The sequence below is a fragment of the Pseudomonas sp. NPDC087346 genome (assembly GCF_044744235.1).
Lineage (GTDB): Bacteria > Pseudomonadota > Gammaproteobacteria > Pseudomonadales > Pseudomonadaceae > Aquipseudomonas.
In genome coordinates, this window is record NZ_JBIUXX010000012.1 from 45,604 (window position 1) to 100,836 (window position 55,233).

Sequence of the window (55,233 nt, forward strand, 5' to 3'; positions counted from 1 at the left end):
GAGCAGTTCGGTAATCGGCTTTTGCTTGAGTTCAGTCAGATTCATATAGGAATGACGTAATCATTTATGGAGGGGGGAAATTAAGCTTTTGGCTTAATGAGGCCGCGCCGCGGAGAAGGCGACAGGATCGCGAACTAGTTCGAAAAGGAGTGCGTCGGCGACGGCTAGCAGGGGGCATTGGAGAAACCAGTGCGGGGCCGAATGTACCACCTGAATTTCGGAGCGTCTAGCCCTGAATACGCAAAAAGCCCCGCTAATTGCGGGGCTTTTTTTCAGACACTTTACTGCGACGCTTAGATGTTGGCGTCGAGGAAAGCAGCCAGTTGCGACTTCGACAGCGCGCCGACTTTGGTCGCTTCAACGTTGCCGTTCTTGAACAGCATCAGAGTCGGGATACCACGCACGCCGTGCTTGGCCGGGGTTTCCTGGTTCTCGTCGATGTTCAGTTTGGCAACGGTCAGCTTGCCTTTGTAAGTCTCTGCAATCTCGTCCAGAACCGGAGCGATCATTTTGCAAGGGCCGCACCATTCAGCCCAGTAGTCGACCAGTACAGCGCCTTCGGCCTTGAGTACGTCGGCTTCGAAGCTAGCGTCGCTAACGTGTTTGATAAGATCGCTGCTCATGGAATTCTCCAGGTTGTAAGCAAAAAAACGTGGCCCATCATAGCCGCCCTTCCCTTGTTCAGGAAGTCGCAGATGATTGAGTCTTGCTATGGTGCCCCATGAGTTTGGGTATAGCTCAAGTCACGCCGTGGCGGGGGCGATGAAGGCAATTCCGGTGCGCAGAGCAGCATTGCGCACGTGCTCCTGCATGGCTTTTTGCGCCGCGCCGGAGGCTCGACGTGCCAAGGCGCGGAGGATCTTGCGGTGTTCCTGCCAGGTTTCCATGGCACGCTCGGCCCGGATGAACGGTAGCTTCTGGCTCTCGAGAAAGATCTCGGCACTGGCGGTGAGGATGCTCAGCATCGCCTGATTGCCGCTGGCGAGCAGGATGCGCCGGTGGAATTCGAAGTCGAGTTTCGCTGCGGCTTCAAAGTCGCTGGCCCGTAACTGCTCACGCATTGCCGCGACGTTGTCCTCCAGTGCATCCAGCTCAAATGTGCTCAACGTCACCGCCGCCAGCCCCGCAGCAAAACCTTCCAGCGCATAGCGCAACTGAAAGATATCCAGCGGCGAGGCCTGCGCCGCGAACGGCCAGCCCAGCGTACTTTCACTGCGCGACAAATCGACCGGGGCCTGCACGAACACGCCTTTGCCCGGTTGAATACTCACCACACCCAACGCACTCAGCGACGACAGCGCCTCGCGCAATGAAGCCCGGCTGACCCCCAACTGCACGGCCAGATCGCGCTGCGAAGGCAAGGCATCGCCCGCGCCGAAACCCTGTTCGGTGATCAGTTTGCGGATAGCTTGCAGCGCCACTTCGGGTACGGCGCGGGAGATCGAGTTCATGGTTTTCCAGACGAGCCAGGCCAATGTGCGGCTAGTTGTAAAGCTATTCGCAACATCCGGCAAGTCGTGCCCCAGCGGGGTTCGGCGCTGAGCGTCGATGCGCTATCGGGGTGCGAAAAACAACCGGACTGTTCAGACCAGTAAGACCGAACAAACCCGGCAAAACCGTGGCCTGACGCGATGATTCCGCTAGGTTGGCATGCCCCGTGCTGTGTCCGATCGCAGAAATCACTTTCAGCCGATCCCGGAGATTTGCCATGCCCCTGCGTTCCAGCGCCCTCCTCGCTGCCCTGTTTGCCGGTCTGATGTTGAGTCAGGTTTCCGCCCACGCCGACGGTCTCGATGACGTGGTCAAACGCGGCACATTGAAAGTTGCCGTGCCGCAGGACTTCCCGCCGTTCGGCTCGGTCGGCCCGGACATGAAACCTCGCGGCCTCGATATCGATACCGCAAAACTGCTGGCCGAGCAGCTCAAGGTCAAACTCGAACTGACCCCGGTCAACAGCACCAACCGCATCCCGTTTCTGACCACCGGCAAGGTCGACCTGGTGATTTCCAGCCTCGGCAAGAACCCGGAGCGCGAGAAAGTCATCGATTTTTCCCAAGCCTACGCGCCGTTCTACCTTGCCGTGTTCGGCCCGCCGGACGCCGCGATCACCAGCCTTGACGACCTCAAGGGCAAAACCATCAGCGTCACCCGTGGCGCCATCGAAGACATCGAACTGACCAAGGTTGCCCCCGAAGGCGTGACCATCAAGCGCTTCGAAGACAACAACTCGACCATCGCCGCGTATCTCGCAGGCCAGGTTGATCTGATCGCCAGCGGCAACGTGGTGATGGTCGCGATCAGCGAAAAGAATCCGAAACGTGTGCCGGCGCTGAAAGTGAAGCTCAAGGATTCGCCAGTCTATGTCGGCGTGAACAAGAACGAGCCGGCACTGCTGAGCAAGGTCAACGAGATCCTCGCCACCGCCAAGACCGACGGCGCGCTGGAAAAGAATTCGCAAACCTGGCTGAAAGAGCCGCTTCCGGCCGATCTTTGATCGCTCGGGCGGGAGTTAATTAATGGCCTATCAGTTCGATTTCCTGCCGGTGGTGCAAAATACCGACCTGCTGTTGCGCGGTGCACTGTTCACTCTTGAGCTGACGGCCATCGGTGCAGTGCTCGGGGTTGGCGTGGGCATTGTTGGCGCGTTGGTGCGGGCGTGGAACATCCGCCCGTTCTCGACGATCTTCGGCGTCTACGTCGAGTTGATCCGCAACACGCCATTCCTCGTGCAGCTGTTTTTCATCTTCTTCGGTTTGCCTTCCCTCGGGGTGCAGATTTCCGAGTGGCAAGCGGCGGTGCTGGCAATGGTGATCAATCTCGGCGCGTACTCGACCGAGATCATTCGTGCCGGCATCCAGGCGATCCCCAAGGGTCAGCTGGAGGCCGCAGCCGCATTGGCGATGAGTCGCTTCGAGGCGTTCCGGCATGTGGTGCTGTTGCCCGCGCTGGGCAAGGTCTGGCCGGCGCTGAGCAGCCAGATCATCATCGTCATGCTCGGTTCGGCGGTGTGTTCACAGATCGCCACTGAAGAGCTGAGTTTCGCTGCCAACTTCATTCAGTCGCGCAACTTCCGCGCCTTTGAAACCTACGCCCTGACCACGCTGATCTACCTGTGCATGGCCTTGTTGATCCGCCAGTTGCTGAACTGGATCGGGCGCCGCTTCATAAGCAGGAGCAGCGTATGAGCGATTTCACCTTCTGGGACATCCTGCGCAACCTGCTTATCGGTCTGCAATGGACGCTGGCGCTGTCGCTGGTGGCGTTTATTGGTGGCGGGTTAGTCGGCTTGCTGATCATGGTCATGCGCATCTCGAAAAACGCGCTGCCGCGCAACATCGCCCGGACCTGGATCGAGCTGTTCCAGGGCACGCCGCTGTTGATGCAGCTGTTTCTGGTGTTCTTCGGCGTGGCGCTGGCCGGGATCGAAATCTCGCCGTGGATGGCGGCGGCGATTGCCCTGACGCTGTTCACCAGCGCCTATCTGGCAGAGATCTGGCGTGGCTGCGTCGATTCAATCCCCAACGGTCAGTGGGAAGCCTCGTCGAGTCTGGCGCTGAACCCGCTGGAGCAACTGCGCTACGTGATCCTGCCGCAGGCGCTGCGCATCGGCGTAGCGCCGACCGTGGGCTTCTCGGTGCAAGTGGTCAAAGGCACAGCGGTGACTTCGATCATCGGCTTCACCGAACTGACGAAGACCGGCGGCATGCTCGCCAACGCCACGTTCGAACCGTTCATGGTCTACGGCCTCGTCGCCGCCGGCTACTTCCTGCTCTGCTACCCCCTGTCCCTCAGTGCGCGCTATCTGGAAAGGAGACTGCATGCCTCTGCTTAGAATTTCCGCCCTGCATAAGTATTACGGCGATCACCATGTGCTCAAAGGCATCGACCTCAGTGTCGAGGAAGGCCAGGTGGTGGCGATCATCGGCCGCAGCGGCTCGGGCAAATCCACCTTGTTGCGCACGCTTAATGGTCTGGAATCGATCAATGACGGCGTGATCGAAGTCGATGGCGAATACCTCGATGCCGCCCGCGCTGATCTGCGCAGCCTGCGGCAGAAAGTCGGCATGGTGTTCCAGCAGTTCAATCTGTTCCCGCACCTGACGGTCGGCGAGAACGTGATGCTCGCACCGCAAGTGGTGCAGAAAGTGCCCAAGGCCAAAGCCGCCGAACTGGCGCGGCAGATGCTTGCCCGGGTGGGGTTGAGCGAGAAGTTCGATGCGTTTCCGGATCGACTGTCCGGCGGCCAGCAGCAACGCGTGGCGATTGCCCGTGCGTTGGCGATGTCGCCGAAAGTCTTGCTGTGCGACGAAATCACCTCGGCGCTGGACCCGGAACTGGTCAATGAAGTGCTGGCCGTGGTGCGGCAACTGGCCAAGGAAGGCATGACCCTGATCATGGTCACCCATGAAATGCGCTTCGCCCGCGAGGTCGGCGACAAACTGGTGTTCATGCACCATGGCAAGGTGCATGAGGTGGGCGATCCGAAGGTGTTGTTTGCCAATCCGCAGACGGCAGAGCTGGCGAATTTTATTGGTAGCGTAGAGGCGACAGCCTGAAGGATCTGTAGGGGTTTTAATGGCCTCTTCGCGGGCAAGCCCGCTCCCACAGGGTTTTCGGGTGGAACCGGATTGTGTGTTCGGCGCAAAAACCTGTGGGAGCGGGCTTGCCCGCGATTGACCGCGCAGCGGTCACCGGCATTCCTGCGCCATATCAAGGCTTTGCGCCGTACGCGTTGGCGGCGGCGTTTGATCGTGGCACGATGTCGGGGTTATCGACCGAGACCCCCCTGACCATGCCGCAATCCAAAGCCAAGAATCTGTCCCTGATCGCCGCAATCGACTTGGGCTCCAACAGCTTTCATATGGTCGTGGCCAAGGCCCAGAACGGCGAAATCCGCATTCTCGAGCGCCTCGGCGAAAAGGTCCAACTGGCCGCCGGCATCGACGATGAGCGCAAGCTCAACGAAGAATCGATGCAACGCGGGCTCGACTGCCTCAAGCGTTTTGCCCAACTGATCAACGGTATGCCCCTCGGCGCCGTGCGGATCGTCGGCACCAACGCCCTGCGCGAAGCGCGTAACCGCCTCGAGTTCATCCACCGCGCCGAAGAAATCCTCGGCCACCCGGTGGAAGTCATCTCCGGGCGTGAAGAAGCGCGACTGATTTACCTTGGCGTATCGCACACCTTGGCCGACACCCCGGGCAAACGCCTGGTCGCCGACATTGGCGGCGGCAGCACCGAATTCATCATTGGCCAGCGCTTCGAACCGCTGCTGCGCGAGAGCCTGCAAATGGGCTGCGTCAGCTTCACCCAGCGCTACTTCAAGGACGGCAAGATCACCCCGGCCCGCTACGCCCAGGCGTACACAGCGGCGCGGCTGGAGATCATGAGCATCGAACACGCCCTGCACCGCCTGACCTGGGATGAAGCCATCGGCTCCTCGGGGACCATCCGTGCCATCGGTCTGGCCTTGAAGGCTGGCGGTCATGGCACCGGCGAAGTCAACGCCGAAGGGCTGGCCTGGCTCAAGCGCAAACTGTTCAAAATGGGCGATTCTGACAAGATCGACTTCGAAGGCATCAAACCGGATCGCCGGGCGATTTTTCCGGCAGGCCTGGCGATTCTCGAAGCGATTTTCGACGCCCTCGAACTGCAACGCATGGATCACTGCGAAGGCGCACTGCGCGAAGGCGTGCTCTATGACCTGCTCGGTCGCCATCATCACGAAGACGTGCGCGAACGCACCCTGACCTCGCTGATGGAGCGTTACCACGTTGACCTGGAACAGGCTGCGCGGGTCGAACGCAAGGCATTGCACGCGTTTGATCAGGTGGCTCAAGACTGGGAGCTGGATGACGGTATCTGGCGCGAACTTCTGGGTTGGGCAGCGAAAGTGCACGAAGTCGGCCTCGACATCGCTCACTATCACTATCACAAGCACGGTGCTTACCTGATCGAGCACTCGGACCTCGCCGGGTTCTCCCGTGAAGACCAACAGATGCTCGCCCTGCTGGTTCGCGGCCACCGCCGCAACATTCCCAAGGACAAGTTCGCCGACTTTGGCGACGACGGAATCAAGCTGATCCGACTGTGTGCGTTGCTGCGCTTCGCCATTCTGTTCCACCACATCCGTGGTACTCAGACCATGCCGCAGGTGGTGTTGCACGCCAAGGGCGACAGCCTCGACGTCGAGTTCCCGGAGAACTGGCTGGATGACAATCAGCTGACCCAGGCGGATTTCGGGCTTGAGGCTGAATGGCTGACGCGGGTGGGCATCATCCTCACAGTCCACTAACCCACAGTTAAAGCACAACTAAAAAGGCGATCCATCAGGATCGCCTTTTTATTGCGCCAGATTTGAAGGTCAGCTGCTAACCGGCAAAATCGGGCTGCCCAAGCGCTCCAGCAATGTCGCCTGCGCACTGCGCGGGTTCTGGTTGCCGGTCGGCGTGTTGCGGATGTAGCGACCGTCCGACTGCAAGCTCCAGCTATGCGTGTTGTCGGTCAGGTACAGCTCCAGCTCTTTCTTCACGCGGGTCAGCAGCTTCTTGCCTTCTACCGGGAAGCAAGTCTCGACGCGCTTGTCGAGGTTGCGCTCCATCCAGTCAGCGCTGGAAAGGAACATCTGCTCCTCGCCACCGTTGAGGAAATAGAAAACACGGGTGTGTTCAAGGAAGCGGCCGATGATCGAGCGCACATGGATGTTGTGCGAAACCCCGGCGATGCCCGGACGCAGGCAGCACATGCCACGCACCACCAGATCGATGCGTACACCGGACTGGCTGGCCTTGTACAGCGCGCGGATGATCTTCGGATCGGTCAGCGAGTTGAACTTGGCGATGATGTGCGCCGGTTTGCCGTCGAGGGCGAACTGGGTCTCGCGGGCAATCATGTCGAGCATGCCCTTCTTCAGGGTGAACGGCGCGTGCAGCAGCTTCTTCATGCGCAGCGTTTTACCCATGCCGATCAACTGACTGAACAGTTTGCCGACGTCTTCACACAAGGCGTCATCGGAGGTCAGCAAGCTGTAGTCGGTGTACAGACGGGCGTTGCCGGCGTGGTAGTTACCGGTGCCGAGGTGCGCGTAACGCACGATCTCGCCGGCCTCGCGACGCAGGATCAGCATCATCTTGGCGTGGGTCTTGAAGCCGACCACGCCGTAGATCACCACCGCACCGGCCGCTTGCAGGCGGCTGGCCAGTTGCAGGTTGGACTCTTCGTCGAAACGCGCACGCAACTCGATGACCGCGGTCACTTCCTTGCCGTTACGCGCAGCATCGACCAGTGCATCGACGATTTCCGAGTTGGCGCCGGAACGGTACAGGGTCTGGCGCACCGCCAATACGTGCGGGTCTTTCGCCGCCTGACGCAGCAGGTCGACCACGGGCGTGAACGATTCGAACGGGTGCAGCAACAGGATGTCCTGCTTGCTGACCACGCTGAAAATGTTCTCGCTGTTTTGCAGCAGTTTCGGGATCTGCGGGGTGAACGGGGTGTATTGCAGCTCCGGATGGCTATCCAGACCGGTGATGCTGAACAGCCGCGTCAGGTTGACCGGACCATTGACCTGATACAGCTCGGTCTCGCTCAGGTTGAACTGCTTGAGCAGGTAGTCCGAAAGGTGTTTCGGGCAAGTGTCGGCGACTTCCAGACGCACGGCATCGCCGTAACGACGCGAGAACAACTCGCCGCGCAGGGCGCGAGCCAGGTCTTCTACGTCTTCGGAGTCGAGCGCCAGGTCGGCGTTTCGGGTCAGGCGGAACTGGTAGCAGCCCTTGACCTTCATGCCTTGGAACAGGTCGTCGGCGTGTGCGTGGATCATCGACGACAGGAACACATAGTTGTCGCCGGCGCCGCCGACTTCTTCCGGGACCTTGATGATCCGTGGCAGCAGACGCGGGGCGGGGATGATCGCCAGACCGGAATCGCGACCGAAGGCGTCGATGCCTTCGAGTTCGACGATGAAGTTCAGGCTCTTGTTCACCAGCAACGGGAACGGGTGCGTCGGGTCGAGACCGATCGGGGTGATGATCGGCGCGATCTCGTCACGGAAATAACGGCGCACCCAGGTCTTGAGCTTGGTCGTCCAGTTACGGCGACGGATAAAGCGCACCTGATGCTTTTCCAGCTCCGGCAACAGAATGTCATTGAGGATCGCGTATTGGCGATCAACATGGCCGTGCACCAGTTCGCTGATCCGCGCCAGCGCCTGATGCGGCTGCAAGCCGTCAGCGCCGGCCTGTTCACGGGCGAAGGTGATCTGCTTCTTCAGGCCGGCAACGCGGATTTCGAAGAATTCGTCGAGGTTGCTGGAGAAGATCAGCAGGAACTTCAACCGCTCCAGCAACGGGTAGGACTCATCCAGCGCCTGTTCCAGCACGCGGATGTTGAACTGCAGTTGCGACAGCTCACGGTGGATGTACAGGCTGCTGTCATCCAGACCGGGAATGGCAATCGCCGGAACCGCCGCAGCCGGTTCGGCCACCGGCGCAGGCGGAGCTGGCTCCAGCTCCGGCGGGGTTTCGGTGATTTGCTCGACCACCGGTTGAGCGTCTTTTACGGCAACTTCAGTCAGTCCTTCGGTATTCATCGGATGTTCCTGGGAGGGCTATTTCTGCTCTCGTAACAATTGAGCGGCGCGGACAGCAAAGTAAGTCAGGATGCCATCAGCGCCGGCACGTTTAAAGGAGGTGAGTGATTCGAGGATCACTGCTTCGCTCAACCAGCCATTCTGGATCGCCGCCATGTGCATGGCGTATTCGCCGCTGACCTGATAGACGAAGGTCGGCACTTTGAAGGCATCTTTTACCCGGAACAGAATGTCCAGGTACGGCATGCCGGGTTTGACCATGACCATGTCCGCGCCTTCAGACAAGTCGGCGCCGACTTCGTGCAACGCTTCGTCGCTGTTGGCCGGGTCCATCTGATAGGAGGCTTTGTTCGCCTTGCCCAGATTCGAGGCCGAGCCGACGGCATCGCGGAACGGCCCGTAATAGGCGCTGGCGTACTTGGCCGAGTAGGCCATGATCCGCACGTTGACGTGACCGGCAATCTCCAGCGCTTCGCGGATCGCCTGAATCCGCCCGTCCATCATGTCGGATGGTGCGACCACCTGAGCGCCAGCGGCGGCGTGGGACAGAGCCTGTTTGACCAATGCATCGACGGTGATGTCGTTCTGCACATAGCCTTGTTCATCGAGGATGCCGTCCTGCCCGTGGGTGGTGAACGGGTCCAGCGCGACATCGGTGATCACGCCCAGCTCAGGGAAACGTTCACGCAACGCACGAGTAGCGCGCTGGGCGATACCTTGCGGATTCCAGGCTTCGGCGGCATCAAGGGATTTCAGTTCAGGCGGCGTCACCGGGAACAGCGCCAGCGCCGGGATGCCCAGTTCGACCCATTTCGCCGCTTCTTCGAGCAGCAGGTCGATGCTCAGACGCTCCACACCCGGCATCGAGGCCACGGCTTCGCGGCGGTTTTCACCGTCGAGCACGAATACCGGCAGAATCAGATCATCGACCGTCAGCACATTTTCCCGTACCAGCCGGCGCGAAAAATCGTCACGACGATTGCGTCGCAGACGAGTGGCAGGGAACAGGCGATTGGCGGGGGTAAAGCTCACGGCGGACTCCTGAGCCCGCGCAAACGGGCGAGCGTGACAGTTATAGACGGCCATTATGACCAACAGATGACAGTTATGTGTGCCCTGTGACAGGTAGCCGCATTCCATTGTCCGTGTAGGAAATGTTCACGTCGAGACACATTTGGACACTTTCATGAATGTGTCTGAAGGGTTAGGCTGCGCGTTCATTTCGCCAGCACCCAGACAATGCTCCAACAATTTCTGCATGACTTTGGTTACTTTGCGCTGTTTCTTGGCACATTCTTCGAAGGCGAAACCATCCTGGTGCTCGCGGGCTTCCTCGCGTTCCGTGGATACATGGACATCAACCTGGTCGTGGTTGTGGCGTTCTTCGGCAGTTATGCCGGCGATCAGCTGTGGTACTTCCTCGGACGCAAGCACGGGCGCAAGTTGTTGGCGCGCAAACCGCGCTGGCAGATGATGGGCGACCGGGCGCTGGAGCACATCCGCAAGCATCCGGACATCTGGGTCCTGAGTTTCCGCTTTGTTTATGGCTTGCGCACGGTAATGCCGGTGGCCATCGGCCTGTCGGGTTATCCGCCGGGACGCTATCTGCTGCTCAACGGGATTGGCGCAGCAATCTGGGCCACGGCTCTGGCCGCCGCTGCTTATCACTTCGGCGCGGTGCTGGAAGGCATGCTCGGCAGCATCAAGAAGTACGAGCTGTGGGTGCTCGGCGCGCTGCTGATCCTCGGTGTCGGCCTGTGGCTGCGCCGCCGTTTCAAGAATGCCCGTCTGGCGAAGAAGATCTACGAAGACGAGCAAATCCACAAAGCCGAACTGGCCAAAGCAGCCGAACCTAAGACGCCAGCCGAGTAACTCGCTGGCGGCACACATACAGCCCGATGCCACTGAGCAGGCTGTAACTGAGCAGGCCAGCCCAGATCACCGGGCTGGCCGGCCATAGCCCGAGCATGGGCGCCAGCCACACCAGCGGCAGGTTCGACAACAACCGCAACAGCTCGACTTTCAGCGCCCACGGGCGATTCTCCAGCGCCACACCCAGCGCAAACACGCCGAATGCTACCGCAGCCCAGCCGAGTACCAACGCTGCGGTTGGCAGACTTCGTTCCAGGTTCATCAAGTAACTGCCCAACGCGATGTAGACGCAAAACTGCGCCGCGACGTACCACTGTTGCCGACTGTCTAGCGTCACTTCGAATTTGCGGAACTGCGTCAGATCCGGCTTGTTCATCGGATATTTCGCGGCGACATCTGCCGGCCGCCAACCAGTGCGCATGAACCAGATCCGCAGCTTGTCCCACTTGCTCTCGGCGCGACGCGCGTCATTCCACAGCTGCGCATAGAACTGCAGATTCGCCCACAGCGGATTCCAGCTCGCCAGCGGCGTGGTCACGCCGAAAATTACCGGTTCGTTGTCGTCCTCCTCCTGAAAGGTGCCGAACAGGCGATCCCAAAGAATGAACACCCCGCCGTAGTTGCGATCCATGTAGAGAGCGTTCTGTGCATGGTGGGCCCGATGATTGGACGGCGTGACGAAGAACCACTCGAACCAGCCGAGCTTGGGAATGTGTTTGGTGTGTACCCAGAATTGATAGAGCAGGTTCAGTGCGGCAACGCTGACGAACACCAGCAGCGGCACACCGAGCACCGCCATCGGCAGGTAGAAGATCCAGCCCAGCAGAAACCCGGTGCTGGTCTGGCGCAATGCGGTCGAGAGGTTGTAGTCCTCGCTCTGGTGATGCACCGAGTGAGCGGCCCAGAGGACGTTGCGTTCATGGCCCATGCGATGCAGCCAGTAATAACAGAAGTCGTAGAGGACGAAGGCCAACACCCAGCCCCAGACGCTGTTCGCCGGCAACCTGAACAGCGCCAGATGTTCCAGGGCAAACGCATAGCTCAGCAGCCCGACGCCTTTGGTCAGCAGGCCGGTGGTGGTCGAGAGCACCCCGGTGCTGATGCTGTTTATCGCATCGGCCAGGCGATAGTTGCTGACCCCGCGCCAACGGTCGGCGACAAGCTCCAGTGCGATCAACAGCAGGAAAAACGGCACCGCATACAGAATCAAGTCCATGACGCTTCTCGACTGAAGTCTTGAGCACAGATCCTAGGTCTAGCCGCGATTTAACCCTATGGCAACGAGCGACAAATTAGTGGACATTTAGCGCCATGAATCAGGAGAGAAACCCATGAGCAAAAAAGTTGCAGTGATCCTGTCCGGCAGTGGCGTATACGACGGCGCCGAGATCCACGAAAGCGTCATCACCCTGCTACGCCTTGATCAACGCGGCGCGCAGGTGCAGTGCTTTGCCCCGAACATCGCGCAATTGCATGTGATCAATCACCTGACCGGCGAAGAAATGCCCGAGTCGCGCAACGTGCTGGTGGAATCGGCGCGCATTGCCCGGGGCAACATCAAGGACATCCGCGAAGCCAGCGTTGACGACTTCGATGCGCTGATCGTGCCTGGTGGGTTTGGTGCGGCAAAGAACCTGTCGAACTTCGCCGTCGAAGGCGCCGGTTGTAGCGTGCAACCCGAAGTGTTGGCACTGGCCGAAGCATTTGCCGAAGCGGGCAAACCGGTGGGCCTGATGTGCATCTCGCCGGCACTGGCGGCAAAAATCTACGGCCCGGGCGTGACCTGCACCATCGGCAATGACGCCGACACCGCCACCGCGATGAACAAGATGGGCGCCACCCACGAAGATTGCGCGGTGTCCGACATCATCGAAGACAAGGCACGCAAACTGGTGACCACCCCGGCGTACATGCTGGCGCAGAACATCAGCGAAGCGGCATCAGGGATCAACAAACTGGTGGATCGAGTGCTGGAACTGACCCACGAAAACGATGCCTGAGACGACCTGATGTAGGAGTGAGCCTGCTCGCGATAGCGGTGTTTCAGGGAACAGTTTTGTTGAATGACGCACCGCATTCGCGAGCAGGCTCGCTCCCACAGGGGATCGAGTTGAATCAGGGCTTGCGGGTCAGGCGGGTAAGGATTCGGTCCAGCGCATTGGCGAACGCCTGTTTCTCGCGTTCGCCGAACGGCGCGGGGCCGCCACTCATCTGGCCCTGCTCACGCAGATCGGTGAACAGGTTGCGCACTGCCAGCCGGTCGCCCATGTTCTGCGCGTCAAACTCCTTGCCGCGTGGATCGAGCGCCGAGACGCCCTTCTTCACCAAGCGATCAGCCAGCGGCACATCGCTGCAAATCACCAGCTCACCGGGCACCGCGTGTTCCACCAGATAATCGTCCGCCGCATCCGGGCCGCTCGGCACCACGATCAGCTTGACGATGGCCAGCGCTGGTTTGATCTGCGGCTGCCCCGCGACCAGCACCACTTCGAACTGGCGCTTGAGCGCAAACTTGACCACCAGATCCTTGGCCGCACGCGGACAGGCGTCGGCATCGATCCATACACGCATTTTGTTTACCCCTTAAAAAGCTTCGCGAGCAGGCGCGCTCCCACAGGAAATACACCATCCATGTGGGAGCGAGCCTGCTCGCGATTATGAGCGCAGCGAATGCAGTTTAAGCGGTTACCCGCTTCTTCTCGGCGATCCGACTACGGCCATACAACACAATGATCGCCAGAATCGCCAGTGCCTGCGCCGTCAGCGAATACGCATCGGCATGAATCCCCAGCCAATCGAACTCGAAGAACGCCACCGGCCGCGTGCCGAAGATCCCCGCTTCCTGCAACGCCTTGACGCCATGCCCGGCGAACACCACCGACAAAGCGCAGAGCAGACCGGCGTTGATGCTGAAGAACAACGTCAACGGCAGTTTCGCCGAGCCGCGCAAAATCACCCAGGCCAAGCCGACCAGCAACACCAGCGCCGTCGCGCCGCCAGCCAGCACCGCGTCATGCCCGGCCGGGCCTGCCTGCAACCACAGGGTTTCGTAGAACAGGATCACTTCGAACAGTTCGCGATAAACGGAGAAGAACGCGAGGATCGCAAAACCGAAACGCCCGCCTCCGCCGACCAGACTGCTCTTGATGTAATCCTGCCAGGCCGCCGCATGTCGACGATCATGCATCCACACGCCAAGCCACAACACCATGACACTGGCGAACAGCGCCGTGGCACCTTCGAGCAATTCGCGCTGCGAGCCGCTGACATCGATCACATACGCCGCCAGTGCCCAGGTCCCGAGACCGGCCAACAACGCCAGACCCCAACCGACGTTGACGCTGCGCACTGCCGATTGCTGGCCGGTATTGCGCAGGAACGCGAGGATCGCCGCCAGCACCAGAATCGCTTCCAGACCTTCGCGCAGCAGAATCAGCAGACCGGAGATATAGCTCAGCGACCAGCTCAAGCCATCATTGCCAAGTAAGCCAGCCGACTCGTTGAGTTTGGCCTTGGCCAGATCAAGCCGTTGTTCAGCCTGTTCCACCGGCAAGCCGTCCTGCAACGACTGCCGATAAGCCATCAGCGACTTCTCGGTGTCCTTGCGCACGTTGGCATCGACGTTATCCAGCGAACTTTCGACCAGCTCGAAACCTTCCAGATACGCCGCTACCGACAGGTCATAAGCCTGATCGCGCTCACCGGCACGGTAAGCGGCGAGGCTCTTGTCGAGGGTGGCAGCGGTGTAATCGAGCAACTGCGCCGGGCCACGCTTGACCTGCGGCGGCTGCGAACGCTGGGCGCGGAAGGTCGCGGCAGCTTGCGCGCCTTCGGCGGCCAGCACTTCGGCCGGGGTCTGGCGGGCCAGATCGGCGATGTTGTAGGACTTGTCGGATTTGCCTGCCGCTGCATCGGCGCTGAACCCGCCGATGTAGGTGGCCAGATCCCAGCGCTGACGGTCGTCGAGTTGATCGGCGAAGGCCGGCATGTCGGTGCCTTCGACACCTTGGCCGAGGGTGCTGTAGATCGCGTACAGGCTCAGGTGATCCATGCGTGCCGCGTCGCGCAGGTTGGCGGGCGCTGGCGCCATGCCGACACCTGCCGGGCCGTCACCGGCACCGCTGTCGCCATGGCACACCGAACATTGCTGGGCGTAGAGCGGCGCACCGCGAGTCGGATCAGGGGTGATGATCGGCGCCTGACTGACCTCGTAAGCCACCGCGAGTTGTGCGCCCAACTGCCGCGCCTGACGGGCGATCTGCGCGCCGTCCTGTTTGGCGCTGATCGCTGCGTGCAATGAGCTGACGCCCTGCTCCAGCGCGGCTTTTTCCGGCTTGGCCGGCATGTCGGCAATCAGCCCTTGCAGCGCTTGGGTGAATTCCAACTGCTCGCGGTATTCGGACTCGTCGATGACTTGGCCTGCTTGCACGGTATTCGGGTAATCCGCGCTGATGTAATCAAGCAGGTGCAGCGCCTGAGGTGCACTTTCCACCGTGTCGGCCAGCAGATTGAAACTGCTCAGGGCGCACAACGGCAACACCAGCCAGGCCAGGAATCGGGACAAGGCAATCATGAATCATTCTCAATGGGAAATACGAAGTAACACATTGTTCCCTTCGAAGACGTTTCCCTCAAGCTTTGTCGCTGTCTCGCGGTGTTTTAGCGCAGTGGCGCCGTCGCATTGCGATAGTGATCAAGCATGAAATCGACAAACACCTGCACCTTGAGCGCGACATGTCGGGCATGCGGATACAGCGCGTAGTAATGACGCTGGCCGAGCGAGCAGTTGGGCAGGATCTGCACCAGCCGACCGCGCAGCAGATCCTCCTGCACCGTGGCCCGGGTGAACGCGGCGATGCCGACGCCAGCCAGCGCAGCGGCATGCAGCGAACTGATCGAGTCAGCCTTGAAACGGCCCTGCGCCCGCACGTTGCTGGTCGCACCGCGGGCATCGGTCAGCAACCAGTCGCTGCCGCCGGAAAACGCCAGCAACTGATGCTCGGCGAGTTCGCGCACCTGACGCACCAGACCATGCCGCGCCACATAGGCCGGCGAGGCCACCAGCAGCATGTCCGAGACCGTCAGCAGCCGCGCCACCAAAGAGGAATCCGCCAGCGGCCCGCAAATGCGCAACGCAACATCGAAGCCGTCGGCGATCAGATCGACAAAGCGGTCATCACAGGACAGATCGACTTCGATATCCGGGTAGCGCTGTTGAAACGCCGGCAACCAACTCGCCAACTCCAGGGTGCCGATCACCATCGGTGCGCTGATGCGCAGCAATCCGCTAGGGCTTTCATGGGCCTGCCCCACGGCAACTGCGGCCTGGTCGAGACGTTCGAGAATGTCGACGCACGCGGCGTAATACTGCTGACCCGCCGTGGTCAGGCTGAAATTACGCGTGTTGCGGTTGATCAGGCGCGTGCCGAGTTCGGCTTCCAACTGCTGCAATTGGCGGGAGATGGTCGAATGCGTCGTGTCCAGACGCTCGGCCGCCGCGCTGAAACCGTGACACTCGACGATGCAGCGAAACGCACGCATGGCCAACAGTTGATTCATCGAAACCCCGGGATTCAGTTGAGCGGCAAGCGCACAAGCCTAGCCCAACCCCTGCCCTCTTAACACCGTGATTAGTGCACTTTCCAAACATATAACAGAGTAAAAACATCGCAGCACAGGGCCACTATCCATCCCTATAATGCGTCACTTTCCCGCCCGTTTCGTTCAAGGAAGAAACAGCCTCCATGCGCCATCGCTTGCTGGTCTTACTGCTGCTCGGGGCAATCCTGCAATTGGCCGGTTGCGCCGCCTACCGCGATTACGATCAGGAGATGCAGCAGACCATCGATGAAATGTCGAAAGGCGAGCTCAACGAAGCGCTCTACCTGCTGAAGCTGCACAATCCCTGGGAAGACAAGGATCTGCTGTATTACCTGGAAAGAGGCGCCATTCTCAGCGCCGGTACCAACCTGCCAAAAAGCCAGGAAGCCTGGCGCACGGCTGACTGGATGATTTTCCAGCGCGAAGAGGCCGACCCTTCCGGCGCCATGAAACTGCTGACCCGCTTCGGCAATGAAATGGGTACCTTGCTGGTCAACGACAAGTTGCTGCGCTACGACGGCTACGACTACGAAAAGGTCATGCTGACCACGGAAATGGCCCTCAACCAACTGGCGGACAACGATTTCGACGGTGCCCGCGCCGACATCAAGAAAACCCACGAGCGCGAAACCCTGATTGCCCGCCAGCGCGAACAGCAATACGAAGAGGCTGAAGAACAGGCCAAAAGCCAAGGGATCAAGCTGCACTACAAGGATCTGGAAGGCTATCCGGTCGCCGTCCTCGACGCCCCGCAAGTGGTTGAGCTGAAGAACGGCTATCAGAGTGCGTTCAGCCATTATCTGGCCGGTTTCGCTTATGAAGCCCTGGGCGAACGCGGTCTTGCGGCACCGGGTTATCGTCAGGCCATCGAGTTGCGCCCGGGCGTAGCGTTTCTCGAGAAGGCTTTGCGCAATCTCGACAAGCCGCCGCCAGCAGACGATGAAAGCGAGATCCTTGTGGTTGTGCAAAGCGGTTTCGCCCCGGCGCGCAGTTCGGTGCAGGTGCCGATCCCGGTACGGCTGAACGAGAATCTGACGATTGTCGCCCCGATCTCGTTTCCGGTGATGGTGCCCGACACCCTCACGCCAGCGGTGACCTACATCCTGGTTGACGGCAAACAACAACCGTTGAGCATGATCAACAGCGTCACCGACATGGCCATGCGCACCTTGCGCGATGACATGCCGGCGATCATTTCTCGCGCCATGTTTCGCGCCAACATGGCCGCCATCAGTCAGGCTCAGGAGAACGAACGCCACCCGGAAAAGGCTTCGCTGGTGGTCACAGAGAAAGACCCCTTCGAAGAGGCTGACACGCGTACCTGGCGCACCCTGCCGGATAAAACCCTGGTCGCCCGACTGCGCCTGAAGAAAGGCCTGCACCGCCTGCGTTTCCCCTACTACCGGGCCGAAGACGGCTTCACGGTACGCGTCGATCAGCCGCATCAGGTGTTCTACCTGCGGATTTTCCGGGGCCAGGATTTTTATGTAGGACCATCGCTGGTTTTGCCCGAACTGCCGTTAGCGGACAAAACCGGAGGAATCGACCAGTAATGGCACATAACTAACCGGTGCAATTAAAAAGCTATTACATGGCCAGTATTGCTCGCTTATAATGCCGCGCCCTCGCTATCGCGATATGGCATAAAAGCTCCTCTGGTTATGAGGAATTGGCAGGAGGCCAGCGCCACTGTCGATGGGTCACACCAGCCCGACCAGCACCGGCGGCTGATGCAGTTTCAAGCTCAGGGAAGAAGTACCCCCATGGCATTCCGCGCTCCCACTCTGATCGCGCTCAGCGCCGTCACTCTGTTGTCCGGCTGTTCAGCGTTTCGCAACTACGACTCCGAACTGGCCCAGACCAACCAGCAACTGGCTTCCGGTAACGTTGACGCCGCTCTGACCCTGCTGGAAAAGAACAACACCAGCCCAGACAAAGACCTGCTCTATTACTTCGAGAAAGGTGAACTGCTGCGCGCCAAGGGTGACTTGTCCGGCAGCCAGAATGCCTGGGGTCATGCCGATCAGGTGGTTGGCCAGTGGGAAGACTCGGTCAAGCTCGACACCGGTAAATACCTCGCTCAGTTCGGCAGCTTTATCGTCAACGACAAGGTCCGTCGCTACGAAGGCTACGACTACGAAAAAGTCATGCTGACCACGCAAATGGCCCTGAACCTGCTGGCGGTGAATGACTTCGATGGCGCCCGCACCGCGATCAAGAAGACTCACGAACGTGAAGCGGTGATCGCCGACCTGCGCGACAAGGAATACCTCAAGAGCGAAGAAGAGGCCGAGAAAGAAGGCATCAAGACCCAGTACAAGGACCTGCAGGGCTACCCGGTCGCCAGTCTTGACGCACCGGAAGTGGTCGGTCTGAAAAACAGCTACCAGAGCGCGTTCAGCCATTACCTGGCCGGTTTCGTCTACGAAGCCCTCGGTGAAAAAGACCTCGCCGCGCCGGGCTATCGCAAGGCAGCCGAACTGCGGCCGAACACCAAACTGCTGGAACAGGCGCTGATCGATCTCGACAAGCCGAGCAAGTCTGATGACAGCGACATCCTGATCGTCGTGCAAAGCGGTCTGGCGCCGTCCCGCGACTCGATCCGCATTCCGCTGCCATTGCCGATTTCCAACAATGTAGTGATCACTCCGCTGTCGTTCCCGGTGATCAAGCCGGACACCAGCACCGCGCCATTCGCGCAGATCGGTGTCGATGGCCAGCAACTGGACCTGACCGCGCTCAACAGCACCACCGCCATGTCCCGCCGCGCCCTGCGTGACGACATGCCGGGGATCATCCTGCGCACCACCGTGCGGGCGATCACCAAAGGTGTGGCGCAGAAGAAGATCAACGAAACCAATCCGCTGGCCGGCCTCGCAGTGGGTATTTCTTCAGCTGTGCTCGAAGGTGCCGATACCCGTACGTGGCGCACCCTGCCGGACAACACCCAGGTGGTGCGTCTGCGCTTGAAGAAAGGTGAACACCAAGTCACCCTGCCGAGCGCTGTGGGCGGCTCGCTGGTCAAGATTACCGTCGACCAGCGTTATCAGGTGATCAGCCTGCGCGCCGTGGGCAATCAGGTTTTCGCCGGCGGCGTTGCCGCTCATGTCATCCCGAGCGCCAGCCCGACTGCCGTGGCCAGCCTCAAACAACCTTAAGAACGGAGTCTTTGCATGCGCTTCAAACTCATCGCCGTTGTCGCCCTGGCCCTGTTGGCCGGCTGCGCCACCCCGCCACCACCGGAGCCCGGCAGCGCCGCGAGCAAGGTCGTGGCCATGGGCCCGCAGAAGCACATCGCTGTCGGCGCCATGCGCGTTGCCCGTGAGAACGGCTTCATGACCGTCAATGTGCAGTTGACCAATACGCTCAACAGCAACAAGACGTTCTACTACCGCTTCGCCTGGCTCGGCCCGGAAGGTTTCCCGATCGCCGAAGAAGAAGTCTGGAAAAGCCAAATGATGTATGGCGCGCAGACCAGCTTCATCCAGGGCATCGCGCCGACCCCTAAAGCCGTGGACTTCCGTCTGGAACTCAAGACGCCTTAAGCCCGCCCCCCTATTCCTGATTCAGAGAGCATTCCCATGTTTGCACGCTTTTCCTTCATCGCTGTCCTCGCCCTGCTGGCCTCCGGTTGCGCCAACACTTCGCCGACTCTGGGCAGCAAGAACATCAGCTACGGCGACACCAAAGCGGTTGAAACCGTGACCAACGAATTCGGTTCGACCGATCTGCAAATGATCGCCGAGTCGATGACCCGCTCGCTGGCCCAGTCCGGCATTCTGCAGGGCCGTCCGGTGGTTCAGGTCTACGACGTGAAGAACAAGACCAGCGAGTACATCGATACCCGCGAAATCACCACCAGCATCAAGACTCAGTTGATGAAGACCGGCGTTGCCCGCTTCGCCAGCGACAACACTGCCATGCAGAGCCAGGTTGACCAGCTCAAGCTGCAAAACCAGAGCGGTCTGTACAAGAAAAGCACCGTGGCCAAGACTGGCAACATGATCGCTGCCAAGTACCGCATCGAAGGTTCGATCAGCTCGATCGTAAAGCGCAGCAGCGACTACAAAGACGTCTTCTACAAATTCAGCCTGCAATTGATCGACGTCGAAAGCGGTCTGGCCGAGTGGATGGACGAAAAAGAGATCCGCAAAACCACGGAGCGTTAATCGATGCGCACATGGATTGGCCTGATGGCCCTGGCTTGCGCGTTCAGCGCGCAAGCGGCCCCGAAAGTCGCAGTGACGGATCTGGCGTATCAGGAACGTGTGGAGCAATACATCCACATCGTTTCGGCGAAGAACAATTACCGCGAGGGCTACTACAGCTCCAGCGGTTCTTCGAGCTACAACGAGATCGAAGCCACCACCAGCTACATCGAGCAAGGCGAACTGCGTAAATTCACCGGCGACATCAAGGGTGAAATGCTCCGTACCGGCATGTTCCAGCTGGTGCAGGGCACGCCGTACACCGCTTCGTCCAAGGGTGACGTCTACGACGTGATCAAGCGGATCAAGGCCGGCAACTTCAAGGGCGCCGACTATGTGCTGTTCGGCACCGTGTCGGACATCGACTTCACCCAGGACATGAACGAGCTGGCGAACACCGACAGCTATTCAGCCGTGCTGGCACTGACGTTGGTGGCAGATTTCAGTCTGATCAACACCAAGACGTTCGAGATCACCTCGGCCTTCACCGCGATGGGCGAAGGTCAGGACACCAAACTGGTGAACCACCGCGACATCAAGATCTCGCTGAACCGCCCACGGGTGGTGCGTGAGGTGTCCAAGGCACTGGGTGAAGACGTGGCCGCGCAACTGAGCCAACAGCTCGGTGGCAACGGCTACGAACAGCCTCGCGAGGCACCGCAGCGCAACAATCTGCCGCGTGATACTGCGCCGGTGATTTTGCACTAGTCGTTGGAATGACACCCTGTGGCGAGGGGATTTATCCCCGTTGGGACGCGTAGCGGCCCCAGAGATGGGACTGCTGCGCAGTCCAACGGGGATAAATCCCCTCGCCACAAAAGCCAACCACAAAAGCCTGCGGGCATAAAAAAGGCGACCTGAACAGGTCGCCTTTTTTATGCCCGCAGACTTTAGACCGCCGCCCTGCGCAACGTCGCCATAAACGCCGCCGCACCAATGAACAGCCCGGCAAACGTGCGGTTCATGCGTTTCTGCTGTTTCGGTGTGCGCAGCAAACGCAGCACCCTGGATGCCAGTCCGGTGTAACCGGCCATGACCACCAGATCAACACAGATCATGGTCACGCCAATCACCAGATACTGGATCAGCAGTGGCGCATGCGGGTTGATGAACTGCGGCAGCACCGCAAGCATGAAGATCAACGCCTTGGGGTTGCTGATGTTCACCAGAAAGCCACGGAACACCAGCGCCAACGGTCTGCCGATCGGACGCACAGCGCCGTCATCGCTCATGTCCATGGGCAGCGCGCGCCATTGCTTGATCGCCAGGTACACGAGGTAAGCCACGCCGAACCATTTGATCGCGTGGAATGCGGTGGCCGATGCAGTAAGGATCGCGCCTACGCCGGCGCCGACAATTGCAATCTGCAGGGCCAGGCCGAGTTGCAGGCCCAAGGCGTTCCAGTAACCGCGCCAGAAGCCGTATTGCAGACCGCTGGACATCGACGCAATGGCGCCAGCGCCCGGGGAAAGACTGATTACCCAGCAGGCGGCGAAGAACGCCAGCCATGTTTGAAGCTCCATCGCACACCTCGACTCAGACTCGTGACAGACGTCCAAGCTAATGCGGTTTGGGGCCAAAAGCAAAGATCGCAGCCTTCGGCAGCTCCAACATGGAAATACGATCCCCTGTAGGAGCTGCCGAAGGCTGCGATCTTTTGATCTTGCTTGCTGGAAAACTTACTTCTCGAAACCACTCGAAGGGAACACATCAGTCCCGCGCCAACGCCGCACCGAGCGCTGGAAAAACAAGCTGTTCGGCACCTGCACCATGGCGCTGCCGGTGCCAAGTTCTTCGGCTTCGATCAGCGTGGTGTACAGCAGGTTGATCGCGACCACGCGCCCTTTGACCCCGGGCTTGTCGGTGGTATCTACCAACTCGACCACATCACCGAGGCGGAACGGCCCGACGGTGAAGATCAGGATCGCGCAGAGCAGGTTCGACAACACACTCCACATCGCGAAGAACGCGACCGCCGCCACCGCAACGAAACCGGACAGCGCCGTCCACAGCACCGTCGCCGATACACCGAGACGCTCCAGCACAAAAATCAGCGCACTGCCCATGATCAGCCAGCGCAAGCCGCCTCGCAGCGGCATCAGCAACTGCGGCGGGAACGGATAGCGTTCGCCGAGACGGGTCAGGCCTTTGGCGACAAAGCGCTGGGCCAGATAACCGGCCAGCAGGATCAGCAGAATCTGTACACCGAGCCAGATCGGCTCAATCCACACCGCCGGCAATGGCAGCTTGAAGGCATCCATCAGGACAGTGCCTCCAGCTCCGCCTGCATGCTTTCGAGCAACTCCAGCGCTTCCATCCAGGACTCTTCCAGCTCGGCTTCGCGCACTTTCAGCTTGGTTTGTTCGGCCAGGAGGTCACGCAGTTCGTTCTTGCGCGCCGGCTCGTAGATGCCGCTGTCGCCGAGACTGGCATCAATCTTCGCCAGTTTCTCGTGCAGCTTGCCCAGCTCGGCTTCGAGCTTGTCGGCTTCGCGTTTGTGCGGCGCCAGTTGCTGACGCAACGCAGCGGCAGCCTGACGCTGAGCCTTTTTGTCGGTCTTGTCCGGGTTCACCGGCGTATTGCTGACCGGGGCGTTGCGCTGACGGTATTCCACCAGCCAGCGTGCGTAGTCTTCGAGATCGCCGTCGAACTCTTCGACCTTGCCGTCCGCGACCAGGAAGAAGTTGTCGGTGGTGCTCTTGAGCAAATGCCGATCGTGAGACACCACCAGTACCGCGCCGCTGAATTCCTGCAACGCCATGGTCAGCGCCAGGCGCATTTCCAGATCGAGGTGGTTGGTCGGTTCATCGAGCAGCAACAGGTTCGGCCGTTCCCAGGCAATCAGCGCCAGCGCCAGGCGGGCCTTTTCGCCACCGGAGAAATTCAGTACCGGTTCGTCGATGCGCGCACCACGGAAGTCGAAACCACCGAGAAAGTCGCGCAGGACTTGCTCACGCTCGCCCGGAGCCAGACGCTGCAAGTGCAGTAGCGGGCTGGCCTTGGAGTCCAGCGAATCGAGCTGATGCTGGGCGAAATAGCCGACCACGGTGTTCTCGCCACGGGTCAGGCGCCCGGCCAGCGGTTCCAGCTCGCCGGCAAGGTTCTTGATCAGGGTCGACTTACCGGCGCCGTTCGGGCCGAGCAAGCCGATCCGCGCGCCGGGGGTCAGTTGCAGCTTGACCTTCTCCAGCACGGTTTTGTCGCCATAACCCAGACGCGCATCCGACAGATCGATCAGCGGGCTGGAGATCTTGGTCGACTCGCGGAACACGAAGTCGAACGGCGAATCGACGTGGGCGGCGGACAATTCTTCCATGCGCTCCAGCGCCTTGATCCGGCTCTGCGCCTGACGGGCCTTGGTGGCCTGGGCCTTGAAGCGGGCGATGTAGCTTTCCATGTGCGCACGTTGCACCTGCTGCTTCTCGTAGGCCTGTTGCTGCTGGGCCAGACGTTCGGCGCGGGCACGTTCGAAAGCGCTGTAGCCGCCGCGATACAAGGTAATTTTGCGCTGGTCGACATGGGCGACGTGATCGACCACTTCGTCGAGGAAGTCGCGGTCGTGAGAAATCAACAGCAGAGTGCCGGGATAGTTTTTCAACCAGTCCTCAAGCCAGATGATCGCGTCGAGATCCAAGTGGTTGGTCGGTTCGTCGAGCAGCAACAGGTCCGAAGGACACATCAATGCCTGCGCCAGGTTCAGACGCATCCGCCAGCCACCGGAGAAATCTCCGACCTGACGGTCCATCTGCTCATTGGTGAAGCCGAGACCGGCCAGCAGTTTGCGTGCTCGTGCATCGGCGGTGTAGCCGTCGGCGCTGTCGAGCTCCGCATGCAGGCGAGCCAGAGCGGTGCCGTCGTGGGCTGCTTCGGCAACGACAAGATCACGTTGCACCTCACGCAGGCGCAGGTCACCATCGAGCACGTAGTCGACGGCAAGACGCTCAAGCGTCTCGATCTCCTGGCGCATATGGGCGATACGCCAGTCGGCCGGCAAGTAGCAATCACCCGAGTCCGGGTGTAGCTCACCCCGAATCAAGGCGAACAGGCTGGATTTGCCGGCGCCGTTGGCACCGATGAGGCCGGCTTTATGGCCGGCGTGCAGGGTCAGCTCGGCGTCTTCTAGCAGACGTTGCGGGCCACGCTGTAAAGTCAGGTTCTGAAGTCGAATCATAATGGCGGCGGAGTCTACCAGCTTCGCTCGCAACTGGCGCGAGAAGCACGATGTCCTCTGACCTGTGGAGTTTTTCCCTTGCCACTTACGCCCGACCGGGCGTGGAACACGCTTGCCTGCAGCTGCAATCGGCGGGGGCCAACGTGTGCCTGCTGCTCTGCGGATTATGGCTGGAACAGCGCGGCACAGCCTGCGACGAACAGCGCGTGCGGCAACTTGAAGCGTTGGTTGAACCTTGGGATATGGAGGTTGTGCAGCCATTGCGTGCCTTGCGCACTCAGTGGAAAACCCTGGCCAATGATGACCCGGTCCTCAAGAAACTGCGTGAACAAATGAAAACACTGGAGCTGGAAGCCGAGCGGCATCTGCTGTGGCAACTGCAACAGGCAACGCTGGAATGGCCGTCGAACGAGGCGTCAGCGTGTATTGAATGGCTGGAGAATCTGGCTGGCATAGGCGCCAACCCGAACCGCGACGCGCTGCAAGTGCTGCGCGCCGCGGTGACCGCCAGTTAGGAAGCGCTGGTCGGATTGCTGGCAACGCTCGACGCAGCGGCTGGCGTTGGCGCAGTCGTGGTGGTCGAGGTAGAAGCGGCTGGAGCAGCGGCCGGTGCCGAAGTCGCTGGTTTGGCGACTGGCGCTGTAGCTGGTTTGGCGGCGGCTGGTTTGGCAGCGACTGGCTTTTTCACGGCAGGTTTTGCCGCTGGTTTTGCAGCTGGCTTTACTGCTGGCTTGGCAGCGGCAGGCTTGGCGGCAGCAGTAGCCGGTTTTGCCGAGACAGCTGGTTTGGCGGCAGGTTTTGCAGCCGGCTTGGCCGCTGCTTTTGCAGCAGGTTTAGCGGCTGGTTTCGCTGCAGGTTTAGCGGCAACCGGCTTCGCGGCAACTTTGGCAGCTGGTTTGGCTGCGGCAGTTTTGGCGGCTGGTTTTGCAGCGGGTTTGGCGGCAGCTTTTACCGCCGGTTTAGCAGCTGGTTTGGCGGCAGCGGTTTTCGCTGGAGCGGCTTTGCGGGCTGCTGGTTTTGCAGCAGGTTTGGCTGCGGTTTTAGCAGCCGGTTTTGCCGCGGCCGATTTGGCAGCCGCAGGTTTGGCGGCGGTGGTTTTGGCAGCAGGTTTTGCAGCACTTGCTGCGGCTTTTTTCACAGCTGGTTTCGCAGCAGGTTTGGCCGCTGCTTTCACTGGAGCTTTTGCAGCAGGCTTAGCCGCAGCGGTTTTCGCCGGTGCTTTTGCCGCCGCTGGTTTGGCTGCAGCTTTCTTCGCCGGGGCAGCTGGTTTAGCCGCACGGGAAGACAATGCCTTGACCACCGCCTCTTGCACACGACCCACGCCCTGCGCCAGTTTCAGGCTTTCCTGAGCATCGCGCTTGAGCTGCAGAATATAGCTGCGGGTGTCGGACTGACGATCCTTCAGCGCGTCGAGCAGGTCTTCAAGTTCTTTCACTGCGCCTTTGGCCTTGGTCTGTGCCTTGGCTTTACCGGCGGTTGCTGCGTCCTGCAATTTGGTGCGGGATTTGTGCAGTTTCTCTTGTGCCTTGCCGCGTTGTTTTTCCAGTTTGGCGAGCAGTTTTTCAGCATCAGCCAAGGCTTGGGAACAAGCGGTTTCCAAATGCTCGAGCAGGCTGCCCGAGAGTTGTTGGAGTAAGTGCAACGGAGTATTTACAGGCTTCTTGGTGGCCGACATGGTTTACCTCCTGGCTGACGTGAGTGCGGCTCATACTAGACCTCTGCTGCTACCGCCGCTAGGTGATGTTGACAGTATCGAAACGCTTGCGTTGCAACGAAGTGAAAATGTTCTGCCTGAAGTCGAAAGCAGTTCACCGTTGCAGACGTTCGCGCTGGCATAATCCACCGCATCTCAGGATGGAGAGTGCCGATGTCGCGCTACCTTTTTTTATCCCTCTGCATGATTTTTTCCGCAGCCCACGCTGACGAAAAAACCACGCCGAACGATGCTCATGATCTGGCCTACAGCCTCGGCGCCAGCCTTGGCGAACGCCTGCGTCAGGAGGTTCCGCAATTGCAGATTCAGGCACTGATCGAAGGTTTGCAGCAGGCTTATCAAGGCAAGCCGCTGACATTGAGCGAGGCACGAATCGAACAGATCCTCGCCGACCACGAATCGCAAAATGCCGAGCACACTTCGCAGCCTTCGAGTGAGGCGGCGATGGAAAACGAGCAGCGTTTTCTCACCGCAGAAAAAGCCAAGCCAGGTGTGAAGGAGTTGGCCGATGGCATCCTGCTGACCGAGTTGACTCCAGGCTCTGGCGCCAAGGCCGGTCCTGATGGAAAAGTGCAGGTGCTGTATGTCGGTCGTTTGCCGGATGGCACGGTGTTCGATCAGAACACTCAACCGCAATGGTTCAGCCTCGACAGCGTGATCGCCGGCTGGCGCACCGCGCTGCAGAATATGCCGGTCGGCGCGAAGTGGCGTCTGGTGATTCCATCGGATCAGGCCTACGGCGCCGACGGTGCCGGTGACCTGATTGCGCCATTCACACCGCTGGTATTTGAAGTCGAATTACGCGGCGCCAGCTGATCGCACAAACGAAAAACGGTGCGCCGTGGCGCACCGTTTCGAGGTCTTGCGGGAAGCGGTTCAAGCCTGAACTGCATCCTTTTCCTTGTGAGCCGTGTGCAGCACTTCGATCAGGCAGTCTTCCAGTTCGAAGCGTTCGTGAAGCAGGCCGCCCAGCTCTTTGAATTTCTCGGCAACGCATTTGCCTTCGTCGCACAGATCGTTGAACGCCAGCAGCTTCTCGGTGATCACGTCGATACGCGGGTAAATAGTCTCGGCGAGTTCCAGACCACGCTTATCGTTGAACGCCTTGGCTTCGCCAGTAAGCTGTTCATAGATCTCGAAATGCCCGGCTGATACGTAATCAACCAACACACCGCAGAACTCCTGCAATGGCTTTCGGCTTTCACTCAAGGTTTCAGGCTTGGCGCCGAGCGAGTCGTAGGCTGTAACAAGACCGTTGCGCTCCTGCAACCAGCGGTCGATCAGCAGATGAACTCCACCCCAACGTTCCTGAGCATTCTGACAACTTTCGAGCATGGCGATCTCTCTTCCCTTGTGGGTCATGCTGCTCTACACCCGCACCCCTCTTGTGGTTCGGGGGGCGACCGGGCAGAGCGTCATCGAGCAACATAATTCCAATGACACGTGCGGGCCAGATTATGCCCGCGCGCCTATAGCATCAAGGTACGCAGACGACAAAGTTCATACAAGTGTTTAATCCCCGATCAGGGCATGGTGCGACCGTTCGCCGCTAAGTGGTCGCTGCAGAGCGCTCCACGCCAGTCCCAGCAACTGCCATGCGGCGAGCATCGAAACCCCCACGAAGAACAGCAGGCTCCATTCCGGGATACTCAAATCGAACAGCGTCCAGGACATTTCTGCGCAATCGGCGGTGTTGTTGAACATCCGCACCAACGCACATAACCAAGGCACGCTACTGAACAACTCTTCGGGCTGCGGTGAGCAACTGACCAGTTGATTGACGAAGTCCCCCTGCAACAAAACCTGGCGCCATGCCGCTGTCGTCCCGCCAAGGCTGGCGGACAGCGCAAAGGTCCAATAGAACCCCAATCCGGCGCTACGCGGCCCGTGCACCGCTGCAAGTCCGCAGCTCAGGGTGAGCACACTCAGGAACAGGCGCTGCACCAGACACAGACTGCATGGCCGCAGGCCTACCGCGTATTCAAGGTAATAAGAAGCTCCCAGGGCCACTGCCCCAGCGGTGAAAGCCATGAAAAACAAGGAGCGTGAGCAGGCCAACGACATGGCTAATCCGTAACAGTAAAGACAGGCGGTTACGGTAGAGGAAAGGGTGCGGGCCTTTCAAGGCAGCGCACTGCCGACACTTCACCAAAGGTGTAGGGAAATCCCGACAAGTTATGGAGGAATAGGTGTAGTCCTCTGTAGGACTTTGCCCAGGACGTCAGAGACAGGTAATTTTTCACTCGAAAAAGGTGAAAGAGGGAGCGTACTCCCTCACTGTTTCAGGCGTTCACCGGCACCGGCAACGGTGCTGCCAGAAGGCGCTCATCGAGCAGCCCGAGGCCTTCCTGGAACAACTGGTTGCTGCGCTCGGTGTCGCCCAGTTGCGCGAGCAGGCGCGCCAGTTCTGCGCAGGCTTCAGGATTGCGCTGCACACGCAGGCTGCTTTCCAGATAATCACGCGCCTTGCCCCAAAGGCTGGTTTGCAGGCAGAGGCGGCCGAGGGTCAACAGCAAGCTCGGATCGGCCGGATGATCCTTGAGCCAGCCTTCAGCGGTTTGCAACTGACGAGCAGGATCACTGCCACGTACCAGGCCATACAGACGCGCCAGATGGCTATCGAATTTGCGTTTAAGGGCACCACGCAGCACTTCTTCCGCTTCAGCCTGAGCGCCCAACTGACGCAGTTGCTCGGCGTAGGCCAACACCAGCGCCGGCTCCTGACGCTGAGCCGAAGTCAATTGCTGCCATGCGCGTTCAAGAGACTGTAAACCGACGCTGCCGTCCTCTTCACGCTGGGCGGCCAGCGACAGATTCTCACCCCAGGCACGACGCTCAAGCTCAGCCAGCTCAGCCGGTGGCAAAACCTTGTCCTTGCGCAGCTCCGGCAACAAACGAATCACCGCCGACCACTCGCCACGCTGCTGATACAGACGCTGCAATTGACGCAAGGTTTGCGCATTGTGTGGATGACGCTCGTGCATCGCTTGCAGCGTCACCAGCGCACCCTCGGTATCACCACGATCGGTCTGCAACTGGGCATGACTCAAGGCAATCGCCAGTTCCGCTTGCGGCTGACGCTCCAGAGCGCGCTCCAGCAAACGATCGCACTCTTCGTAATTGCCTTGTTCATTGGCCGCCCGGGCAGCACCGAGGTAATACAGCAGCGGTTGGCGTTCGGCCTCGGCGGCGCGATACAAATGACGCTGGGCACTGGCCCAGCGACCTTCCGCCAGATCCAGTTGACCGTGCTCGATTGCCACTTGCACACGACGGCTACGGTTGCGCCGCGACCATGGATTGACCACACCGCTGGAAGTCATCACCAGTTCGACCAGCGCCTTGATCCCCCAGACAACCAGCCACAACACTGCGATCACCGCCAGCGTTGCCCACAGGCTCGACTCATAGCGGAAGCTCTTGTAGGCGACCAGCACGTAACCGGAATGCTCGGCAATCGCCAGGCCCAGCGCTGCCGTTGCGGCGATCACCAGAAACACGATCACGTACAGGCGCTTCATGGTTTGGCCTCCTGCGCAGTGTCAGTGGCAGGTTTGGCAAAGGGTTTCACCGAGTCTTCAGCGTTGACATTGCGCCGCTCAAGATAGGCTTGCACCGCACTCAACGTGCCGGTCAGATCCGGAGTATTGACGGTGACTGGTTGCTTGCTCAGCTCGGCGACCTGTTCGAGCATGATTTTGCTCTGCGGATTATCCGGATTGAAATTGCCCTTGAGCACATCCCGTGCCTCGGCCAGCGCCTGGGTGTAAACCGCCGCCTGACCATTGAGCGCCGCCCACTGCGCTTGCTCCAGCGACAGGCTCAGGGCCAGGCGCACTTGGCTCAGGCTCTGCCCGGCCAGCAGTGGTCGAACATTCTTGTCGGCATTGAAATCGATGCGGATGTAACGGGAAACCTGATCCCACCACTGCGACCAGCGACTGGCGCCATCGCCATCGGCGGTCAGGCCCAGCAGCGATTCGCCGCGGTCCTTGTATTCCGGCGCCAGCTCGGTGAGCCCGATCACCTGATCACGCAATGCGCCCAGACGCAGGAACAACCCGGTGCGATCCGGCTGCTCGGTGCTGCGCAGGGCAACCAGGGTTTTGGCCACTTGTTCGCGGGCGGCGAAAGAACCGGGATCGTTCTGCTCGCGGAGGATTTCGTCGGCGCCTTGCACCAGCGCCTGAGCGCTGCTGATGTCCTGCAACGCCGAAAGGCGCAGGCTGGCCAGACGCAGCAGATGCTCGGCCTCGGCCAGACGCCAGTCTTTGCGGCTGGCGCCAAGCACGGTTTCCAGACGTTGATTGAGGCGTTGCTGATCGCTCTGGAGCTGGCTCACCAGACGCTGCCGGTCTGCGAGTTCATCGGCGCCCGGCAGTTGCGCGAGGCGCTCGGTCAGGCGCTGCTCGTTGAGTTTCAGGGTCTGCGCCTGATCGTTCAGCGCCTGCACCTGACTCGACTGTTGCAGAGTGTTGGTTTGCAGGTGACGCACCTGCCACACACCCCAACCGCCCACTGCAACACCAGCGGCACCGAGCAACAGGGCGATGATCGCCAGTCCGTTGCCTCGGCTCGGTTCTTTAGCCGGCGGCCGACTTTCTACCGATGAATCAATCGGTGCATCAAGCACCGGCGGGCGTTCATCTTTAGGCAAGGCAGTTTCGCTCACGTATCCATCCTTTGCATTAGAGAACGGGCACGGGATGCTCCCGTAACGCCGTCAGCAAAGCCGCGGCACTCGCGCCGCGGCAATCCACAACTGTTCGGGCCCCGGCGGCACTTGCCAGCTCGGCGACCCTTGGGCTTGGAACAAACAACGGCAACTGCGCAATGTTCGGCCAGGCATCGCCGGCCAACTGACGCAGGTGCTCGAAACCCTGTCCACTGCTGACCACCAGCCCGTTCAAGCGTTCCGCTTCGATCCGCCGCGGCAGTTCGTCAGACGGATAGACCGGCAAGTCGCGCCGATACAACTCCAGATACTCGACACTAGCACCTAGCTCGCGCAGGCGCTCGGCCAGCAGCTCACGGCCACCCTCGCCACGCAGGATCAATACCTGCGAATCAGCGCGGGTCACAGCCTCGCGCAGACGTGGCAATTGCAGCAAGGCTTCGCTGTCATCGCCATCGGCCGGGAAGTTTGCATCCAGACCGCGATCCAGAAGAATCTGCGCGGTGGCCGCGCCGACACTGAACCACGGCATCGCCAGCGACGCCGGCCCGTAGCTATCGATTAGCTTGACCGCAATACGCGCCGCCGGCTTGCTGACCACAATCACTGCACTGCAACGCGGCAGATCGGCAAACGTCTGACGCATTGTCGCAGAGACCGGCAGCGGCGCTATTTCCAGAAGCGGCAGACAACTGCTGAAAATCCCCTGCCCGGCCAACAACTCGGCAAGCGCCGTGCAGTCATCCGCCGGACGGGTCAGCAGCAGGCGCCAGCCGGTCACTCGTGACCAGCCTCACCGTAAACCGCTTTGAGAATATCGGCAGCACCCTGGCTCAGCAGGTCTTCGGCAACCTGCACGCCCAGAGTCTCGGCAGCCGCGCGGGGCGCACGCGCCTCAGCGCTCAGCAGCTTGCCGCCACTCGGTTCGCCGACCAGACCGCGCAACCACAACTGATCGCCCTCAAGCACGGCGTAGCAGGCGATTGGCACCTGACAGCCGCCATTCAGATGCTTGTTCAGGGCTCGTTCGGCAGTAACGCGTGAAGCGGTATCCGCATGATGCAGCGGCGCCAGCAGGGCATGAATTTCGTTATCGACGCTGCGGCATTCGATGCCGACCGCGCCTTGGCCACCGGCCGGCAGGCTGTCATCGACACTGATTGCCGAGGTAATGCGGTCTTCGAAGCCGAGGCGAATCAGGCCAGCAGCCGCGAGGATGATCGCGTCGTACTCGCCGGCATCGAGCTTGGCCAGACGGGTGTTGACGTTACCGCGCAGGAAGCGGATTTCCAGATCCGGGCGACGGGTCAGCAACTGCGCCTGACGACGCAAGCTGGAGGTGCCGACGATGCTGCCGGCCGGCAGCGCTTCAAGGCTGGCGTACGTATTGGAAACGAACGCGTCACGCGGGTCTTCGCGCTCGCAGATACAGAACAGGCCCAGACCTTGAGGAAAGTCCATCGGCACGTCTTTCATCGAATGCACGGCGATGTCGGCCTGGTTTTCCAGCAGCGCGGTTTCCAGTTCCTTGACGAACAGGCCTTTGCCGCCGATTTTCGACAGGGGCGAATCAAGCAGCTTGTCGCCGCGACTGACCATGGGCACCAGCGTCACCAGCAGACCCGGGTGGGCCGCTTCCAGACGGGCTTTGACGTATTCGGCCTGCCACAGGGCAAGGGCACTTTTGCGGGTGGCGATGCGGATTTCGCGAGAGGACATGGATCAATCCGTACTGAATAGATACGGCGGATAATAACAGCTCAGCCAAATCCACTTTGACCTGAATCAGAAACGGCGCGGCCTCCCTGGCCTGCAATGTCCGGTAACGACAAGTGAGAGCCGCCGGGAAACCCCGGGTTAAAGGCCCTGCATCATTTTGCGCACACCCGCCACATGCCGGCGGCTGACGATCAAAGCGTCGCCATTCAGACCTTTGAGAAACAGCTGGAAGTGTCCCAGAGGCGTGCGTTGCAGTCGCTCGATGCGTTCTCGGGCAACCAGTGCGTTGCGGTGAATACGCACGAAGCGCTCGCCGAATTCGTCTTCCAGCGCCTTGAGCGGCTCATCCAGCAGCACTTCGCCGCCTTCATGGCGCAAGGTCACGTATTTATGGTCGGCAATAAAATAGACCACCTGATCCAGCGGGATCAGCTCGATGCCTTTGCGGGTGCGGGCACTGATGTGGCTGCGTGGGCCGGTGCCGCTTTCGGCAGCCGGACGGGTCAGGGCCGAGAGCTGGGCCCGATTGGGACGTTCAGCCCGTTTCAGGGCGTCTTGCAGATGTTCGGTTCGCACAGGTTTCACCACATAGCCCACGGCGCTGGCCTGCAGGGCTTCCACGGCAAATTCATCGGGGCCGGTGCAAAACACCACGGCCGGTGGTGTTTCACGTTCGCACAGACGGGCAGCCACTTGCAGGCCATCCAGGCCAGGCATGCGGATATCGAGCAGCACGATATCCGGCTTGTGGCTGTCGATCAGCGCCAACGCCTCTTCGCCATTCGTGGCGCTGGGCTCCAGGACTGTGTAACCCTCGAGTTCGCTCACCATTCGGCTGAGGCGCTCGCGGGCCAGTGGTTCGTCATCAACGATCAGGACATTCATATTGCGCTGGATTCCTGCGTGAGTCTCGCACAAGGATAGCGTAGACAGGTGGAGTGACGTCCGTCACCGCGATCCACGCTAAGACTAGCCCGAGCGCCAAAAAGTGCCGTACGTCGGCCAGCAATATTTGCCAAAGCCCGGTTCGTACCGCTCAAAGCCCGCTGTTGTCTGCGCTTTTCACAAGGTTTGCCGATGGACAATACACCCACCCCTCTCTTCTTATAGTCGGCACCCAGCGCTTTGCGCGATCCCCGCTCGCGCCGACTCCTATGTCCAACTGTAGACGCTCGCCGGAGCGATATTGCTCAAACGAAAAATATCCTTGTGCAAAACGCCCCACGGGCCGCGCCGACTATGCATGAGCGAATGAGAAAAAAACGTATCGACCAGTGTCAGCGACAGGATTGGCAACCCTGTTATTATCCGCGCCAGCGTTTCACGCCTTTTTTCTTCAAGCCGATACGAGCGAATTCATGAGCACTGACAAGACCAATCAGTCCTGGGGCGGCCGCTTCAGTGAACCCGTCGACGCCTTCGTCGCCCGCTTCACCGCCACCGTCACTTTAGACCAGCGCCTCTATCGCCACGACATCATGGGCTCGATCGCGCACGCCACCATGCTGGCCAAGGTCGGCGTGCTGACCGATGCCGAGCGCGACAGCATCATCGAAGGCCTGAAGACCATTCAGGGCGAAATCGAGGCCGGCCAGTTCGACTGGCGCATTGACCTCGAAGACGTCCACATGAACATCGAAGCCCGCCTGACCGACCGCATCGGCGTCACCGGCAAAAAACTGCACACCGGCCGGAGCCGCAACGACCAGGTCGCTACCGACATCCGCCTGTGGCTGCGTGACGAGATCGACCTGATCCTCGCCGAGATCACCCGCCTGCAAAAAGGCCTGCTGGAGCAAGCCGAGCGTGAATCCGCGAGCATCATGCCCGGCTTCACCCACTTGCAGACCGCGCAGCCAGTGACGTTCGGTCACCACATGCTGGCCTGGTTCGAAATGCTCAGCCGCGACTACGAGCGTCTGGTCGACTGCCGCAAGCGCACCAACCGCATGCCGTTGGGCAGTGCTGCACTGGCCGGCACCACCTACCCGATCGATCGCGAATACACCGCGCAATTGCTGGGCTTCGACGCCGTCGGTGGCAACTCGCTGGACAACGTTTCCGATCGTGACTTCGCCATCGAGTTCTGCTCGGCTGCGAGCATCGCGATGATGCACTTGTCGCGTTTCTCCGAAGAGCTGGTGCTGTGGACCAGCGCGCAGTTCCAGTTCATCGATCTGCCGGATCGCTTCTGCACCGGCAGCTCGATCATGCCGCAAAAGAAAAATCCCGACGTGCCAGAGCTGGTGCGTGGCAAGACCGGCCGTGTGTTCGGTGCGCTGATGGGCCTGCTGACCCTGATGAAAGGCCAGCCTCTGGCCTACAACAAGGACAACCAGGAAGACAAAGAGCCGCTGTTCGACGCTGCCGACACCCTGCGCGACTCGCTGCGGGCATTTGCCGACATGATCCCGGCGATCAAGCCGAAACACGCGATCATGCGTGAAGCGGCGCTGCGCGGTTTCTCCACCGCCACCGACCTCGCCGACTATCTGGTACGCCGTGGCCTGCCATTCCGTGATTGCCACGAAATCGTTGGCCACGCGGTGAAGTACGGCGTGGACACCGGTAAGGATCTGGCGGAAATGAGCCTGGAAGAACTGCGCAAGTTCAGCGACCAGATCGAACAGGATGTGTTTGCCGTGCTGACCCTGGAAGGCTCGGTAAATGCCCGTGACCATATCGGCGGCACCGCGCCGGCGCAGGTCAAGAAGGCTGTAGTTCGCGGTCAGGCGCTGCTCGCCAGCCGCTAAAAGCATCGCCAGCAGGCTGGCTCCCACATTGGACTGAGTTCACAAATCCAATTGTGGGAGCCAGCCTGCTGGCGATAGCTCACTTCAGATCAGCAAAAACTCATTTCTTGGCAGCGATCATCGCCAAAAACGCCGGCATCGCCGCTTCTTTATCCGCCGCAATCTTCTGCACATGCGGATTGGATTCCAGACGCTGCAACAGCGCCTTGGCCTGTGGCATCTCCGCCAGAAAATCGATTCCAAACAGCTTCTGCCCGACCGCGCACGCCAGCGGCACGCTGTAGAGGAAGTACAAATCCGCCACGCTCAGACTGTCGCCCGCCACATACGGCGCGAATTTCCCGTGACGCCCCAGCGACGCAAACCCCAGCAGCAGTTCAGCCTTGGTCTTTTCCTTGATCGCCTCGGGAATGCTCACGCCAAAGAACGCTTCGCCATAACAGGCGCGGCCCGGCAGCTCGATGTACAGCTCGATTTCCTTGGCAATCGCCAACACTTGGGCGCGCTGGAACGGATCACTCGGCAGCAGCGGCGTACCTTTTTGAGTCTGCTCAAGGTATTCGAGGATCACCGCAGTTTCGTTGATGTACCCGCCCTCGACACCCAGCACCGGCACCTTGCCACGCGGGCTGATGACCAGTGATTCCGGGGTCTGCGTCGGGTAGAACGTGATCTCTTCGAATGGCAGAGCCTTTTCGAGCAGCGCCAGTTTGACCATGTTGTAGTAGTTGCTGACTGAGAATCCGTAGAGCTTGAGCATCACATAGCCTCCAGGCCGTGCGGGGTGGGCAGTGCCTGTTTATAGATCGCCGGATGGATTCCCGCCAGCAGCATCACGCCGCTGAATGCGGGTAAACTGGCGCCTTTCCTTGAGGAGCCTGCCATGAGCGAGCCAACTGATATCGATAACGACGAAGAAGAGTTCACCGAGTCGACTCTGATCGAAGCCATCGAAAACCAGATCGAAAGCAACAACCCGCCGGCCGCCAAAGCCACGCTCAACAAGCTGACCCTGGTGGGCGTTGAGCGCGAAGAGATCCTCAATCTGATGGCCCATGTGCTGGCCTACGAAATTGACGCGATGCTCGATGAAGACCGCGCGTTCGATACCGAATGGTATGAAACTGCGTTGCGCGCACTGCCCGAGCTGCCACCAGAAAAGTAGTAACCCCCGATCCTGTAGGAGTGAGCCTGCTCGCGATTGCGTTCTCTCAGTCAGAAAGATGCTGACCGACACTGCGCCATCGCGAGCAGGCTCACTCCTACAATGTTTGGTTACGTATCCATCCAGCTTGATCCAGGAACCTGACTACACTGGAACCCGCCCATGGGAAAATTCCCTGTCGCCAGCACTGGACACACCGCATCCGCAGGTTCACCTTAGGGGCGCTGTCGTCTAATTCCTAGAAAGTCTGGAGTCCTTATGTCGCTTACCCCTGAGTTGGTTGCCGAACTGGAAGTCCTTGCACTCTTTCCCCTGGACAGTTCCCAGGAAGGTTTGAAAATTCATCAGACCGCTGCCCTGAAACATATTGCTGCCGCGCAACGCCTCTTCGAAAAAGAACTGACCGACCAGCCCGATGGCGGTTACCTGACCAGCCTTGGTCGTGATGCCGCGCAAAATGTGCAAACCGTTCTGACCATTCTGAACGTCGAAGAAACCGCCTGAATCCCCGTTTATTGCCCACGGGAACCCCTTTCACGGGATTTCCGCGGGCCTGCCCGATGATCTGTCGTCGCCCGACGGTAGAAATCTGACGCCAAAAAACAAATTCAGCTTAAAAGTCCCGCCGCGCAGACGCTAAACTGCCTCACATTCCGAGACCTTCTACGTCCGAGCCCTGCGAGCCGGTTTGAGCTGACATGACGCGCACCCACGAAATTCGCCCCGATCTGGACGAGGGAATCGACCGCAAGGTTCTTAGCCAGCTACGCGCACGCTTTCTCAATCTCAATGAAGGTCGCCTGCTTCGCGCACTGGAAGGTTTATCAACCCGCCAGCAAGGCGTGCTCACGCTGCTGCCGCTGTTTTTCCACGTCAATCATCCGCTGCTGCCGGGCTACGTTTCGGGCAGCACGCCGGCCGGGCTGTCGAATTACGAACCGGACACCAACGCGCTCGCTGAAGCCCAGCGCCTGACTCGCTCGTTTTCTTACAAGCCGCGTCACGGCAGCAATCCGCCACGGCCAATTCAGGGTCTGTTCCTGATGGGCAGCCTCGGCACGCTGGCTCAGGCCGATCAGAGCGACATGGACGTGTGGGTCTGCCACGCGCCGGACCTGACTGAAAACGAACTCGCCGAACTGCGCAAGAAATGCCAGTTGCTCGAAGCCTGGGCTGCCACTCAGGGCGCCGAGGCGCACTTTTTTCTGATCGACCCGACGCGCTTCATCAAAGGCGAGCGCGACACGCAACTCAGTTCCGAGGATTGCGGCACCACCCAGCACTATCTGTTGCTGGACGAGTTCTACCGCACCGCGATCTGGCTAGCCGGGCGCACACCGATCTGGTGGCTGGTGCCGGTTTACGAAGAAAAAGCCTACGACCTGTACACCCACACTCTGCTGTCCAAGCGTTTCATTCGCGCCGACGAAACCCTCGACCTTGGCCATTTGGCGCAGATTCCGCCGGGGGAATTCATCGGTGCAGGGTTGTGGCAGCTGTTCAAAGGCATTGAGTCGCCCTACAAGTCAGTGCTCAAACTGCTGCTGACCGAGGTCTACGCCAGCGAGCACCCGAAGGTGCAGTGCCTGAGCCTGCGCTTCAAGCAGGCGGTGTTTGCCAACCAGCTCGATCTGGATGAGCTGGACCCGTACATGGTGGTTTACCGCCGCATCGAGGAATACCTCATCGCGCGCAACGAGCCGGAACGGCTTGAGCTGGTGCGCCGGGCGCTGTATCTCAAGGTCAATCGCAAGCTCACCGGCAACAGCCGCACCCAGAGCTGGCAACGCTCGTTGCTGGAGCGGCTGGCCCAGGAATGGCATTGGGATCAGCGACAACTGACGCTGCTCGACAGTCGCAGCCAGTGGAAAGTCCGCCAGGTCGCCGCTGAACGCCGCGCACTGGTCAATGAACTGAATTACAGCTACCGCTTCCTGACCCAGTTCGCCCGCACCGAACAGACCGTCAGCCTGATCAATAAGCGCGACCTTAATGTGCTGGGTCGTCGGCTGTACGCGGCGTTCGAGCGCAAGGCCGACAAGGTCGAATTCATCAACCCCGGAATCGCCCCGGACCTGGCCGAAGACACTCTGACGCTGGTGCAGTCGCGCAACAAAAAAGAGCCGGGGCAAACCCAATGGGGTCTGTACAACGGCAGCCTCACCGCCCATGAGTGGGAACATTTCGCTCCGATCAAACGCAGCCGAGAGTTGCTCGAACTGCTGACCTGGTGCCACCGCAACGGCGTGATCGACAGCAGCACCCGCCTGGCCTTGCACCCCGGCACCAGCGACATGAGCGAGTTCGAGCTGTTCAACCTGCTCGGCAGCCTGCAACAGAGCATCGCCCTGCCCTTGCCGACGGTCGATGAAGAGCCTTTGCTGCGCGCCGCCGTGCCGAGTGAAGTGCTGATTCTGGTCAACGTCGGGGTCGATCCACTCAAGCATCACCGCGACCTGAATATCCTGATGACCACCGAGCGCACTGACTCGCTGAGTTATGCCGGCGTGCGCGAAAACCTCGTGCTGACCCTGGATCAGGTCACGCTCAACAGCTGGAACGAAGTGCTGGTCAATCGCTTCGACGGGCCGCACGCCCTGCTCGACTGCCTGCGCGATTACCTCAACAACCTGCCGAGCGGACCGCTGCAACCAGCGTTGCGGGTACGTTGCTTCTGCCATAACCGTGCGCAGTTCATTGCCCGGCGTGTGGAAGAGATCGTCGATACCGCGCAGAACCTGCTGCTCAGCGGGCTCAATCATCGCTACCTGATTCAGGTGCAGCAGCACTATCACGTACTGGAATTGGTGCCGGGTCAGGTCAACCATGTGGCCCTCGCCACCCTGCCGGCGCTGCTCGATTACCTCGGCGAAGAACAGGCGCGCTACAGCCCGCTGCACCTCGACCCGATGGCACTGGAGGATCACGATCTGGCGTTGATCCTGCCGATGGGCCAGCCCGAATCCATTCAGGTGTTCTACCGGATTACCGAGCAACAGGCCGAGCTGTACGTGCTGGATGAGTTCAATGCGCTGTGGCAGCAACATTTGCCGTATCACGATGAACAAAGTCTGCTGGTGCCGTTGCAGCGATTTCTGCAATCGATCCTGTTCCGGCGTGAGGCGTTGCTGCCGATGGATGGCAGTCAGGCAGTCAACCTCGATACTTTGTATTACCAGTTATTGCCATCAGGCCCGGGACGGGCACGGCGGGTCGAAGCGCGGCCGGCGCCGCAGACTCCGGTCAACAAACCGTTCTACGACGTGCAGGCCATCGTCGGCAAAGCCGCACCGGGGGAAGTGCAGGTCACCCTGTATTGCAATCAACGGGAGTTCAACGAGCTGGAGCATGGAGACCAGCTATTCAGCGTGGTCGCCCGGGAGATCGTCGAGCAACGCCGGGAAACCGAGCGCTATCGCTGCTACATCACCGATCTGGACCTGTCGGGCCTGCTCGGTGATGGTCAGAGTTCAAGCAATCTGTATCTGCGTTACAAGGCCGACCTGGAGCGCGCCCTGAACGAGGCGCTCGAACAGGTCTGAGTCAGAGACTAAAATCGTCTGCAACTTTCGGCTGAGCTTCCACCTCCAGCAAGGTCAGCTTCAGGGTCTTGCCACCCGGTGCTGGCCAGTCAATGTGCTGACCAACTTTCAGGCCCAGCAGTGCGCTGCCGACCGGCGCCAGGATCGAGATCTTGCCTTCATCGGCGTTGGCATCCTTGGGATACACCAGCGTCAGGTGATAGTCCTTGCCACTGCCCTCTTCGCGGCAATGCACACGGGAGTTCATCGTCACGACATCGGCGGGCACTTCATCGTGACCGACCAGCGTATCGGCGCGGTCCAGTTCAGTTCAGTTTGCAGCGCGATTACGCCCGGCGAAGTCTGATCTTTCAGACTGTCGATCAAACGCTCCAGACGTTGCACGTCCAGACGGGTAAGGGTGATGGAAGGTGCGGTCATGATCCGGGCAGACTCCTTTCTTCTGCACAAAAAAAGCAAAACCCCGCCAAAAAAGGCGGGGTTTTCACCAGGCCTCGATGGGTTGAGGCGTGTTCGGACACTATCACAGCTCAAAAAATATACAAGCCACGCCCTTTTAAGCTGGACGAGAACCTCTGTGGCGAGGGGATTTATCCCCGTTGGGTCGCGTAGCGGCCCCAGGATCTTCAAGACTGCTACGCAGCCGAACGGGGATAAATCCCCTCGCCACAACATCCTTAAGCCAAAGATTTCCGCGTCGCCGCCTCGGTGCAGATCACTCGCCGCCGCTCATCATCCGCCGAGCGCCATTCGCGGATGTCCTCGACATGCCGGAAGCAGCCGAGACAAACCTTTTGCTCATCCAGCCGACACACGCCGCTGCACGGTGAAGGCACGGCCGGGCTGACGTTGCTGTAAAGCGGCTTCGGCGGACGAACGGGTGCAGGCTGAGTCACTGGATCACAGACCTTCGAAATCGAATTCGGCACCGGCCTGCTGCTTGACGATGCGCTCAAGCATCTCGCCCAGTTGCTCTTCGCTCTTGTCGCACATCCAGCGCTCGCTCTCTTCGTCGTAGTCGAAGTGGAAACCACCGGACACCGCCGCCAGCCACAGCTGACGCAACGGCTCCTGACGGCTGAAGATCAACTGCGAGCCGTTTTCGAACTTGACGGTCAACACACCGGCCGAGCTCTCCAGATCGATATCCAGATCACTTTCGTCAAAGATGTCTTCCAGTTTTTCCTGGGTTTCATCGACCAGATCGTGAAAACGCGCTTCGGACAAACTCATTGCGGCAACCTCAAAAAATGTCTGATCAGGCTCAAGCGCCGAAAGATACGGACGCGCCCCACTGATTGCAAAGGATAACGACCAGGGACCTGTTGGCAAGCCAACACCGAACCTTGTGGGAGTGAGCCTGCTCGCGATGGCGGTCTTTCATTCAACATCTAGGTAGCTGACTGGGCCTCATCGCGAGCAGGCTCACTCCTACAGGGTATTGCGCCGATCCGGATAGCTTGCGGCCAAGGCCCGCCGGACGGGAAGCCCGTCGCATAGGCAAGCTGCCGGGTGGCCGGTATACTCCGGCGCAATTAACGCATTTTCAAGGATTTCGCCATGAAGCGCCTGATCTCTTCCCTTGCTGCGCTCGTCGCGGTTGCCTGCCTCGTATCGGCCTGCGGTCAAAAAGGCCCGCTGTACCTGCCCGATGACAATCAGGACCCGGCCGAGCAAGCCAAATCGTCGCAACAACAACCTGCCTCCAAGGCGCATAAGCACGACGTTTACCAATAAGGGACCGCCATGGACGTTTTCAACTACCGTGGCGGGGAGCTGTTCGCGGAAGGTGTGGCGCTGTCCGCCATTGCCGACCGCTTCGGCACACCGACCTACGTTTACTCGCGTGCGCACATTGAAGCCCAGTATCTGGCTTACGCCGATGCATTGGCCGGCATGCCGCACCTGGTCTGCTTCGCGGTCAAAGCCAACTCCAACCTCGGTGTGTTGAATGTCCTGGCCCGTCTCGGCGCCGGTTTCGACATCGTCTCCCGTGGCGAGCTGGAACGTGTACTCGCCGCTGGCGGCAGTGCCGACAAGATCGTGTTCTCCGGTGTCGGCAAGACCCGTGACGACATGCGTCGCGCCCTGGAAGTCGGCGTGCATTGCTTCAACGTCGAGTCCACCGAAGAGCTTGAGCGTCTGCAAGTAGTCGCCGCCGAACTGGGCGTTCGCGCTCCGGTCTCGCTGCGCGTCAACCCGGACGTCGATGCCGGCACCCACCCGTACATTTCCACCGGTCTCAAAGAGAACAAGTTCGGCATCGCCATTGCCGACGCCGAGGATGTCTACGTGCGTGCCGCGCACTTGCCGAACCTGGAAGTGATCGGCGTTGACTGCCACATCGGTTCGCAACTGACTACTTTGGCACCGTTCCTCGATGCCCTCGACCGCTTGCTTGATCTGGTTGATCGCCTCGGCGATTGCGGCATCCACCTGCGCCACATCGATCTCGGTGGTGGTTTGGGCGTGCGTTATCGCGTTGAAGAGCCGCCACTGGCTGCCGACTACATCAAAGCCGTGCGCGAACGTCTCGACGGTCGTGATCTGGCGCTGGTGTTCGAGCCGGGCCGCTTCATCGTCGCCAACGCCGGCGTGCTGCTGACCCAGGTCGAATACCTCAAGCACACCGAACACAAAGACTTCGCCATCGTCGATGCGGCAATGAACGACCTGATCCGCCCGGCGCTTTATCAAGCCTGGATGGACGTCTCGGCCGTGCGCCCGCGCGAATCCGCCGCACGCACCTACGACATCGTCGGCCCGATCTGCGAAACCGGTGATTTCCTCGCCAAGGATCGTGAACTGGCGCTGGAAGAAGGCGACCTGCTGGCCGTGCATTCGGCCGGTGCCTATGGTTTTGTCATGAGTTCCAACTACAACACCCGCGGCCGCGCCGCCGAGGTGCTGGTGGATGGTGATCAAGTATTCGAAGTGCGCCGCCGCGAAACCGTGGCCGAGCTGTTTGCCGGCGAAAGCCTGCTGCCGGAGTAAACCATGCTGCTGCGTTTTACCAAAATGCACGGCCTGGGCAATGACTTCATGGTTCTCGACCTGGTCAGCCAGCACGCGCATATTCAGCCTAAACACGCCAAGCAATGGGGTGATCGGCACACCGGCATCGGCTTCGATCAGCTACTGATCGTCGAAGCGCCGAGCAACCCGGACGTGGACTTCCGTTATCGGATCTTCAATTCCGACGGTTCCGAAGTTGAGCAGTGCGGCAACGGTGCGCGCTGCTTTGCCCGCTTCGTGCTGGACAAGCGTCTGACCGCCAAGCGCCAGATCCGTGTCGAGACCAAGAGCGGCATCATCGAACTGGACGTACGAAATGACGGCCAGATCGGCGTGAACATGGGCGCCCCGCGTCTGGTGCCGGCGGATATTCCGTTCGAAGCGCCGGCGCAGGCCACCAGCTATCAGCTTGAAGTCGACGGTACAACCGTCGAACTGGCCGCCGTGTCGATGGGCAACCCCCACGCCGTGCTGCGAGTGCAGGACATCAATAACGCACCGGTGCATGAACTGGGGCCGAAAATCGAACACCATCCGCGCTTCCCGGCGCGGGTCAATGTCGGTTTTATCCAGGTCATTGACCGGAACCGCGCGCAACTGCGCGTCTGGGAGCGCGGTGCCGGGGAAACCCAGGCCTGCGGCACCGGCGCCTGTGCAGCGGCTGTAGCTGCGATCAGTCAGGGGTGGATGGATTCGCCACTGTTGATCGACCTGCCCGGCGGGCGTCTGTCGATTGAATGGGCAGGCCCTGGCCACCCGGTATTGATGACCGGCCCGGCAGTGCGCGTATACGAAGGACAAGTGCGTCTTTGAGTGAGCAGAAACCATGACCGATAAGCCTCAGGTACCCGCCCGACAGTCCGACGAATCAGCGTCCGAGAGCCTGGAGGCGGCAGCGGTTGCCGCATACCTGGAGGCTCATCCGGACTTCTTCGTCGAGCATGAAGAACTGCTGCCGGCAATGCGCATTCCGCACCAGCGCGGTGACACCGTGTCGCTGGTCGAACGCCAGATGACCATCCTGCGCGACCGCAACATCGAGATGCGCCATCGCCTCTCGCAGTTGATGGACGTCGCCCGCGACAACGACCGACTCTTCGACAAGACCCGTCGCCTGATTCTCGCCCTGATGGACGCCGCCAGTCTCGAAGACGTGGTGATCAGCGTCGAAGACAGCCTGCGCCAGGATTTTCAGGTGCCCTTCGTGAGCCTGATCCTGCTCGGCGACAACCCTGCACCGGTTGGCCGCTGGGTGACTCACGCCGACGCTCAAGTCGCTATCGGCGGTTTGCTCACTGAAGGTAAAAGCGTCAGTGGCAGTTTGCGTGAGCATGAACTGGACTTCCTGTTCGGCGAAGAACAGCGCAAGCAGATCGGCTCCACCGCCGTCGTTGCCGTCAGCCATCAAGGCATCCACGGCATTCTGGCGATCGCCAGCCGTGATCCGCAGCACTACAAGAGTTCGGTCGGCACGCTGTTCTTGAGCTACATCGCCGAAGTCATGGGCCGCGTGCTGCCACGGGTCAACAGCTCCCTGCGTTCGGTACGCTGAACATGGAACGACAACTGGACGCTTACTGCGAACACCTGCGCAGTGAGCGACAGGTGTCGCCGCACACCCTGTCGGCCTACCGCCGCGACCTCGATAAAGTCCTCGGCTGGTGCATCAAACAGAACGTCGGCAGCTGGGCCGCGCTGGATATCCAGCGCCTGCGCAGCCTGATCGCTCGCCTGCATGCACAAGGCCAGTCCTCGCGTAGCCTTGCGCGGTTGCTGTCGGCGGTGCGCGGGCTCTATCACTATCTGAATCGCGAAGGCCTTTGCGATCACGACCCGGCCACGGGTCTGGCGCCGCCGAAGGGCGAACGACGCCTGCCGAAAACCCTCGACACTGACCGCGCGTTGCAACTGCTTGAAGGCGCGGTCGAGGACGACTTTCTGGCTCGTCGTGATCAGGCGATTCTGGAGCTGTTCTATTCCTCGGGCCTTCGCCTGTCGGAACTGACCGGGCTTAATCTCGATCAGCTCGACCTCGCTGACGGCATGGTTCAGGTGCTCGGCAAGGGCAGCAAGACGCGTCTGCTGCCGGTCGGCAAAAAGGCTCGTGAAGCGCTCGAACTATGGCTGCCATTACGGGCGATGACCAACCCGGCCGATGACGCAGTGTTTGTCAGCCAGCAAGGCCGACGTCTGGGCCCACGGGCGATTCAGGTGCGGGTCAAACTGGCCGGCGAGCGTGAGCTGGGGCAAAACCTGCACCCGCACATGTTGCGGCATTCCTTTGCCAGCCACTTGCTGGAGTCCTCGCAGGACTTGCGTGCCGTGCAGGAACTGCTCGGCCACTCGGACATCAAGACCACCCAGATCTACACCCACCTGGACTTCCAGCACCTGGCGGCGGTCTACGACAGCGCCCACCCACGGGCCAAACGCATGAAAGGCGACGATTCATGAGCATCCAGTTGATCACCTTCGACCTCGACGACACCCTGTGGGATACAGCCCCGGTGATCGTCAGCGCCGAAGCCGTATTGCGCGAATGGCTGACCGAACATGCGCCGAACCTGGGCGCGGTGCCAGTTGAACATCTGTGGGCAATCCGCGAGCGGGTGCTGGCCAATGAGCCGGGCTTGAAACACCGCATCAGCGCGCTGCGTCGACGCGTGTTGTTCCATGCTCTGGAAGACGCCGGTTATGGGCATGGCGAGGCGTCGGATCTGGCTGACCAGAGTTTTGAAGTGTTCCTGCATGCGCGGCATCAGATCACGGTGTTCCCCGAGGTCGAGCCGACGCTGGAAATCCTCGCCAACCATTACGCCCTCGGTGTGGTAACCAACGGCAATGCCGATGTGAGCCGGCTGGGTCTTGCGGATTACTTCAAGTTTGCGCTGTGCGCTGAAGACATCGGCATCGCCAAGCCGGATGCTCGACTGTTCCATGAAGCCTTGCAGCGTGGCGGCGTGAGTGCCGAGGCGGCGGTGCACATTGGCGATCATCCGGGAGATGACATTGCCGGCGCACAACAGGCGGGACTGCGAGCGATCTGGTTCAACCCGGCCGGCAAAGCCTGGGAAGCCGAACGCTTGCCGGATGCGGAAATCCGCAGACTGACCGACCTGCCAGCCGTGCTCGCGCGCTGGAATGCCCAGCACTGACCCCGAATTTGCATCACCCCCTGTGGGAGCTGGCTTGCCAGCGATGAGGCCAGCACATTCAACATCAATGTTGTCTGACAGGCAGTCATCGCTGGCAAGCCAGCTCCCACAGGGTCTGTATAGTCTTCAAATTTTCACTTCGCCCATGAAAAAGCCCGCAGCGACGGCGGGCTTTTTCAGCAAGCAAACAGCGACCGTCAGATAGGACGGCTACCGTACTTGTTGTCCGGCTTCTTGGGCGGATCGGCGACCACATTGGCCTCCACTTCCTGCACCTTTCCGCCGCGCGACAGGAACTCTTCCATGGCCTTGGCCAGGGCATCGCGCTCCTTGTTCTTGGCTTCGATGCTTGGCAACTCATCGACCGACACAGCAGCCTTGGCTTTGCCTTTGGCAGCCGGGGCCGGCGTATCGTCACCGCCATCATCGTCGGCAGCGTCTTCCGCTGCCGCTTCCAGGCCTTCTTCGGCCTCGTCTTCGTCGCCTACTTCGAGGTCGTCGTTTTCCAGATCATCGTCGCTCATGTTCTACCTCATGACTTGCGAAAAGCAGATTAGTTATAGACCAGCTTTAGCGACTGTCGAAAGTCGCCGTAAAAAAAACGGTAGTCGCTGCTGACCAGCGGCTATGCCTCTTCACCGTGCAAGGTGGCGAGGACTTTACGTGCACCGCCAAAATCACGGTGCTCGCCCAGATAAACGCCTTGCCAGGTTCCCAGTGCCAACCGGCCTGCCGAAATCGGCAGACTGATCTGACAGCCAAGCACGCTGGCCTTGAAGTGCGCCGGGAGGTCGTCCAGGCCTTCGTCGTTATGCTCATAGCCGTCTGTTCCTTGTGGGATCAGACGATTGAAAAATCGTTCGAAGTCGCGACGGACCGCCGGATCGGCGTTCTCGTTGATGGTCAACGACGCCGAGGTATGCTGCAGCCACAGATGCAACAGACCGACCCGACAAGCCTTGAGTTCAGGCAGGCCGGCGAGTAACTCGTCCGTTACCAGATGAAAGCCCCGGGGCCGTGCCCGCAGGGTTATCAGAGTCTGTTGCCACATACAGTTCTCCGCACGTTCGGGGCGCATTCTAGCGCGCTCAGGAAAAAAACAAAGGCCCTAATATTCCTGCTTTGATGTAAGCCTTTGGCCGCAGAAAAATGCTTGTCGTAAACACGACCAAAGCCGTACGAAAAATCCTTTCAGCCTTCTCTTGAATGACAAATCGCAGGCAAAAAAATGCCCGGCGAACCGGGCAATTTTTTACGCGAACTTACAAGTTGTAGCCGCGTTCGTTGTGTAGTGCCAGATCCAGGCCGACCGCTTCTTCTTCCTCGGTGGCACGCAGACCCATGACCACGTCCAGTACCTTGAGGATGATGAAAGTGACGATCGCGGTGTAGATCACCGTGAAGCCCACGCCTTTGCACTGAATCCACACTTGCGAAGCGATGTCGGTCACGGTGCCGAAACCACCCAGAGCCGGTGCTGCAAACACACCGGTCAGGATCGCGCCGAGAATACCGCCGATACCGTGCACACCGAAGGCGTCCAGGGAATCGTCATAGCCTAGTTTGCGTTTCAGGGTAGTCGCGCAGAAGAAGCACACTACGCCTGCCGCCAGACCGATGATCAGCGAACCCATCGGGCCCACGGTACCAGCGGCCGGAGTGATCGCCACCAGACCTGCAACCACACCCGAGGCGATGCCCAGTGCGCTTGGTTTGCCGTGGGTGATCCACTCGGCGAACATCCAGCCCAGTGCTGCGGCGGCGGTTGCGATCTGAGTCACCAGCATCGCCATGCCGGCAGTGCCGTTGGCAGCAGCAGCGGAACCGGCGTTGAAGCCGAACCAGCCGACCCACAGCATCGCGGCGCCCATCAGGGTGTAGCCGAGGTTATGCGGAGCCATTGGAGTGGTCGGGAAACCTTTGCGCTTGCCGAGTACCAGGCAAGCCACCAGACCTGCGACACCGGCGTTGATGTGCACAACGGTGCCGCCGGCGAAGTCGAGCACGCCCCAGTCACCCAGCAGCGAACCCGGACCGCTCCAGACCATGTGCGCAATCGGTGCGTAAACCAGAGTGAACCAGACGCCCATGAACACCAGCATTGCGGAGAACTTCATCCGCTCGGCGAACGCACCGACGATCAGCGCCGGGGTGATGATCGCGAAGGTCATCTGATAGGTGACGAACACTGCTTCAGGGAACAGCGCGGTCGGGCCAGTGATGCTCGCAGGGGTTATGCCGGCGAGGAACGCCTTGCCGAAACCGCCGACGAAGGAGTTGAAGTTGACGACGTTGGCTTCCATCCCGGTGGTGTCGAACGCCATGCTGTAGCCATAAAGGAACCACAGGATGGTGACCAGGCCGGTAATGGCGAAGCACTGCATCATCACGGAAAGAATGTTTTTGGAGCGAACCATGCCGCCGTAAAACAGCGCCAGACCCGGAATGGTCATGAACAGCACGAGGGCGGTGGAGGTCAGCATCCAGGCGGTATCGCCGGAATTGAGGACTGGAGGCGCCACCGGATCTGCCGCCATAGCCAGGCCGGGCATTACGATGGACAACAGGGCGCCTAGCCCTGCGAATTTACGCAGAGTCATATTGTTTTCTCCTGGGGCGTTGGGTTTGTGGCGGCTTAGATTGCGTCGGTATCGGTTTCGCCGGTACGGATGCGAATCGCCTGTTCCAGATTGACCACGAAGATCTTGCCGTCACCGATCTTGCCGGTGTTGGCAGCCTTGGTTATCGCCTCGATAACCCGATCCAGATCCTTGTCGTCGATTGCAACGTCGATTTTCACCTTGGGCAGAAAATCGACCACGTATTCCGCGCCGCGATACAGCTCGGTGTGACCCTTCTGCCGGCCGAAGCCTTTGACTTCAGTAACGGTAATGCCCTGCACGCCGATTTCGGACAGCGACTCGCGCACGTCGTCCAACTTGAACGGCTTGATGATGGCAGTGACTAGCTTCATGAAACTCTCTCCCGAATTGGTGGACTTGCCCCAGGAAAACAAACCCGACTCAAGTCTAAGCGCAGTGCCTGGCTTTGTAACGCATCGTCGGCCTTACCTGCCCGACTGACGCCAGCTAACCGCTCCTGACGAAACTCCCCGTCCCGTCCGGCGCACTGCATTCGTCACAGCGACTGCATCAGTGCATGGGTCACTACCGACTAAGCAGAAAGCTTGCCATGTCGCCAAAAACCACTGATTTCAATCCGTTAGCCGCTGCCGCAAGCGCAACCGCGCGAAAGGCCATCCAGATACGCACAACAACGGTGCGTCGCCGTCCGTCCGCCTGCGCGAAAAGCGTGCATCCGTGCCTGCGCAAATGACTATAGACACTGCGTGATACACTGCCGGCCATTGTTTCCAGGACATTTCCCATGCTCGCGCCCAAAGACTTCCTCGACGCCCTGAGCGGCACCGCCTCCCGCCTGTTCAACGGCGACACCCCGCTGCCGAAAGCCGAAATCGAAAGCCAGTTCAAAATGTTGCTGCAGAGTGCGTTCAGCAAACTGGATCTGGTCAGCCGGGAAGAGTTCGATAGTCAGATGGTCGTGCTGGCGCGCACCCGCGCTCGCCTCGAAAGCCTCGAAGCGAAGGTTGCCGAGATGGAAGCCAAGCTGACGCCGCCTGCCGAATAACCCGCTGCTATCCCCTGTGGGAGCTAGCCTGCTAGCGATTGAAGGTCGGCCCGACCTTACGCCTCACTTGTAGGAGCTGCCGCAGGCTGCGATCTTTTGATCTTCAGCCCTGCGACAATCCCGGCAACGTCCTACAAGCACCGTCCCACGCGCCTTATTAAGTAAGTACCTTGAATCAAGCATCCCGGCACGTGAGGTGTTTATGAAGCAGAAGAAGCAGAAAACCCAACCGGCACGGGTTTCCAAACCGGGTACCGAGGCACTCGGTTTGCCGGACAGAGTTTCAGCCAGTCAGCGGCATTTTCTGAAAGTGGCCGCGACCTATGGCAAGGAGATGGAGCCCGATGGTTGGCTCGCCGGTGGTGGAACCTGAGTACCGCCAATGACCGCCTGACAGGCGGTTTTTTTATGCCTGAGGATTAGTGCCTCCAGCAACATTCAGAGAAAGTTCGTCCTTAAAACAATCCGACCAACGCTTTCTCCCAAGACTACCCTTCAAAAACCCGCAGGAAGCGGCCCTCGATTCAGCTCAAGGAACGACCATGTCCCTCTCCATCGTCCACAGCCGCGCCCAGATTGGCGTGGATGCTCCCGCTGTCACTGTCGAAGTCCATCTCGCCAACGGTTTACCGTCGCTGACCATGGTCGGCCTGCCCGAGGCGGCGGTGAAGGAGAGCAAGGATCGGGTGCGCAGCGCGATCATCAATTCCGGGCTGCAGTTTCCAGCGCGGCGGATCACCTTGAATCTGGCGCCGGCAGACTTGCCCAAGGACGGCGGGCGCTTTGATCTGGCGATTGCCTTGGGGATTCTGTCGGCGAGTGTACAGGTGCCGTGCCTGACGCTGGATGACGTGGAATGCCTCGGGGAGTTGGCGTTGTCCGGCGCGGTGCGGGCGGTGCGTGGGGTGTTGCCGGCAGCGTTGGCGGCACGCAAGGCCGGACGGGCGTTGGTGGTGCCGCGGGCAAATGCCGAGGAGGCTTGTCTGGCGTCGGGATTGAAGGTGTATGCGGTAGATCATTTGCTGGAGGCGGTGGCGCATTTCAACGGGCATACGCCGGTTGCGCCGTACGTTTCGGACGGATTGATCCATGCCGCCAGACCCTATCCCGACCTCAACGAGGTTCAGGGGCAAATGGCAGCCAAACGAGCGCTGCTGATTGCTGCTGCGGGGGCGCACAACCTGTTGTTCAGCGGGCCGCCGGGGACGGGCAAGACGCTGCTGGCCAGTCGGCTGCCGGGATTACTGCCACCGCTGTCGGAATGCGAAGCGCTGGAGGTGGCGGCGATTCAATCAGTCGCGAGCGGCGTGCCATTGACCCATTGGCCGCAACGCCCCTTTCGCCAGCCGCACCATTCCGCATCGGGTCCGGCGCTGGTCGGCGGCTGTTCGAAACCGCAACCCGGCGAAATCACCCTCGCCCACCACGGCGTACTCTTTCTGGATGAGCTGCCAGAGTTTGATCGCAAAGTGCTGGAGGTGCTGCGTGAGCCGCTGGAATCCGGGCATATCGTGATTTCACGCGCCAAGGATCGCGTGCGCTTTCCCGCTCGCTTTCAGTTGGTGGCAGCGATGAATCCGTGCCCCTGTGGATATCTTGGCGAGCCGAGCGGCAAGTGTTCGTGTACGCCGGACATGGTGCAGCGCTATCGCAACAAACTGTCAGGGCCGCTATTGGATCGGATCGATCTGCACCTGACGGTCGCACGGGAGGCGACGGCGTTGAATCCAGAGGTGAAACCGGGAGAGGACAGCGCCAGCGCAGCGGCCGTCGTGGCCGAAGCACGCGAGCGTCAGCAAAAGCGTCAGGGCTGCGCCAATGCGTTTCTCGATCTGCCGGGGTTGAAGCGCCACTGCAAGTTATCCACAGTCGATGAGAAATGGCTGGAGTCGGCGTGTGAGCGGCTGACTCTGTCGCTGCGCTCGGCCCACCGCTTACTCAAAGTCGCCAGAACCCTGGCAGACCTTGAGCAAGTCGATGCAATCAAGCGTGAGCACTTGGCCGAAGCGCTGCAATACCGGCCGGCAACGCCTTAATGCTCGGTCAGATCCACCAAAGGTGCATGCCGCACTTCGGTGTCGCGCCCGGCCTGAATTTCGGTCACGCGCTTCAACGCGTTATCCACAGCGCCTTTGTCCGCCAGCAGGCTGTAGCTGATCTGGAACTGTTGACTGGCCTTTGGCGCAATGGTCGGCACCAGATTCAATGGGCGCTGATAGCGGCGGTTGTAGGAAAAACTGGTGCCCGGCTCAAGGCCCGTGACATAGCCCTGACCTTGGGTATCGGTGTTTTTCCACAGGGAAAATACCGGCAGCTGCTGCGTTTTGAAGCCAACAGAAACACCAAGACTGCCGGCCTTGTTATGCAAAACGGCCAGGGTTTCGCCTTTGGCGTCCGCATAAGGCACGACGTTGTAGACCGTTTCGTCGTAGTCCTTGGTCGGCCCGCGATAGGTCTGCCAATCCGCCAACTCGGCTTTGGCTTTGTCGTTGAAGGGCGAGACCTGTTTCACCGGCGCCACGAATCGCGCGCCCTGTTCGAGGAACGGCGTACTGAAGTTGCTGTGATACAGCGCCTGGTATTCCTTAGGATAATCGCCGTTGTTGGTCAGCGTATCGTTGAGGGCGAAACGGGCAGTGCCGGGCTCGGTGACCAGTTCAGTGACGACCGAGAAGTCGACTTTCTTGAACGCCTGCTCTTTCAGCTCGCCGCGCAGACTGATGGCGTAGGGAGGCTTTTCGTCGATGTGCAACGTGACGGTACTGGCCGGAATGTTGGCGGCGCGCCCGTGCAGGGTCAGCAACTCGCCATTGTCCATGCCGGGATGGCCGACCCATTCGTAACCGCAGCGGGCCACCAGTTCATTGAAGCCTTCCAGCCAACCCAGGCCACCGCGTCCGTTGAGTTCGATGAACGCCGGGTTGACCACATCCTTGACCGGCGAATCCCAGCCCATGCGCACGTTGCCAACAGAAGCTTGCAGGACATTCATGCCACGTGTCGGCACTACCGAGAGTTTCATCGTGCCGTTATCGATATCGATGATGCTGACCCCTTCCTGCCGTCCACCGTGCAAGGTACGCAGGCTTACGGAGAAGGGTTTGTCGGTTTTCACCCCGAGTTGTTCACTGGAGATGCTCCAGTTTTGCGCGGGCTTGTTGGCATCGAGAAGGACGTAATCCCAAGCCATGGCATGGGAAGCAGCAGACAGTGCGCCGAGTGCAACGGCGAGTTTGAGCGGGGTCATGGCAGCAGCCTTTATTGGAGTTGTGCCATTTTTATAGCGCTGCGGAAACGATTCAGCAAGTAGAGATGAGAGATGCAGAGGGTGATTTGCCACGGATCGGCGGCGTTGCGTTCGCGAGCAAGCTCGCTCTCACAGGGTTTTGGGTTGTTCACACGATTTTGTGAGCGACCCCGGAAACTGTGGGAGCGGGCTTGCCCGCGATTACTATTTCAAAGGCGCATCAACGGAAGCGATCAACCTCGGAGCGCAAATCCGCCGCCAGTTTCTCCAGCTCTTTGGCAGTGACGGCGAGGTTCGATACCACCTCGCGCTGCTCACTGTTGGCCAGCGCAATACTCTGCAAGTTACTGCTCAACAAAGTCGCGGTGCTGCTCTGCTCCTGAGTCGCCGTGGTAATCGCTGCAAACTGCTGCCCCGCCGAACGGCTCTGCTCATCAATGCGCGCCAGCGCCGTGGCCACATTAGCGTTGCGCGACAGGCCTTCCTGCATCAGCAGATTGCCCTGTTCCATGGTGCTGATCGCGTTACCGGTTTCCTGCTGAATGCTCTGGATCATGCCGGAGATTTCATCGGTCGCCTGACGGGTGCGCGACGCCAGATTACGCACTTCGTCCGCCACTACCGCAAAGCCACGGCCCTGCTCACCGGCACGCGCTGCTTCGATGGCCGCGTTGAGCGCCAACAGGTTGGTCTGTTCGGCAATCGAGGTGATGACGCTGACGATGCCGCCGATTTCCTGAGAGCGCTGACCAAGGGTATTGATCACGGTGGCAGTGGTGTTCAATGCGCCTGCGATTTGCTCCAAAGACGAAGACGCTTCATCCATCGAGGTGCGGCCGATCTGCGTCTGCTGCGCATTTTCCTGGGCCAGACGCTGGGTCGCGCCCATGTTGTCGGCGATGTCCAGCGAAGTGGCGCTGAACTCTTCAACGGCACCAGCCATGCTGGTGATTTCACCGGACTGCTGCTCCATGCCCTCATACGCGCCACCGGACAAACCGGACAGCGCCTGGGCACGGCTGTTGACCTCTTCCGAGGAGCGGCGGATATGCTCGACCATGGTCGACAGGGCCTGGCTCATCTGGTTGAACGCACGGGACAACTGACCGATTTCGTCGTTGCTCGACACGTTCAAACGCACGCTCAGATCACCCGCACCCAAGGCTTCGGCCTGACGCACCAGATCACTCAGAGGTGCCAGCTTGCTGCGCAACAACCAGACCACCGAACCGACCGCCAGCAACATCGCCAAGAGGCTGCCGATCGCCAGTTGCGTACCAACGCTCCAGGTCACCGCACGAATCTCGGCTTTCGGCATGCTCGCCACGACCGACCATGGCCCGCCGTCGAATGGCACGGCGATGCTGTAGAAATCCTCGGATTTGTCGCTCCAGAATTCGCCTTTGCCCGGGGTCTTCACCAGACCATTGATCACCGGTACGGCTTGATCCAGTGCCTGCACACCCGCTGGCGGAACCAGCCATTTGTTCTGCTCATCCAGCAACGCCAGCGAACCGCTCTGGCCGATGCGGAAGCGCTTGAGATTATCGAACTGAATGTTCTGCGCATCGGTGTAATCGAAACCGACAAACAGCACTGCGATCACTTTGCCGCTGCCGTCGCGAACCGGGGTGTATTGGGTCATGTAGGAGCGATCAAACAACAAGGCACGGCCGACATAGCCCTGCCCCGCCATCAACTTCGCGTACGCCGGGTGGGAGTGATCGAGCAACGTGCCGATGGCGCGGGTCCCGTCCTGCTTGGTCAACGAGGTACTGACTCGAACAAAGTCATCGCCGCTACGCACGAACAGCGTGGCAACACCGGCGGTCATTTGCTTGAACTCGTCGACTTCCTTGAAGTTGTTGTTCAAGACTTCGCTGCCCAGGTGCAGGCCCGGGGTCTGAGTCCCGGCCACGCTTACCGGCTCACTCGGATGGATGCTCAGACCCGCGCTGAAGCGCTTCTCGAACAACCCGCTCAGGCGCTGGGTGCTTTCACGCAGCGTGCCGTGAAAGGTGCTCAGTTGGTCGGCCAACAGCCGCGCTTCACTGGCGAGGTGTTCTTCACGGGTGGCGAGGTTGGCGGTATCCAGCGAACGCAGGGCGAAAACCGTACTGCCGCTGATGACAATCGCCAGTATCACAGCGAGCGCGAG

55 protein-coding genes and 2 pseudogenes (1 of these 57 only partly in view) are annotated in these 55,233 nt (G+C 60.1%); 27 read left to right on the forward strand and 30 right to left on the reverse strand.

Features of this window, described 5'->3' with window-relative positions:
* Positions 1-293: 293 nt before the first annotated feature.
* Both trxA and ACIOZM_RS10140 read right to left on the reverse strand, forming a co-directional pair.
* Positions 294-623, reverse strand: coding sequence for a thioredoxin TrxA (gene trxA, locus ACIOZM_RS10135; protein ID WP_003206727.1), 330 nt, complete (start codon positions 621-623; stop codon positions 294-296).
* 120 nt (positions 624-743) lie between these two features.
* On the reverse strand, positions 744-1,451 hold the full coding sequence (locus tag ACIOZM_RS10140; protein ID WP_401212805.1) for a FadR/GntR family transcriptional regulator: 708 nt from the start codon (positions 1,449-1,451) through the stop codon (positions 744-746).
* 257 nt (positions 1,452-1,708) lie between these two features.
* Between ACIOZM_RS10140 and ACIOZM_RS10145 the strand changes: the two genes are divergently transcribed.
* The 5 genes from ACIOZM_RS10145 to ppx all read left to right on the forward strand — a co-directional run bounded on the left by ACIOZM_RS10145 (position 1,709) and on the right by ppx (position 6,295).
* Positions 1,709-2,494 carry a transporter substrate-binding domain-containing protein gene (locus ACIOZM_RS10145; protein ID WP_401212808.1) on the forward strand — a complete coding sequence of 262 codons (786 nt, stop codon included), beginning with the start codon at positions 1,709-1,711 and terminating at the stop codon, positions 2,492-2,494.
* A gap of 22 nt (positions 2,495-2,516) precedes the next feature.
* Positions 2,517-3,185, forward strand: coding sequence for an amino acid ABC transporter permease (locus tag ACIOZM_RS10150; RefSeq protein ID WP_401212811.1), 669 nt, complete (start codon positions 2,517-2,519; stop codon positions 3,183-3,185).
* Positions 3,182-3,832 (forward strand): amino acid ABC transporter permease, encoded by a 651-nt coding sequence (locus ACIOZM_RS10155; RefSeq protein ID WP_401212814.1) that lies wholly within the window; start codon positions 3,182-3,184, stop codon positions 3,830-3,832. The genes ACIOZM_RS10150 and ACIOZM_RS10155 overlap by 4 nt, the downstream gene beginning before the upstream one ends.
* The gene (locus ACIOZM_RS10160; protein WP_401212817.1) at positions 3,819-4,556 is read left to right on the forward strand and encodes an amino acid ABC transporter ATP-binding protein; all 738 of its coding nucleotides are present in this window, start codon (positions 3,819-3,821) and stop codon (positions 4,554-4,556) included. The genes ACIOZM_RS10155 and ACIOZM_RS10160 overlap by 14 nt, the downstream gene beginning before the upstream one ends.
* 236 nt (positions 4,557-4,792) lie before the next feature.
* On the forward strand, positions 4,793-6,295 hold the full coding sequence (ppx, locus tag ACIOZM_RS10165; protein WP_401212988.1) for an exopolyphosphatase: 1,503 nt from the start codon (positions 4,793-4,795) through the stop codon (positions 6,293-6,295).
* A 69-nt stretch (positions 6,296-6,364) separates the two neighbouring features.
* Here the strand turns inward: ppx and ppk1 are convergent, their stop codons facing one another.
* Together ppk1 and hemB are read right to left on the reverse strand one after the other, a co-directional pair.
* Entirely contained in the window at positions 6,365-8,590 is a 2,226-nt protein-coding gene (ppk1, locus tag ACIOZM_RS10170) for a polyphosphate kinase 1 (protein WP_401212819.1), read from the reverse strand.
* An 18-nt stretch (positions 8,591-8,608) separates the two neighbouring features.
* Positions 8,609-9,622, reverse strand: coding sequence for a porphobilinogen synthase (hemB, locus tag ACIOZM_RS10175; protein ID WP_401212822.1), 1,014 nt, complete (start codon positions 9,620-9,622; stop codon positions 8,609-8,611).
* Between the two features lie 207 nt (positions 9,623-9,829).
* Here hemB and ACIOZM_RS10180 point away from each other — a divergent pair, with 207 nt between their 5' ends.
* Positions 9,830-10,462 carry a DedA family protein gene (locus ACIOZM_RS10180; RefSeq protein WP_401212825.1) on the forward strand — a complete coding sequence of 211 codons (633 nt, stop codon included), beginning with the start codon at positions 9,830-9,832 and terminating at the stop codon, positions 10,460-10,462.
* Here the strand turns inward: ACIOZM_RS10180 and ACIOZM_RS10185 are convergent.
* The gene (locus ACIOZM_RS10185) at positions 10,443-11,678 is read right to left on the reverse strand and encodes a sterol desaturase family protein (protein ID WP_401212827.1); all 1,236 of its coding nucleotides are present in this window, start codon (positions 11,676-11,678) and stop codon (positions 10,443-10,445) included. The genes ACIOZM_RS10180 and ACIOZM_RS10185 overlap by 20 nt on opposite strands.
* Before the next feature lie 115 nt (positions 11,679-11,793).
* Between ACIOZM_RS10185 and elbB the strand changes: the two genes are divergently transcribed.
* A complete protein-coding gene (elbB, locus tag ACIOZM_RS10190; RefSeq protein ID WP_401212830.1) occupies positions 11,794-12,462 on the forward strand; it encodes an isoprenoid biosynthesis glyoxalase ElbB in 669 nt (222 codons plus the stop codon).
* A gap of 115 nt (positions 12,463-12,577) precedes the next feature.
* Here elbB and ACIOZM_RS10195 read toward each other — a convergent pair whose 3' ends face one another.
* The 3 genes from ACIOZM_RS10195 to ACIOZM_RS10205 all read right to left on the reverse strand — a co-directional run bounded on the left by ACIOZM_RS10195 (position 12,578) and on the right by ACIOZM_RS10205 (position 16,021).
* Positions 12,578-13,033 carry a YaiI/YqxD family protein gene (locus ACIOZM_RS10195; protein ID WP_401212833.1) on the reverse strand — a complete coding sequence of 152 codons (456 nt, stop codon included), beginning with the start codon at positions 13,031-13,033 and terminating at the stop codon, positions 12,578-12,580.
* Positions 13,034-13,139: 106 nt separating this feature from the next.
* Positions 13,140-15,035 carry an FTR1 family protein gene (locus tag ACIOZM_RS10200; protein WP_401212835.1) on the reverse strand — a complete coding sequence of 632 codons (1,896 nt, stop codon included), beginning with the start codon at positions 15,033-15,035 and terminating at the stop codon, positions 13,140-13,142.
* Between the two features lie 86 nt (positions 15,036-15,121).
* On the reverse strand, positions 15,122-16,021 hold the full coding sequence (locus ACIOZM_RS10205) for a LysR family transcriptional regulator (protein ID WP_401212838.1): 900 nt from the start codon (positions 16,019-16,021) through the stop codon (positions 15,122-15,124).
* A 185-nt stretch (positions 16,022-16,206) separates the two neighbouring features.
* Here ACIOZM_RS10205 and ACIOZM_RS10210 point away from each other — a divergent pair, with 185 nt between their 5' ends.
* The 5 genes from ACIOZM_RS10210 (at position 16,207) to ACIOZM_RS10230 (ending at position 20,979) form a co-directional block, all read left to right on the forward strand.
* Entirely contained in the window at positions 16,207-17,616 is a 1,410-nt protein-coding gene (locus ACIOZM_RS10210) for a COG3014 family protein (RefSeq protein ID WP_401212841.1), read from the forward strand.
* 210 nt (positions 17,617-17,826) lie between these two features.
* Entirely contained in the window at positions 17,827-19,221 is a 1,395-nt protein-coding gene (locus ACIOZM_RS10215) for a COG3014 family protein (protein WP_401212843.1), read from the forward strand.
* A gap of 15 nt (positions 19,222-19,236) precedes the next feature.
* Positions 19,237-19,608 carry a DUF1425 domain-containing protein gene (locus tag ACIOZM_RS10220; protein ID WP_401212846.1) on the forward strand — a complete coding sequence of 124 codons (372 nt, stop codon included), beginning with the start codon at positions 19,237-19,239 and terminating at the stop codon, positions 19,606-19,608.
* Between the two features lie 36 nt (positions 19,609-19,644).
* The gene (gene lpoB / locus ACIOZM_RS10225; protein WP_401212848.1) at positions 19,645-20,232 is read left to right on the forward strand and encodes a penicillin-binding protein activator LpoB; all 588 of its coding nucleotides are present in this window, start codon (positions 19,645-19,647) and stop codon (positions 20,230-20,232) included.
* 3 nt (positions 20,233-20,235) lie between these two features.
* A complete protein-coding gene (locus ACIOZM_RS10230; protein WP_401212850.1) occupies positions 20,236-20,979 on the forward strand; it encodes a penicillin-binding protein activator LpoB in 744 nt (247 codons plus the stop codon).
* Between the two features lie 182 nt (positions 20,980-21,161).
* Here the strand turns inward: ACIOZM_RS10230 and ACIOZM_RS10235 are convergent, their stop codons facing one another.
* The 3 genes from ACIOZM_RS10235 to ACIOZM_RS10245 form a co-directional block, all read right to left on the reverse strand.
* Complete coding sequence (locus ACIOZM_RS10235; RefSeq protein WP_401212853.1) at positions 21,162-21,794, reverse strand: LysE family transporter; 633 nt, start codon at positions 21,792-21,794, stop codon at positions 21,162-21,164.
* A 156-nt stretch (positions 21,795-21,950) separates the two neighbouring features.
* Entirely contained in the window at positions 21,951-22,532 is a 582-nt protein-coding gene (locus ACIOZM_RS10240; RefSeq protein ID WP_401212855.1) for a mechanosensitive ion channel domain-containing protein, read from the reverse strand.
* Positions 22,532-24,442 carry an ATP-binding cassette domain-containing protein gene (locus ACIOZM_RS10245; protein WP_401212858.1) on the reverse strand — a complete coding sequence of 637 codons (1,911 nt, stop codon included), beginning with the start codon at positions 24,440-24,442 and terminating at the stop codon, positions 22,532-22,534. Before ACIOZM_RS10245 ends, ACIOZM_RS10240 begins: the two co-directional genes overlap by 1 nt.
* Positions 24,443-24,492: 50 nt before the next feature.
* Here ACIOZM_RS10245 and ACIOZM_RS10250 point away from each other — a divergent pair, with 50 nt between their 5' ends.
* On the forward strand, positions 24,493-24,957 hold the full coding sequence (locus ACIOZM_RS10250) for a TIGR02444 family protein (RefSeq protein ID WP_401212861.1): 465 nt from the start codon (positions 24,493-24,495) through the stop codon (positions 24,955-24,957).
* Here the strand turns inward: ACIOZM_RS10250 and ACIOZM_RS10255 are convergent.
* Positions 24,954-26,117, reverse strand: coding sequence for an AlgP family protein (locus ACIOZM_RS10255; protein WP_401212863.1), 1,164 nt, complete (start codon positions 26,115-26,117; stop codon positions 24,954-24,956). The genes ACIOZM_RS10250 and ACIOZM_RS10255 overlap by 4 nt on opposite strands.
* A gap of 192 nt (positions 26,118-26,309) precedes the next feature.
* Between ACIOZM_RS10255 and ACIOZM_RS10260 the strand changes: the two genes are divergently transcribed.
* A complete protein-coding gene (locus ACIOZM_RS10260; RefSeq protein ID WP_401212865.1) occupies positions 26,310-26,972 on the forward strand; it encodes an FKBP-type peptidyl-prolyl cis-trans isomerase in 663 nt (220 codons plus the stop codon).
* A gap of 60 nt (positions 26,973-27,032) precedes the next feature.
* Here the strand turns inward: ACIOZM_RS10260 and rsd are convergent, their stop codons facing one another.
* The 7 genes from rsd to ACIOZM_RS10295 form a co-directional block, all read right to left on the reverse strand.
* Positions 27,033-27,491 (reverse strand): sigma D regulator, encoded by a 459-nt coding sequence (gene rsd / locus ACIOZM_RS10265; protein ID WP_401212867.1) that lies wholly within the window; start codon positions 27,489-27,491, stop codon positions 27,033-27,035.
* Positions 27,492-27,668: 177 nt separating this feature from the next.
* Positions 27,669-28,220 carry a disulfide bond formation protein B gene (locus ACIOZM_RS10270; protein ID WP_401212870.1) on the reverse strand — a complete coding sequence of 184 codons (552 nt, stop codon included), beginning with the start codon at positions 28,218-28,220 and terminating at the stop codon, positions 27,669-27,671.
* A gap of 218 nt (positions 28,221-28,438) precedes the next feature.
* Entirely contained in the window at positions 28,439-29,677 is a 1,239-nt protein-coding gene (locus tag ACIOZM_RS10275) for a heme biosynthesis protein HemY (RefSeq protein ID WP_401212872.1), read from the reverse strand.
* On the reverse strand, positions 29,674-30,828 hold the full coding sequence (locus ACIOZM_RS10280; RefSeq protein WP_401212875.1) for a uroporphyrinogen-III C-methyltransferase: 1,155 nt from the start codon (positions 30,826-30,828) through the stop codon (positions 29,674-29,676). Before ACIOZM_RS10280 ends, ACIOZM_RS10275 begins: the two co-directional genes overlap by 4 nt.
* Positions 30,829-30,844: 16 nt before the next feature.
* The gene (locus ACIOZM_RS10285; protein WP_401212878.1) at positions 30,845-31,612 is read right to left on the reverse strand and encodes a uroporphyrinogen-III synthase; all 768 of its coding nucleotides are present in this window, start codon (positions 31,610-31,612) and stop codon (positions 30,845-30,847) included.
* A complete protein-coding gene (hemC, locus tag ACIOZM_RS10290) occupies positions 31,609-32,550 on the reverse strand; it encodes a hydroxymethylbilane synthase (RefSeq protein ID WP_401212881.1) in 942 nt (313 codons plus the stop codon). Before hemC ends, ACIOZM_RS10285 begins: the two co-directional genes overlap by 4 nt.
* Positions 32,551-32,688: 138 nt before the next feature.
* Positions 32,689-33,435 (reverse strand): LytR/AlgR family response regulator transcription factor, encoded by a 747-nt coding sequence (locus tag ACIOZM_RS10295; protein ID WP_401212882.1) that lies wholly within the window; start codon positions 33,433-33,435, stop codon positions 32,689-32,691.
* 473 nt (positions 33,436-33,908) lie between these two features.
* Here ACIOZM_RS10295 and argH point away from each other — a divergent pair, with 473 nt between their 5' ends.
* Positions 33,909-35,303: an argininosuccinate lyase gene (gene argH, locus ACIOZM_RS10300; RefSeq protein WP_401212884.1), complete on the forward strand. Its 1,395-nt coding sequence runs from the start codon at positions 33,909-33,911 to the stop codon at positions 35,301-35,303.
* A 100-nt stretch (positions 35,304-35,403) separates the two neighbouring features.
* Here argH and ACIOZM_RS10305 read toward each other — a convergent pair whose 3' ends face one another.
* Positions 35,404-36,063, reverse strand: coding sequence for a glutathione S-transferase (locus ACIOZM_RS10305; RefSeq protein WP_401212886.1), 660 nt, complete (start codon positions 36,061-36,063; stop codon positions 35,404-35,406).
* Between the two features lie 123 nt (positions 36,064-36,186).
* Between ACIOZM_RS10305 and ACIOZM_RS10310 the strand changes: the two genes are divergently transcribed.
* The 3 genes from ACIOZM_RS10310 (at position 36,187) to ACIOZM_RS10320 (ending at position 40,010) form a co-directional block, all read left to right on the forward strand.
* A complete protein-coding gene (locus ACIOZM_RS10310; protein WP_401212889.1) occupies positions 36,187-36,468 on the forward strand; it encodes a hypothetical protein in 282 nt (93 codons plus the stop codon).
* Positions 36,469-36,726: 258 nt separating this feature from the next.
* A complete protein-coding gene (locus ACIOZM_RS10315) occupies positions 36,727-36,972 on the forward strand; it encodes a TIGR02647 family protein (protein ID WP_401212891.1) in 246 nt (81 codons plus the stop codon).
* A 194-nt stretch (positions 36,973-37,166) separates the two neighbouring features.
* Complete coding sequence (locus ACIOZM_RS10320) at positions 37,167-40,010, forward strand: class I adenylate cyclase (protein ID WP_401212893.1); 2,844 nt, start codon at positions 37,167-37,169, stop codon at positions 40,008-40,010.
* A 1-nt stretch (position 40,011) separates the two neighbouring features.
* Here the strand turns inward: ACIOZM_RS10320 and rnk are convergent.
* The 3 genes and pseudogenes from rnk to cyaY all read right to left on the reverse strand — a co-directional run bounded on the left by rnk (position 40,012) and on the right by cyaY (position 41,243).
* Positions 40,012-40,430, reverse strand: a pseudogene (gene rnk / locus ACIOZM_RS10325) (nucleoside diphosphate kinase regulator).
* Positions 40,431-40,687: 257 nt separating this feature from the next.
* On the reverse strand, positions 40,688-40,906 hold the full coding sequence (locus tag ACIOZM_RS10330; protein WP_401212895.1) for a DUF1289 domain-containing protein: 219 nt from the start codon (positions 40,904-40,906) through the stop codon (positions 40,688-40,690).
* A 4-nt stretch (positions 40,907-40,910) separates the two neighbouring features.
* Positions 40,911-41,243 (reverse strand): iron donor protein CyaY, encoded by a 333-nt coding sequence (gene cyaY / locus ACIOZM_RS10335; RefSeq protein WP_077575013.1) that lies wholly within the window; start codon positions 41,241-41,243, stop codon positions 40,911-40,913.
* A 327-nt stretch (positions 41,244-41,570) separates the two neighbouring features.
* Here cyaY and ACIOZM_RS10340 point away from each other — a divergent pair, with 327 nt between their 5' ends.
* The 6 genes from ACIOZM_RS10340 to ACIOZM_RS10365 are packed head-to-tail and all read left to right on the forward strand — an operon-like array spanning position 41,571 to position 46,180.
* On the forward strand, positions 41,571-41,747 hold the full coding sequence (locus ACIOZM_RS10340) for a lipoprotein (protein WP_401212897.1): 177 nt from the start codon (positions 41,571-41,573) through the stop codon (positions 41,745-41,747).
* 9 nt (positions 41,748-41,756) lie between these two features.
* Positions 41,757-43,004, forward strand: coding sequence for a diaminopimelate decarboxylase (gene lysA, locus ACIOZM_RS10345; RefSeq protein WP_401212900.1), 1,248 nt, complete (start codon positions 41,757-41,759; stop codon positions 43,002-43,004).
* A 3-nt stretch (positions 43,005-43,007) separates the two neighbouring features.
* Positions 43,008-43,838, forward strand: coding sequence for a diaminopimelate epimerase (dapF, locus tag ACIOZM_RS10350; protein WP_401212903.1), 831 nt, complete (start codon positions 43,008-43,010; stop codon positions 43,836-43,838).
* Between the two features lie 13 nt (positions 43,839-43,851).
* Positions 43,852-44,577 carry a DUF484 family protein gene (locus ACIOZM_RS10355; RefSeq protein ID WP_401212906.1) on the forward strand — a complete coding sequence of 242 codons (726 nt, stop codon included), beginning with the start codon at positions 43,852-43,854 and terminating at the stop codon, positions 44,575-44,577.
* A gap of 2 nt (positions 44,578-44,579) precedes the next feature.
* Positions 44,580-45,479, forward strand: coding sequence for a tyrosine recombinase XerC (gene xerC / locus ACIOZM_RS10360; protein ID WP_401212909.1), 900 nt, complete (start codon positions 44,580-44,582; stop codon positions 45,477-45,479).
* Positions 45,476-46,180, forward strand: a complete 705-nt coding sequence (locus ACIOZM_RS10365) for an HAD family hydrolase (RefSeq protein WP_401212912.1) — start codon at positions 45,476-45,478, stop codon at positions 46,178-46,180. The genes xerC and ACIOZM_RS10365 overlap by 4 nt, the downstream gene beginning before the upstream one ends.
* Positions 46,181-46,377: 197 nt before the next feature.
* On the opposite strand, the gene sutA is transcribed toward ACIOZM_RS10365, so the two are convergent.
* The 4 genes from sutA to glnK all read right to left on the reverse strand — a co-directional run bounded on the left by sutA (position 46,378) and on the right by glnK (position 49,154).
* Positions 46,378-46,704: a transcriptional regulator SutA gene (gene sutA, locus ACIOZM_RS10370; RefSeq protein ID WP_401212914.1), complete on the reverse strand. Its 327-nt coding sequence runs from the start codon at positions 46,702-46,704 to the stop codon at positions 46,378-46,380.
* Positions 46,705-46,805: 101 nt separating this feature from the next.
* Positions 46,806-47,231: a secondary thiamine-phosphate synthase enzyme YjbQ gene (locus ACIOZM_RS10375; protein WP_110965502.1), complete on the reverse strand. Its 426-nt coding sequence runs from the start codon at positions 47,229-47,231 to the stop codon at positions 46,806-46,808.
* Positions 47,232-47,442: 211 nt separating this feature from the next.
* Positions 47,443-48,780, reverse strand: a complete 1,338-nt coding sequence (locus ACIOZM_RS10380) for an ammonium transporter (RefSeq protein ID WP_201148219.1) — start codon at positions 48,778-48,780, stop codon at positions 47,443-47,445.
* 35 nt (positions 48,781-48,815) lie between these two features.
* The gene (gene glnK / locus ACIOZM_RS10385; RefSeq protein ID WP_002555808.1) at positions 48,816-49,154 is read right to left on the reverse strand and encodes a P-II family nitrogen regulator; all 339 of its coding nucleotides are present in this window, start codon (positions 49,152-49,154) and stop codon (positions 48,816-48,818) included.
* A 413-nt stretch (positions 49,155-49,567) separates the two neighbouring features.
* Here glnK and ACIOZM_RS10390 point away from each other — a divergent pair, with 413 nt between their 5' ends.
* From ACIOZM_RS10390 to ACIOZM_RS10400, 3 genes are all read left to right on the forward strand, one after another.
* Complete coding sequence (locus tag ACIOZM_RS10390; RefSeq protein ID WP_008086041.1) at positions 49,568-49,828, forward strand: accessory factor UbiK family protein; 261 nt, start codon at positions 49,568-49,570, stop codon at positions 49,826-49,828.
* A 202-nt stretch (positions 49,829-50,030) separates the two neighbouring features.
* On the forward strand, positions 50,031-50,201 hold the full coding sequence (locus tag ACIOZM_RS10395; protein ID WP_171057229.1) for a hypothetical protein: 171 nt from the start codon (positions 50,031-50,033) through the stop codon (positions 50,199-50,201).
* Between the two features lie 169 nt (positions 50,202-50,370).
* Complete coding sequence (locus ACIOZM_RS10400) at positions 50,371-51,864, forward strand: YifB family Mg chelatase-like AAA ATPase (RefSeq protein ID WP_401212919.1); 1,494 nt, start codon at positions 50,371-50,373, stop codon at positions 51,862-51,864.
* Here the strand turns inward: ACIOZM_RS10400 and ACIOZM_RS10405 are convergent.
* The 3 genes and pseudogenes from ACIOZM_RS10405 to ACIOZM_RS10415 form a co-directional block, all read right to left on the reverse strand.
* On the reverse strand, positions 51,861-53,075 hold the full coding sequence (locus tag ACIOZM_RS10405) for an aldose 1-epimerase family protein (RefSeq protein ID WP_401212922.1): 1,215 nt from the start codon (positions 53,073-53,075) through the stop codon (positions 51,861-51,863). The two genes, ACIOZM_RS10400 and ACIOZM_RS10405, sit on opposite strands and share 4 nt — an antisense overlap.
* Before the next feature lie 220 nt (positions 53,076-53,295).
* Entirely contained in the window at positions 53,296-54,156 is an 861-nt protein-coding gene (locus ACIOZM_RS10410; RefSeq protein WP_401212990.1) for a methyl-accepting chemotaxis protein, read from the reverse strand.
* Positions 54,151-55,233: pseudogene (locus ACIOZM_RS10415) on the reverse strand (Cache 3/Cache 2 fusion domain-containing protein); its annotated part runs 39 nt beyond the window's last position; the annotation flags it as partial. The pseudogene ACIOZM_RS10415 and the gene ACIOZM_RS10410, both read right to left, overlap by 6 nt.

What these genes read in the sequence shown, in the direction of transcription:
- ACIOZM_RS10365 (WP_401212912.1), top strand. Translation starts at nt 45,476, where the DNA reads ATGAGCATCCAGTTGATCACCTTCGACCTCGACGACACCCTGTGGGAT.
- ACIOZM_RS10250 (WP_401212861.1), top strand. Translation starts at nt 24,493, where the DNA reads ATGTCCTCTGACCTGTGGAGTTTTTCCCTTGCCACTTACGCCCGACCG.
- ACIOZM_RS10215 (WP_401212843.1), top strand. Translation starts at nt 17,827, where the DNA reads ATGGCATTCCGCGCTCCCACTCTGATCGCGCTCAGCGCCGTCACTCTG.
- ACIOZM_RS10315 (WP_401212891.1), top strand. Translation starts at nt 36,727, where the DNA reads ATGTCGCTTACCCCTGAGTTGGTTGCCGAACTGGAAGTCCTTGCACTC.
- ACIOZM_RS10185 (WP_401212827.1), bottom strand. Translation starts at nt 11,678, where the DNA reads ATGGACTTGATTCTGTATGCGGTGCCGTTTTTCCTGCTGTTGATCGCA.
- ACIOZM_RS10390 (WP_008086041.1), top strand. Translation starts at nt 49,568, where the DNA reads ATGCTCGCGCCCAAAGACTTCCTCGACGCCCTGAGCGGCACCGCCTCC.
- ACIOZM_RS10230 (WP_401212850.1), top strand. Translation starts at nt 20,236, where the DNA reads ATGCGCACATGGATTGGCCTGATGGCCCTGGCTTGCGCGTTCAGCGCG.
- ACIOZM_RS10235 (WP_401212853.1), bottom strand. Translation starts at nt 21,794, where the DNA reads ATGGAGCTTCAAACATGGCTGGCGTTCTTCGCCGCCTGCTGGGTAATC.
- ACIOZM_RS10240 (WP_401212855.1), bottom strand. Translation starts at nt 22,532, where the DNA reads ATGGATGCCTTCAAGCTGCCATTGCCGGCGGTGTGGATTGAGCCGATC.
- ACIOZM_RS10145 (WP_401212808.1), top strand. Translation starts at nt 1,709, where the DNA reads ATGCCCCTGCGTTCCAGCGCCCTCCTCGCTGCCCTGTTTGCCGGTCTG.
- ACIOZM_RS10220 (WP_401212846.1), top strand. Translation starts at nt 19,237, where the DNA reads ATGCGCTTCAAACTCATCGCCGTTGTCGCCCTGGCCCTGTTGGCCGGC.
- rsd (WP_401212867.1), bottom strand. Translation starts at nt 27,491, where the DNA reads ATGCTCGAAAGTTGTCAGAATGCTCAGGAACGTTGGGGTGGAGTTCAT.
- ACIOZM_RS10400 (WP_401212919.1), top strand. Translation starts at nt 50,371, where the DNA reads ATGTCCCTCTCCATCGTCCACAGCCGCGCCCAGATTGGCGTGGATGCT.
- glnK (WP_002555808.1), bottom strand. Translation starts at nt 49,154, where the DNA reads ATGAAGCTAGTCACTGCCATCATCAAGCCGTTCAAGTTGGACGACGTG.
- ACIOZM_RS10305 (WP_401212886.1), bottom strand. Translation starts at nt 36,063, where the DNA reads ATGCTCAAGCTCTACGGATTCTCAGTCAGCAACTACTACAACATGGTC.
- ACIOZM_RS10395 (WP_171057229.1), top strand. Translation starts at nt 50,031, where the DNA reads ATGAAGCAGAAGAAGCAGAAAACCCAACCGGCACGGGTTTCCAAACCG.
- ACIOZM_RS10200 (WP_401212835.1), bottom strand. Translation starts at nt 15,035, where the DNA reads ATGATTGCCTTGTCCCGATTCCTGGCCTGGCTGGTGTTGCCGTTGTGC.
- ACIOZM_RS10150 (WP_401212811.1), top strand. Translation starts at nt 2,517, where the DNA reads ATGGCCTATCAGTTCGATTTCCTGCCGGTGGTGCAAAATACCGACCTG.
- ACIOZM_RS10310 (WP_401212889.1), top strand. Translation starts at nt 36,187, where the DNA reads ATGAGCGAGCCAACTGATATCGATAACGACGAAGAAGAGTTCACCGAG.
- lpoB (WP_401212848.1), top strand. Translation starts at nt 19,645, where the DNA reads ATGTTTGCACGCTTTTCCTTCATCGCTGTCCTCGCCCTGCTGGCCTCC.
- cyaY (WP_077575013.1), bottom strand. Translation starts at nt 41,243, where the DNA reads ATGAGTTTGTCCGAAGCGCGTTTTCACGATCTGGTCGATGAAACCCAG.
- ACIOZM_RS10320 (WP_401212893.1), top strand. Translation starts at nt 37,167, where the DNA reads ATGACGCGCACCCACGAAATTCGCCCCGATCTGGACGAGGGAATCGAC.
- ACIOZM_RS10405 (WP_401212922.1), bottom strand. Translation starts at nt 53,075, where the DNA reads ATGACCCCGCTCAAACTCGCCGTTGCACTCGGCGCACTGTCTGCTGCT.
- argH (WP_401212884.1), top strand. Translation starts at nt 33,909, where the DNA reads ATGAGCACTGACAAGACCAATCAGTCCTGGGGCGGCCGCTTCAGTGAA.
- ACIOZM_RS10195 (WP_401212833.1), bottom strand. Translation starts at nt 13,033, where the DNA reads ATGCGTGTATGGATCGATGCCGACGCCTGTCCGCGTGCGGCCAAGGAT.
- lysA (WP_401212900.1), top strand. Translation starts at nt 41,757, where the DNA reads ATGGACGTTTTCAACTACCGTGGCGGGGAGCTGTTCGCGGAAGGTGTG.
- sutA (WP_401212914.1), bottom strand. Translation starts at nt 46,704, where the DNA reads ATGAGCGACGATGATCTGGAAAACGACGACCTCGAAGTAGGCGACGAA.
- ACIOZM_RS10410 (WP_401212990.1), bottom strand. Translation starts at nt 54,156, where the DNA reads ATGAGCCAGGCCCTGTCGACCATGGTCGAGCATATCCGCCGCTCCTCG.
- ACIOZM_RS10380 (WP_201148219.1), bottom strand. Translation starts at nt 48,780, where the DNA reads ATGACTCTGCGTAAATTCGCAGGGCTAGGCGCCCTGTTGTCCATCGTA.
- ACIOZM_RS10295 (WP_401212882.1), bottom strand. Translation starts at nt 33,435, where the DNA reads ATGAATGTCCTGATCGTTGATGACGAACCACTGGCCCGCGAGCGCCTC.
- ACIOZM_RS10255 (WP_401212863.1), bottom strand. Translation starts at nt 26,117, where the DNA reads ATGTCGGCCACCAAGAAGCCTGTAAATACTCCGTTGCACTTACTCCAA.
- ppx (WP_401212988.1), top strand. Translation starts at nt 4,793, where the DNA reads ATGCCGCAATCCAAAGCCAAGAATCTGTCCCTGATCGCCGCAATCGAC.
- ACIOZM_RS10140 (WP_401212805.1), bottom strand. Translation starts at nt 1,451, where the DNA reads ATGAACTCGATCTCCCGCGCCGTACCCGAAGTGGCGCTGCAAGCTATC.
- ACIOZM_RS10375 (WP_110965502.1), bottom strand. Translation starts at nt 47,231, where the DNA reads ATGTGGCAACAGACTCTGATAACCCTGCGGGCACGGCCCCGGGGCTTT.
- elbB (WP_401212830.1), top strand. Translation starts at nt 11,794, where the DNA reads ATGAGCAAAAAAGTTGCAGTGATCCTGTCCGGCAGTGGCGTATACGAC.
- ACIOZM_RS10155 (WP_401212814.1), top strand. Translation starts at nt 3,182, where the DNA reads ATGAGCGATTTCACCTTCTGGGACATCCTGCGCAACCTGCTTATCGGT.
- ACIOZM_RS10260 (WP_401212865.1), top strand. Translation starts at nt 26,310, where the DNA reads ATGTCGCGCTACCTTTTTTTATCCCTCTGCATGATTTTTTCCGCAGCC.
- ACIOZM_RS10340 (WP_401212897.1), top strand. Translation starts at nt 41,571, where the DNA reads ATGAAGCGCCTGATCTCTTCCCTTGCTGCGCTCGTCGCGGTTGCCTGC.
- ACIOZM_RS10275 (WP_401212872.1), bottom strand. Translation starts at nt 29,677, where the DNA reads ATGAAGCGCCTGTACGTGATCGTGTTTCTGGTGATCGCCGCAACGGCA.
- ppk1 (WP_401212819.1), bottom strand. Translation starts at nt 8,590, where the DNA reads ATGAATACCGAAGGACTGACTGAAGTTGCCGTAAAAGACGCTCAACCG.
- ACIOZM_RS10245 (WP_401212858.1), bottom strand. Translation starts at nt 24,442, where the DNA reads ATGATTCGACTTCAGAACCTGACTTTACAGCGTGGCCCGCAACGTCTG.
- dapF (WP_401212903.1), top strand. Translation starts at nt 43,008, where the DNA reads ATGCTGCTGCGTTTTACCAAAATGCACGGCCTGGGCAATGACTTCATG.
- ACIOZM_RS10210 (WP_401212841.1), top strand. Translation starts at nt 16,207, where the DNA reads ATGCGCCATCGCTTGCTGGTCTTACTGCTGCTCGGGGCAATCCTGCAA.
- ACIOZM_RS10180 (WP_401212825.1), top strand. Translation starts at nt 9,830, where the DNA reads ATGCTCCAACAATTTCTGCATGACTTTGGTTACTTTGCGCTGTTTCTT.
- hemC (WP_401212881.1), bottom strand. Translation starts at nt 32,550, where the DNA reads ATGTCCTCTCGCGAAATCCGCATCGCCACCCGCAAAAGTGCCCTTGCC.
- ACIOZM_RS10160 (WP_401212817.1), top strand. Translation starts at nt 3,819, where the DNA reads ATGCCTCTGCTTAGAATTTCCGCCCTGCATAAGTATTACGGCGATCAC.
- xerC (WP_401212909.1), top strand. Translation starts at nt 44,580, where the DNA reads ATGGAACGACAACTGGACGCTTACTGCGAACACCTGCGCAGTGAGCGA.
- ACIOZM_RS10355 (WP_401212906.1), top strand. Translation starts at nt 43,852, where the DNA reads ATGACCGATAAGCCTCAGGTACCCGCCCGACAGTCCGACGAATCAGCG.
- trxA (WP_003206727.1), bottom strand. Translation starts at nt 623, where the DNA reads ATGAGCAGCGATCTTATCAAACACGTTAGCGACGCTAGCTTCGAAGCC.
- ACIOZM_RS10270 (WP_401212870.1), bottom strand. Translation starts at nt 28,220, where the DNA reads ATGTCGTTGGCCTGCTCACGCTCCTTGTTTTTCATGGCTTTCACCGCT.
- ACIOZM_RS10205 (WP_401212838.1), bottom strand. Translation starts at nt 16,021, where the DNA reads ATGAATCAACTGTTGGCCATGCGTGCGTTTCGCTGCATCGTCGAGTGT.